Genomic DNA, 55946 nt, shown 5'->3' with positions numbered 1-55946 from the left:
CCTGACCGAGCTCGGCCGCAGCTACCTCGATCACTGCAAGCGCCTGCTCGAAGAGGCCGAGGCCGGCGATGCGCTGGTCGAAGAAGCAATGAGCGCGCCGCGCGGCAAGCTCCGCGTCGCCACCTCGGTCGCGTTCGGCTCGTTCAGCCTGGCGCCGGCGCTGGTGCGCTTCATGAAAATGTATCCCGAGGTGACGGTCGACCTCGTGCTCAGCGACAAGATGGTCGACCTGCTCGAGGAGGGCCTCGACGCCGCGATCCGAGTCGGCACGCTGACCGACTCCACCATGATGTCGCGCGCGCTGTCGCCCTACACCGGCGTGGTGTGCGCCGCGCCGAGCTATCTCGCCGAGCGCGGCAGGCCGGAGCATCCGCGCGACCTCGCCACCCATGAATGCCTGCGCTATCCCGGCTGGTCGGACGGCCGGCGCTGGACCTTTCTCGGGCCCGACGGCGAAATCCATGTCGACGTCAAGAGCCGCCTCACCATCAACAGCACCTTCGCGATCCGGTACGCCGCGCTCGCCGGCGCCGGCATCGTGTTGATGCGCGACGAACTGCTCGCCGACGACATCGCCGCCGGCCGCCTCAATGTGCTGCTGCCGGACTACCGGACGCAGGTTCGCGCCCGCCAGATCCTGTGGCCGAAGCACCGCAAGATGACGCCGAAGCTGCGCGCGCTGATCGATTTTGTGGTCGCGACCTATGGGTGAGACAGCGGGCTACGCTTGTTTGCTGATCGATCTAGTCGTGGAGACGTATGAGTGAGGCAGCCGGCGAACGAGGACGCGATCCCTCCGACTGCCTCAATGTTGCGACCCAAGCCAAGTTGGAGATCAAGCGCCGAGGCTCACGCCCATTCCCGAACTCACGTGCGGTTTCTGATCGGGCTTGAACAGCCGTTGTCCGGCCTCGGCGTTCTCCGCGCAGCGCTCGAGCCAGCGAGCCACGAGAAAATCAATCCGCGCGGCGAATCGCCGTTGCGCCGCGGCCAGCACAAGCCGCGGGTCCAGGGTCTGATCGAACGGTTTCTTGACGTCGTTGTGGGCGTTCATCCTGCCCTCCTGCCGTTTCGGCGGAGGGAGCGGCCCTGCGCCGGGTGTTATACTCTTGCCTTGCGGATCAGCCCGGCCTGGAACTGAAAATTCGGACCTCGTGTCATCGCGGACACGCACGACCAATCGGCCAGCCGAATAAGCGGCCAGACGCGGGCGGCGGTCTCTGCGATGTGTGCGCGTGCGCTACGCATGACGGTGGTCCTCGAGAGTGCGGGCAGTTTCACCCGCGGCGAATGTCATGATCTAAGCGCAGAGAAAAGTCAGCACGTCAAATGTTTTGTGGCTGCGAGGTTCGGAATCGGTGCGTGCTTGCAATTTTCAAACGCCGGCGCGGCCGTCCGGGTTCGAAAATTTCCTGCCTCAAGTGGCGAAAGTCGCGGCTAGCCGCGTTCCGTGCCTTGCCGCATCATGCGCGTCCTTGGGGGAAGATTCGAATGAGGGCGACAGATGAAAACAGGCCTCGACGGCGTGGTCGCCGCTAAAACAGTGCTCAGTCATTCGGACCCGCAGGCATGACGGCTCTGGGTCCGTGGCGAGCCGCTGGAACAGTCCGGCCGCGACCTCGACCATCCGCCGTCGGCGCGTTCTGGCTCCAGTCCGGCCCGATCCGGCGCTGGCCAGCGCGGTTGATGTTCTGAAGATGCTGTCCGGCACGGCGCCGGCGCCCCGCGTGGTCCATCCACTCGAAACATATTCGCAACCGAGCCAAACAGACCGTGCCCCTCGAAGGACGTCTGTCGCGGCAAGCAACAGCGCCTCCGCAACGAAGCGCGCCAGATGCCTCACGGGTCGGCGCGCGAAACGCTGGTCAGACGCGCCCGCCAGATGGACGAGGCTCGCGAAATGAGTGAAGCGCTGACGCTGCACCCCGTGCCCCGTGACAAGCGGCTTGGACTGCTCTGCAAGCACCGCCATTCAGAAATTGGAACGCTTGCCGCTTTTTCCCGTTTTCTCCTGGGCCGCTCGGACGGCCATTGGAGGAGAACGACATGAAGATTAAGGCCATTCTCGCAGCGTCAATCGCTGTTGCTTTCGTCGCACCGGCATTCGCGGCCGACGAATTTTACGTCGTGCAAGATCCGAAGACGAAAACCTGCACGGTGGTTGACAAGAAGCCGGTGGACACCACCACCACGGTCGTCAGTCCGTCGGGCACCATCTACAAGACCCGCGCCGAAGCCGAGACCGGCATGAAGACCATCAAGGTCTGTACGTCACATTAGCGCGGAGGTACGCATGCCCGTCATCATTCTATGGGCCGTGCCAGCCGTCATCATTCTCGGCGGCGGCATCTATCTGATCGGCCATCTCCACTGATTGAACGCAGCAAATCGCCGGCCACCAACGGGCCGGCGATTTTTCGCTTGGTGCCGCTCGGTCGGGCCATCGATCGTCCCGAGCGGAGGCGACCGTTCAGTATTTGAATTCCTCCATCACCTTCAGCTGCTCCTGCGCGGCGCTCACCGTTCCTCGGTCGGGGTACCATTGCCTGGACCCGGAGCCAGTCGAACCCGTGGTGGTCTTTCCGGACTCGTTCGAGAATTTGATTTTGTCCATCGGCATCAGGACGTCGTGCTCGGCCATGCCGAGGAAGCCGCCGGCGCCGACCACGACACCGGCAACTTTGCCCGATGAGTCGAGGATCACGTCGCTGATCTTCTCCTGAAGCCGAAACGGGCGCAGCAGCAACCGAGGGTGACGTCGTCGTGTTCTGAGCCAGCGCAGAGCGCATGAGTCGAATGTCGTGCCGCGTCCTTTGGAACTGGCGGGCTTCGCAAGTCATTGGATACGCATTCGCCGTCGACACCGGACGCAACTCGCAGGATCAAGCAACGTGGAAGCACGATGCACAAAGAAGCGCTCATGGACGAACTAAGGCGGATTGAACGCGACGTCGTTGAGGGCGAAAGGCGGCTCGCGGAGCATGAGGCGCTGCTGATTGAAATGAAGCGGTTGAATCAGGACACCACCAAGATCCAAGCCGAGCTTGAACTGATGCGCAGAAATCATCTCGACCGCGAGCAAGACCGTCAACGCCTGCTCTACCTTCTGCAACCTTAGTGCATGCTCAAGCAGATCGGGTCACCAAAGCCAGACTCTCCGTCGAGCGATCCTACCTTCCGGTCGGCCCGGCGTGGCAGGCACTGGCTTCTGCGCATTCGCCAGAGATTAGGAACATCTGCACACCCGGCCGGTTGCCAGCGAATAATCAAAGGAAGGAAGCCTCCAATGAAAGTTGCAAGGATCGTGTTGGCCACAGCGTTTGTCCTCGGATCGATCACCGCAGCAAGCGCGCAGGGCGGTGGTGGCGGCGGCGGTGGTGGCTCGGGCGGCGGGAGCGGTGGCGGCGGCGGAAACTCTCCGGCGGCAACCAGCGGTCAAGGCGCCTCCAGCAGCCCGTCATCAGCGAACCCGGGTACCACGCAGAATGATCCGAAGATGAAAGAAGGCACGACCTCGAAGAACGGCATGAAGGATCCGATGAAGAAGTAAGTGTTGCCGAGGGCGGCCCGGGCGCAATCGAGTCGTCTTCAAGTTCTGACGCCTGGCACGTGCTGCGACATTACCGACAACCCCGCTCCAAAAGCAAAGGCCGCCCGCGGAGTTGCGGGCGGTCTTTTGCTTGCTGGAAGCATCCGATCGCGGCTAGGCCGCTTTCGAGTTCACGCCACGCAATGCCAAGGTGTTGAGCTTCTGATCCGTCGCTTTTTCCTCGTCGAGGTTCTGCTGCAAGACCGAGGCGCAGTCGCTGCGGCCCAACATCTTTGCCCATGCGATCAGGGTGCCGTAGCGCGTAATCTCATAATGCTCGACTGCTTGGGCGGCCGCGATCAGAGCGGCATCGAGCACCTGCTTGTCGTCGACATCGCCCGCGACGTCGCTGGCTTCCTCCAGGATGCCGTCAATGGCAGGGCAGTCGACGCCCGTGGCTTCCACGCCATGCATCTGGAAAACCTTCTCGAGACGGACGATCTGATTCTTGGTCTCGGCAAGATGCGTCTCGAAGCCGTTTTTGAGAGATCCGTCGGTCGCCTTGTCGATCATGTCGGGCAGGTTCTTCGCGATCTGCTGCTCGGCATAATAGATGTCGCGGAGCGTGTGCACGAAGAGGTCGTTGAGAGTTTTGATGTCTTTTGTAAAAAAGCCCATGAGCTGCCTCCTGATGAGATCGGATTTCGCACAGCCAACGGCTTGCTGAAGCAGGCGTTCCTAAGAGGAGCGCAGCCGCGATACGTCGCCGGCTCGGCGACACTTCGTCACAGTGACATGCGCGGAGGAACGTCACCGTCTGCGACTGATTGACCTGTGAGGGGGCCAGGAGCGGCACTGTGGTCAAAGCGCTGACCATGGCAAGGGACCTGGAACTGATCGTTCTCCAGGAGATTCGGGCCTTTCCCGGCGCAGAGTACGTCGTAGCCGTGCAGATCGTAGGCGCTGGCGATGAGTGGTCGTTTGTGATCAGCGTGAAAGACGGAGCCGACTTTGCCCGTATCCAGTATGCTGCGAGGACGACTGAACAGCGCCGCAAGCACCGATACAGCCTCCGACACGACGGAGCGGATTGACGCCGCTCACCCTGACCGTCAGGGAGCCCTCCGGCAGTCTATCCGCGCGGCTGACAAGGTTTGACCGACACTCTTGCCGGCCAGCGTTGCGAGAACGCGAGCTGCGGTCCAACCATAGCTGTCATCGCCGACTCGACCAGGCGATCCAGTACGCCGCGGCCGATCGTCTCTACAACAACTGCCTCTGGAATATTGGATCACCGGCATGCGCGGGTGATGGGCACCGAACGGGGTGTTTGGCAGCGCGCGTAGACCGCATGAGCGAAGCGATATGAGGGATCGCCGCCAAACCCGCATGTCGCTTCGCGACGACGGCGTCAGTTACGGCCGCCGGCGCAGTTCACCTCCCCTCACTTCATCAGCGCCTCGACCTCTTTGCGGAACGCCTCGCGCGAGCCGTCGCGGGAGTAGAACATGTGGCCGCCGGGATAGACCGCGAGCTTGCTGCGGTCCCTCCCCGCGAACGCCGGCAGTTGGTCGAGGATGATCTGCGAGGCGAGATAGGGCGTGGCGAGGTCGAACAGTCCGTGTCCGATCAGAAGCTTCAGCTTCGGATCGAGCGCGAGCACCTGGCGGAGCTGCGTCACGGATTCCGCCGGGTTGATGCCGTGGCCGAAGTCCCAGGCCCTGTTCACGCTCTCGCTGAGCAGTTGATAGGAGCCGTCAGGCCGCCAGTTCAGCTTGCGCGTGGTGAGGTCGACGGCGGCGCTGGTCAGCGGCGCCATCAGGGGATCGCCCGAGGGGTCGTTGAAGTGGAAGTAGCTGGAGTCGGGATAGGGATCGAAGCCTTCGACGGAGGCGTCGTAGCGGCCGGTCACCTTGCCGTTCTTGCGGTCGAACTCCCGGCGGAATTCGCCGACCTCGAACCGGCCGGCGAGCCGGCGGCTCACCGCGGGATCGATGCCAGTCAGGCTGGCGACCTTGTCGGCGAGGCGCGTGGTGGCCGCGGTGTCGGCGAGACCCTTGACCAGATCGAGCAGGAAGTCGCCGCGCGCGTAGCGCTCGATATCGGCGAGATCCTCGCGCGTCACCGGACCCTTGGCCTGGCGCGCCACCGCGGCCATGGTCGGCAGTCGCGCGACATATTGCAGAATGCTGGAGCCGCCATAGTCGCGGAAGTCGAGCACCGGCGAGATCAGCACCAGGCCGCGCACGCCGACACCTTGCTGCATCTGCAGATTGCGCACTACCTTCGGCCCGCGAATGCCGCCATAGCTCTCGCCGGCGACGTATTTCGGCGAGGTCAGCCGGTCGTTCTTCTCCAGCCAGCGGCGGATCACCAGTGCGACCGCATTGGCATCGCCGTCGACGGTGAAAAAGCGCTTGCGCGCCTCCTCGGACGTGGTGACGAAGCGGCTGTAGCCGGTGCCGACCGGATCGATGAAAACGAGGTCCGTGAAATCCAGCCAGGTGTCGGCGTTCGGCGAAAGGTCCGGCGCGGCCGAGGACACCGCGCCGTCGCCCTGGAATGACAGCCGCCACGGCCCGACATTGCCGAATTGCAGCCAGGCCGACGACGAGCCCGGACCGCCGTTGAACAGGAACGTCACCGGCCGGTTCGCCTTCTCGGCGCCGTCGAGCTGATAGGCGGTGGTGGCGATGTCGGCGAGCGGCTCGCCCTTGTCGTCGAACACGCGGATCGAGCCCGCGGTGGCGGTGAAGGCCAGCGTGCGGCCAGGCAAGGCGACCGACTGCTTCGTCGTCGAGTCCGGCGGCAGGCGGTGTTGATCGGCGGTGGGCGATGGCGCCGCGGTCGCACCGGGAACGGCTTCGCCGCGCCCTGCCCGCCCCTTCTGGCCGGCGGGGGCCTGCGCGCTCGCCGACGGCTGCGGCTGTGGGGCTTCGTCGTCGGCACGCGCCCCGGTTGCGAGGCACGCCACCAGCAACGCCGCTGCGAGCCGTGTCGCAAAACTGTTAGCCATGTCGTTCACTCCCTGCCTGCGCGTTTACGCATTCCGGCAACAAACTGCGTTAATCTGGCGCCTGTGAGGCATGGGTGGCGAGGTTTGGGGCGAGGCTCGGGCGGGGCTCTCCGGACCATCTCGACAAGGCCGCCGTGGATGTATAGACGAGCGCGGCGTGTTCCGTGCCAAACGAGTTCGTGAGCGATGGCCAGCTCCAAGCGCTATGAGAAGATCGCCTTCGTCGCCAGCCCGAGCGCGGAAGCGCAGTCCGCGCTCGAGCAGCTCACCGCGATGTACGGCAACCAGCCCGTCGACGACGCCGATGTCGTGGTCGCGCTCGGCGGCGACGGTTTGATGTTGCAGACGCTGCACGCCCATATGCGCACCGGCAAGCCGATCTACGGCATGCATCGCGGCACCGTCGGCTTTCTGATGAACGAATATTCGACCCACGATCTCCGCACGCGGCTCGCCGCCGCGCGGGAGTCGCTGATCAATCCGCTTCTGATGCGCGCCACCGACATCAACGGCGCCGTGCACCTGCATCACGCCATCAACGAGGTCGCGCTGTTTCGCCAGACCTACCAGGTGGCGAAGCTGCGCATCCTGATCGACGAGCAGGAGCGGATGGCCGAGCTGATGGCCGACGGCATCCTGGTGGCGACGCCGGCCGGCTCGACCGCCTACAACCTCTCCGCCCAGGGCCCGATCCTGCCGATCAACGCCCAGCTGCTGGCGCTGACCCCGATCAGCGCGTTCCGGCCGCGGCGCTGGCGCGGCGCGCTGCTGCCGAACTCCGCCTTTGTCGTGATCGAGGTGATCGAGGGCGAGAAGCGCCCCGTCGCCGCGGTCGCCGACCATGACGAGGTGCGCGACGTCCGCCGCGTCGAGGTGCTCTCCGACAAGACCATCGCGATGCGGATGCTGTTCGATCCCGGCCACTCGCTCGAGGAGCGCATCCTGCGCGAGCAGTTCGGACACTAACCGCGAATAACGGCCGCCTGCCCGGCAACCAATCATTAACCGCGGGCGGGATATGGTTAATTTCGGGTAATACCGCATTGGCCCGGTATATGCCCGTTCGGGGCCGGACCATGTATCGCATTGATTTCAACAAGCTGCGATTTCTGATTTGCGACGACAATCCGCACATGCGCCGCATCCTGCGCACGCTGCTGCATTCGTTCGGCGCGCGCGAAGTCTATGAAGCCGAGGACGGCGCCACCGCGCTCGAAATGTACACGCATTATGTGCCCGACATCGTCATCACCGACTGGTCGATGCCGATCTTCGACGGGCTCGAGCTGGCGCAGATGATCCGGCAGCCGGAATCCAAGGGCAATCCCTATGCGCCGATCATCATGCTGACCGGGCATTCCGAGAAGCGCCGCGTCACCGTGGCGCGTGACGCCGGTATCACCGAATTCCTGGCAAAACCGATCTCGGCCAAAGGCCTCTACCAGCGCATCCTCAACGTGGTCGCCAATCCGCGGCCGTTCATCAAGACCAAGACCTATTTCGGCCCCGACCGGCGCCGCAACACCACCAACACCTATATCGGCCCCGAGCGCCGCGGCAGCGGCGAGGTCGAGGTGATGCAGCAGCCGTCGCTGCTCGAGAAGGCGCGCACGAGCATCTAGGCATGATCCGGAAAGGCTGAGGATACGATCATGGCGAAAGACAAGCCCGGGACGATCGAGGTCAAGAGTTTCGGCACGCATCACGTCATCACGCAGCCGAACCCGCTCCGCAAGGTGCTGATGCGCGTGCCCGAAAGCGATCTCGACGATCCGGTCGGCCGTGCCGAGAAGGCGCTCGCCGGTTTGTCGGGCGAGTTCAAGGAATGGATGACGATCGAGGCCGACCGCCTCTCCGCCGCGCATGCAGCGGCGCTGCGCGACGGCTTCAACGATCAGACCCGCGAAGAGCTGTTCCGCGCCGCGCACGACATCAAGGGCGATGCCGCGACCTTCGGTTATCCTTCGGCCGCTGCGGCCGCGGAGAGCCTGTGCCGCATCATCGAGCATGCGCCGGATCTCGACGCGGTGCCCCCGCAGCTCATCACCCACCACATCAACGCCGTGCAGGCGATCGTGCGCGAACGCACCAGGCTCGACACCACCGTCGTCGCGAGCGTGCTGAGCAAGCAGCTGCGCGGTATCGCCGACGAGTTCCTGACCCACGCCAACCGCGACCGGCCCGAGCATCTCGAGGCGATCCTCGCGCCGAGCATCGTGCCGAACGAATAGCGCGCTTATGTGTCGGTGAGAAGCGGCCTAGGCTAGGCCGCGATCAGGTCGTCATAGGGCAGCGGTGCGATGGCATCTTCCGCCGCGATCTCGTCGCAGAACATGCGCGCATCTTCCCGCGCCGATTCCGTCGCGAACCGCCGCAGCAGGATCAGCAGCGGCTCGGCGGCCGAATGGTCGGTTTCACAATGGGTCAGCACCCGCTCCACCATCCGCCGGTGCAGCCGCGCCGCGCCCTCGCCAGAGTCGACGAAGCCGATCTCTTGGCTGGCCTCGAGCGCGACACGGAACGCGGCGTAGGTGGATTCCGGCAGGCCCGCCTTGCGCAGCAGCGCCTGCAGCCCGCTGCCGCCGCGATCGTTCAGCAGCGCCGAGACGCGCCCGCAAGGCAGCCCGGACAGTTCGGCGAGCGCTGCGCCGAACAAATCGAGATTGCCCGACAACAGCGCGCGCAGGATCAGGCCCGCGGTGAGCTGGCCGCTGGCGCGCAGATGGGTGATCAGGCTCTGCATGTCATCGCCGAAGGCGCGCGCGGCGATGTTGATCGTGGAGCGCTCCCGCGCCTCGCCGGCGATCCGTTCGGCACGGTCGGCGCCGAGCCAGTTCCGCGCCACCACGAACTGCGCCAGCGTGTCGGAGAGCTTTGCGACCAGCGCCATCCGCGTCGCCGACGGCAGGTCCTCGAGTTGCAGCATGGACTCGCGGATCGCGGCGAGATGGCCGTGCCGCTCGACGATACGGTCCCACGTGAACGGCGCGAGCCCTGCATAGGGATTCTCGATCAGTTCCAGCGCCGCCGCCGCCGAGCCGACCTCGGCGATCGCGGCGGCGACGGAGGGCGGCAGGTCGATGCGGCGCGCGATCGCGCATTGCATCTCGTCGGAGCCGGTCGCGACGATGTCGACGAGATCGGCATCGATCAAGAGCGGAGAATGTTCCAGCACCGGCAGCGCGATCGCGACCTGGTCGGCTGACAATGCCCGCACGATGGCTGCCGGCGCATCGGCGCTGCGGGCGAACACCTCGGCCATCGCCTGGCGCACCAGCGGCGATGGATCGTCGAGCAGCATCAGCAGCGCGCCTTCGGCTGCGATGCGGTCGTCTTCGGAGAGGTCTGAAATGAGCCAGGCTCGTGCCAGGGCCCGCGTCGCCTCTGCCCGCTCGCCTGCGGGAGCGGTCCTAATCCAACTAATGAACTGCCGAACGATCATGGTCCTGCCGGCTTACGCAACGAGACGGCGCCGGTATGCGACGCCACTACAAGGAAAAATAAACCATGACGCTTAACAAAGGGTTCACCATAAACGTTTGGGATTATTGACGTTTCGTTAAGGCCCGCAGGCCGGGGAGCCGCTAGCCGCTGTAGCTGCCGCTCGGATCGCTGAACAGGTCGAGCCGGCCGGGGGCGCGAACCTGCGGCGTCGCGGACGCGGTCAGCGAAGACGAGCCGCCCCACAATTCCTGCACCGCCGGCGAAATCGGCTGCGGACGATCGCCGCCCTGGTACAGCGAGCGGAACATCGGCGCCTGCTGCATCGCCGATGCGGTCGCGGTGGTCGCGCCGACCGGCGCTGCCGCGCGGGCATCGGGGAAGGTCGAGAGATAGGACGCGGTGTCCATGGTCAGCGCCGGTGTCGGCGCTGCGCCGGCGACCGCATACGGGCTCATGGTGTCGCCGCCGCCCGCGGCCGCGAACGCCGTGCGCGTGTCCTGCGAATTGGCGGCCGCGACATAGCGCGTGGTCAAGACCGAATAGACCTGCGAGACGCTGCGCGCGTTGCCCGACTTGTCGTAGAAGATCGACTGGTTGGCGGCGGCCGCCTTCGGAAACATCGCCGCCGCATTGGCGCCAGGGGAATCCTCGGCGCTCGAGATCAGCCTGCCGGCGCCGCCGACGCCCATGAAGTGCGCCATGTAGAGCTCGGCGTCGGTCGGGCGGCGGCCGATCTTGCCGGTCAGCTTGAAGCTGTTGGATTGCGTCAGCACCCCCGCCATCGCCGACGCCGCATCCGGATCGTCGCGCAGCTTCATGATCGCGTTGCGCGCGGAGGCGTCGCTGACCGAATAGCTGCCGTCGGAATTTTTCGTGATGGCGTCGGCATATCTGCCGTAGCCGAGCTGGCTGCCAGCTTCCTTGACGGTGCCGAGCCAGGTCTGGTCGATGAACTGGAACAGTCCATGCGCCGACGAGGTCGAGGCCCCGGCCCGCGCATTGAAATTGGATTCCATCTTCGCGGTGGTGAGCAGATACTGGAAGCTCGTGCCGGTCGTCGACGCGGCCTGCCTGATCGAGCTTGCGATCTTCAGGCGCGAGGGATCGACACCTGCCGCAGCCGAGGCATTGAGTGTGTCGACCGCCATCCTCGTCCGGTGCCTTGCCCGGGCACCGGTGATCGGTGCCCATGTGGTGTCAGGTTGCCGCAATTATGGTTAATGGCACGTTAAGCATCACTTGCGGTAGACCTCGGCCGGATCGAACAGCCGGTCGGCGTCGACAAAGGCCAGGCTGACCGCCCCGCCCTCGTCCGTCACCGCGCGATAGAAGCAGGAGCGCCGCCCGGTATGGCAGGCCGCGCCGATCTGCTCGACCTTGAGCCACACCGCGTCCTGGTCGCAGTCCATCCGGATCTCAACGACGCGCTGGGTCTGGCCGGAACTCTCGCCTTTGCGCCACAGCGCATTGCGCGAGCGGCTGAAATACCAGCCCTCGCCGGTCGCAATCGTCTTGCGCAGCGCCTCGTCGTTCATGTGCGCGACCATCAACACGTCGCCGCTCGCGACATCGGTCGCGACGCAGGTGACGAGACCGGCCCCGTCGAATTTGGGCTGGAACGCCAGCCCCTCCTCGCGGTCGTGATCGTGGCTCGATGCGGACACGAAAAACCTCGCTCGAAAATCTGCGAGGTTACCGGTTAGGTCCTCGCACCAGGGACAGGAAGCGCTGCTGCTCCGCCGGATTGTCGCGGAACATGCCGGTGAAGCGGCTGGTGAAGGTCGAGGCGCCATGCTTGGCGACGCCGCGGACCGACATGCAGGTATGCTCCGCCTCGATCAGCACTGCAACGCCGCGCGGCTTCAGGATCTCGTCGATCGCCGCCGCGATCTGCGCGGTGAGATGCTCCTGGGTCTGCAGGCGGCGGGCGAAGATGTCGGTCAGCCGCGCCAGCTTGGACAGGCCGACCACGCGCTCCACCGGCGTATAGGCGATATGCGCCTTGCCGTAGAACGGCATCATGTGATGCTCGCACTGCGAGGTGAACTCGATGTCGCGGATCAGCACGAAATCGTCGTAGCCGGCGGTCTCGCCAAAGGTGCGGTTCAGCACCTCGGCCGGGCACTGATGATAGCCCTGATAGAGCTCGTCATAGGCCTCGACGACGCGGCGCGGCGTATCGAGCAGGCCCTCGCGGGCGGTGTTCTCGCCGATATAGCTGAGCAGCGTCTTCACCGCCGCCTCGGCCTCCGCCCGCGACGGGCGCGGCTGGTCGGCGCGGACCGCGACGGCCATGAATTCGGAAGGATCGAGCTCGCCCTGGCGGGGCTCGGCGGTCTTGTCGGTCGGCTTGGTGGGGCGGATCGATTTGATCAAGGCGTCCATGTCTTCTCCGTTCGACCGGCCTGGCAAAATACTGGGCCGGATGTGTCACCGGGCAGACGGGGCGGATTTTTCGTGCCGCCGGGCGCCTGAGTCCGTAATGGTAGCACCGTTGCGGCGGAGGTGGGCCGCAGCGGCTGCATGGCCGGGCTATGTTTCCGCCGATGCTGTTCATATATAGGACGGTGAAACCCAGCCGCCAAGAGCGTGCGCGCGCCCCAGGAACGCGCGTGCGCCCGAAGGCGCCCGGCCCCGCCGGAACCAGGCCCCTGCCCATGCTGAACGACATTTACAACAAGCGGATCATCGAGTTGGCCGGCAATATTCCGCGCCTCGGGCGGCTCAAGGATCCCGACGCCAGCGCCACCGCCCATTCCAAGCTGTGCGGCTCGACCGTGAAGGTCGACCTCAAGATGGACGGCGGCGTGGTGACCGACTTCGCCCATGACGTGAAGGCTTGCGCGCTCGGCCAGGCCTCCTCCTCGATCATGGCGAGCCACGTGGTGGGCTCGACCGCTGACGAACTGCGCGAATTGCGCGAGACCGTCCGCAAGATGCTGAAGGACAACGGCCAGCCGCCCGCCGGCGGCAAATGGGCCGACATCGCCCTGCTCGAACCGGTGCGCGACTACAAGGCCCGCCATGCGTCGACCCTGTTGACGTTCGATGCCGTGGTCGATGCGATCGGCCAGATCGAGGCCAAGGCGAAGCAGCCGGCGTAGGCGGGCTGCGTTCTGCGACGCGCGCTCTCTCCCCGCGTGTCGTCCCGGCGAAGGCCGGGACCCATAACCACTGGGTTGAGTTGTTGAAGAAAGCTGTGGCCCTAGCGCCGCGAACCAACTGACATTCGTGGTTATGGGTCCCGGCCTTCGCCGGGACGACACGGAGTTTGGTTTCGCAGGGTCTGCCAAACAACGCGGTGTCATCGCCCGGCTTGACCTGGTCGAGCCGGCGATGACGGCAGAGTTTGGGGATATAGGGTCGCGTTCTCGCGACATGATTTGTCCGAGCTTTGCATTTCGTTTCGCCCTTCGAGAACGGAGGGCGCAGGGAAAGCCGGGTGCCGATCGCACCCATGGGCCCCGTGCGATGGGTAGAAAGCACGGGGGTAGGACCACAGGTGTAACCGGAAGCAACCCGGCTTTCCCTGCGCGATGGGTTACGGCTTATACGTGCTTACCCCGGCGAGACTGGGCTTTGTTGTCACCGCCCTCGCAAGACGCAATTGCATCGAGCGAGAGGACACCTGCCGCTAGGGCGTCCGGCCTGCACGATTTCACCGTCCGCCTCGCGTGCTGTCGTCGCTGACACGCGCGGCGTCCACCGCATCTCACCGCAACACCGTGACGATGCGCAGCGCCCCTCGATTGGGTGAGACGAGAGGATTCATACACCAAACCCCGATTACGAAAAAGCGAAATATTTTCACCGCGGGGGCTTGCGTCGTCGGGCAACTCACTGATTAAATTCCTGCGGACGGCTCCGTCGCCGCGCTCAGGCGGTTTGCCCCGGCAAAAGCTTAACCGAGCCAAACACAGCTTCAACGTGTCTCTGACGGCGCGATCTACTTTTCCACTTGTGCCGTTTGTTTCTATTTGTATACGCTGCCTCTGCGAGGGTTGAGGTCTTAGTCGCTAGCATTCCGGGACATTTCGGCCCCTCCGCCAAATCCGGTCCGGGATCCAAGGCTTCATCTAGGATGAACTGCTTTAGCGCGTCTCGGAGCGAACGGGTCGTGCTGTGCGCAGCAAGGGCAGTGTTCTAGTATCTAGCTGATGTCTCGCAACGCTGGCCGATGACATCATCGCCAAACGCATTGATGCACGCAACACGGGGCTCTCGGCGTTGGAATTGAAGAGCGGAACCGACATGCAGATCGTGGGGTGGCACCGTTGGAGATGAGCCGGAGATACGTGCAAATGCGCTCGATAATAGCGCAAACTAGTCCAAATAGTCCGGTGAAATCTGATCCTCTCTGGCTGAGTACAGTGAACTGAAGAGATCAAAATGGTTCGCGCAACGATGATGTCCAAGCAGCAGATCGCGGAGCTCGTCGAAATTGCACGGCGAGACCACACGCTTTGGGCGGCACTCAAGGATCGCGAACTTGATCAATTCAACCAGGACGGATCGGTTAAGATCCCATCGATTTCCATATTGGTCGAGGATTTTGTCAAAGAGCGATGTGGCGCCTCGCACAACTATGCAATCGGCTCCCTGATAGTCGCGCTTCGGTTGCCAATCCGACAAGAGCTTGGGTTGCCGGCCTAAACCTTGCGATCCGGCGTCGAGGTGGAAATCTCCAATTTTTCTGTAATACCGGTCTTGTTAAGAATTGCGGTGACGGTGCATTCAATGGACTCCGGACATCATCGCCAGCATCATCCCACATGGCCCGCCTCGCCCGTGTCATCATCCCCGACCATCCGCACCACGTCACCCAGCGGCAACGGTCGCGGCTCTCCGCGGCCGATGGAAGAGGGAGACGAAGATGCGGATTGTTGATGTTGTGGCGCCGATCGGAGGTGCGGTGGAGATGTGAGAGAGACTATGCGAAGCCGCCGAAAAAAGATTCCTACTATCTTAGGAAAGTCACGAAAGGGAGGCCCGAGATGGTCCGCGCAGTACTGATGACGAACGAGCAAATCGCTGAACTTGTCCGGATGGCGCGGCGAGATGAGGTCCTTTGGGCAAGCCTGAAGGACCGTGAGGTCAATCAACTCCATGAAGATGGGTCGGCCAAGCTGCCCTCCATCTCAATGTTGGTCGAAGATTTCGTAGGAGCTCGATATGGCGCCTTGCATACCTTTGATACCGGCTCTCTGATCACAGAACTTCGCAGGGCAGCTCGGCGCGAACTTGGACTTTCAATCTGAAGTCTACCCTAGCTGCTCCGAGCCAAAATGGCCCAGAATGATTTTATCTATAATACCGGTCTTGTTAAGACCGCTTACGGCGGGCGACTGATTGTTGATTCCGCAACCCTAATATCGCTCGCAAAAGCCGACAAGCTAGACTTGCTCCTCACTATGGGACGAGAGGTGGTGATCACCGCCACCGTTCAGAACGAGGTGTCGTCAAACCCAAGTCATCCAACAGATATCAAAGTTGACAATTGGATCACTGCTCACGCAGGTCGGGGTGTTACAGTCGACACTCCCTCTTATCCGCCTGATCGGCGTCGCGCTGCAGGTGCTGGCCGATTACATCGTCGCCATACGCATTGAACGAGGCAGCACGCGGCTCTTGGCGGTGGAATGGAGAAGCGGAACGAACATGCGGATCGTGGATGTGGTAGCGCTGTTCGGAGGTGAGGTCGAGATGCGAGAACAAATCGGATCGTCAATGATGCGTCGACGTGCAGGTTCTCTATTGAGTTCAGCTCTTGTAGTTGCGCTTCTTGTTACCGTTCTTGCGAGGGCGGCGAACAGCGATTCTTCAAAAACAAGGCTGGGCTTGCCTGATCCCGCTTCCATGCTTGAGCAGCTCCGAACGGCTACAAACTTGCAATTGATGATTGTTCCATATCCCTCGATGTTTCGCGTGTCAGTTGACGAGAGCTACCTGCCTCGCGTCTCTTGTGTTTACGAGATTAAATCGGACAGTGGCTCTGCTTTTCAAGAAATAATCGAGATCATAAGTCGGTCGCAACTCTCATTTCATGAGGAACCAAGTTGGGATATCGACTTGCGAATTGGAATCCTCTTCAGAAATCGAGATATAGTAGTGGGAAGAATCTATACCAATGATAAGGGCGGACGGCAGAAGGTAAGCGGCTATCTAGATGGTCGCCAAATCACAGCCTCGGCCGACTTTTCAAACCAACTTCGAATGGTTCTTAAGCATTCTGATGTCGCTCTTCTCAGGGGGCGACCGGAAGTTTGTCCACGTTCGTAGCGCTTGATCGAGGCGATCGGCGATCTGAAGATCGCGCGTCTCCTATAGACTACTCCAACTTCCGGTGACGGAAATGGCACCGCCTGCCGAGAACACTTAGGCCAACCTAGCAAGCGTAGCCAGCATGAGCGACGTGATATGCGGTCGCAAAGTCCCGCATGCCGCGTCGCTCATGCGGGCGACTTGTTGAGGAGGAAATCCTCAAGGCGCTGGATCCGCTCGCTGCGTCCCGGAACGACAATTCACTCTCGGCCGGACCCTACTGCACCGGCTGCACCGGCGCTGGTGCCGGCGGCGCCTTGCCGCCGGTCGCCACCGCCTCGGCGGTCTTGGTCGCCCTCGCCGCCTGCGGCTGGGCGTCGGCATCGGCCGTGCTGCTCACGAAGCGCTCGCGGTCCTTCGGCTTGGCTTCGGCCATCGGGATCGCGTTGTCCTGGCGCGGCAGCACGTCGGCGACCGCATCGGTCGTGACGAGATTGGTCAGCCGCAATTCCTCCGCCGACAATTCGTGCAAATCTTCCCACGGCGGCACGCTGAGCGACAGCGCCAGCAATTCGCCCGCGCCGCCCATGTCGAAAGTGTATTTGGCGAGGCGGCCGATGTCGCGCTCGACGATCATCAGGTCCTGCGCGCTGTAGCTCGCGGCCCGCGCATCATCCGCGCGGTCGCCCATCCAGATCTGGTGGACGCGGACATGCGCGGCCGGCGGAACATAGCGCGTCTTGCCCGACAGCAGCAGGAACGCGCACATCGACTCGCAATAGGCGTCCGGCACGACGCTGGCGCGCTCGCCCTGCGCGGTCTGGCTGATTACGCTGGTGCCGACCGTCGTCAGCAGGCCGAGGCCGCGGAAGCGGCGGCCGAGCGCGATCGCGTCATTGACCGAGCCGCCGGAGGAATCGAGCACGATGGTGGCGCCGCTCAGCTGGCGGCCGCGGGCGAACTCGTCGAATTCCTTCGGGCTGTCCGCGGTGATGATGCCGACCGCCGACACCCAGCCGCGGCAATTCGGCTGGCAGGCGATCCAGCTGAACTTCATCGGCAGCTTGCGTTCCTCGAGGGCCGAGCCGGCCCGGGCGGAATTGCCCAGTGTCGGGACCGTGCCGGAACCTGTGATGCAAAAGGCAACGGCGCCGAACAGCGCCCAGTTGCGCAACAAACGGGACTTCAGCAGCTTCAATTTGGTTCCTTCCCCCGAACCTTTGGTACGAGCGGCGGCCACGGCCCCATGGTCAGCGCGCCATGATTCTGTCATCGGAGCGCGAGCGGAACGGTAATCTTGCTCGTCGAGACCGTCCATAGGACCTTCGCTGCGGCGCTCTTGGCGCAGTGCGATAAATGCGAACTGTGGCGTAAATATCTGCAACAACTCAGTTCCTTGGCTTGGAACCCCCGCAAGACTACGTACATTGAGCGTCATGCCGTCCACCGACCATCCAACGTCGTGCCCAGATCGATGCACGAGCTGTGCCAGCACGCTGCGCCGCCTGCCGCGCAATAGCGGGCGCGGCCTGATCTGGATCTATCGGCACACGATGTCGCCGCTGGTCGGCTACAATTGCCGGCATCTGCCGACCTGCTCGGTCTATGGCGATGAGGCGATCGAGCGCTTCGGGTTGTGGGCCGGCGGCTGGATGACGCTGGCGCGGCTGCTGCGCTGTCATCCGTTCGGCACATCCGGGATCGACAACGTGCCCCAGATCAAGCCACAGGGCGCGCGCTGGTACCTGCCCTGGCGCTATGGCCGTTGGCGCGGCGTCAACGACGCCTGACGGATTCGCTGCGGCGCTTTCAGTCGAAGGACGCATTGCTGACGCGTGGAACTGTGGCGAAGCCTGCCGCATTGTTGTTTTGCTCCTCGCGAGGACACAACAATGCGCTGGAAAATCAGCCACAATGGGCACGATCCGCGGCAGATCGATCTGCTGGCCGTGCTCGCTCTGCTCATCCTGATCGTTGCCGCCTACGCTTACTTCATCCATCGCCCCGACACGCCGAATACCACGGCGTTCATCGTGCCGAGCCAGAGCGTGAAGTGGTGAGGCGCTGCGCCGCGTAGCCCGGATGGAGCGCAAGTGCAATCCGGGGTTCTCTCCGCACAATAAAGGATCCCGGATTGCGCTTCGCTCCATCCGGGCGACGGGAGCATTACCGCCAGTACCAGAAGCCGAATGGCGGCGGTGGGGGTGGCGGGCGCGGCCGGCGCGGCTTTGGCCGTGGCGGCGGCGCGGCCGGCTCCTCCGGCACGGCAGAAGCTTCCGCCGCGGTGCCGTCATCGGGCAGCTTCACCGACAACAGCAGATTGGTTTCATAGGTGCGCCAGCGATAGCCGATGCCGAAATCGATCGGCTGGGCGCGGCGGAACAGGTCGGCATAAGAATGCTGGTAGCGGCCCGGGAACTTGTCGATCGGCCCGCGATAGCTGCCGAACGGGAAAAAGCGCCACCGCTTCGAACTGTAATAGCCGAGCGGGATCCCGGAATCGTCCTGGATCACGGTCGCGCTGTTGGCGAGGATGAAGCTGCGCACGGTCGAGAAATTGCCGGCGTGCATCAGATAGGAGGCGCTCTTGATCAGGCTGTTGCCGGGCGCCAGCGTCGCGCAGAACTTCAAGAAGCCGCTCGCCTTGACGCCGGAATTGGAGAGATCGGTCGAGAAATAATACAGCGTCTTCTCCACCCCGTCGGGCCCTGCAAACAGGATGCGGACGCCGCGCGCAGTGCTGCGCGCCGGCGCGTCGACGCCGACCGACAGCGCCCCGCTGTCGTCCAGCGCGACGGGCTTGACGTCGCGGATGGTCATGCCGGAGCGCGCCAGGAACACGTAGAGGATCGGCAAGGTGCCGCTGACCTGGCCGGCATGCAGGTCAGTCTTCATCTGCTTGGTGATGAAGAAGGAGAAGCTCAGGATCGAGGCCATCGAGCGCTCGACATTGTGCAGCGCCGCCGCGACGCCGCCGCGCGGCAGCGTGGTGAGATCGGCGACGCTGCCGGGCGGCTCGAGCGCGCTCAGCACATAGGTCGTCGCCTTCGGGTAGAAGGCATTGGCGTAGAGGAAGTCCGGTCCCGAGAACATGTAGAACATGGTCGGCTTCGGCGCGGCGAGATTGGCATCGGACCAGGCACGGATCTTCGCGATCTGCCGCTGCTCGAGCTGGGCGAAGGCCTGGTCGAAGAATTTCGCGTGACGCTGCCAGGCCGGGTCCCGCGTCAGCGGCGTCAGCGCAGACTCGGCCGACGGCGCCATGCCAGCGAGGAAACGCGCGGTGTCGTTGGCCGTCACCTCGGCCGCGCGCGCCGCCGGCGCAAACAGCAACAGGGCCGCAGCAAGCGTCAGGAGCCTGACGGACAGTGATGTTCTCATTCGCTACCTGGTTCGCTGGCTGGGCGTTCGGTCGAGGAGTGATCGGGCCGCTTGCGGAAGATCGCGTAGATCAAAAGGCCGGACAGCATGATCAAGGACCCAAGCGCCGACTGCAGCGGGCGCTGCGTCAACAGATAGTACATCATGAAGCCGGTCACGAGCAGGAAAACCAGCGGCGTGACCGGGTATCCCCAGGCCCGGTACGGACGCGGCAGCTCGGGATGGGTGATGCGCAGCTTGATCACGCCGGCAACCGCGAAGAACGAGCAGAACAGCAGCGCGAACTGGATGAAGTCGAGCACCGCCTCGAAGCTGCGCGTGAGCAGCATCACGCTCGCCACCGCCAGCTGGAACAGGATCGCGTAGACCGGCGCGCCGCTTCCGGAGCGGCGGGCGAACGGCTGCAAGGCCGGGATGTCCTCGCCCATCGTCATCATCACGCGCGGGCCGATCCACATCATCGCGGAGATCGAGGAGATCAGCCCGACGCAGATCATCGCGCCGACGATGCGGCCGCCGAGTTCGCCGAAAACATAGCTGCCGGAGATGCGCGCGACGTCGAGCTGGCCGGCGAGCCTGTCGATCGGTGCGGTGTGCAGGAACACCGCGTTGAGCGCGACATAGAGCACCAGCACGATCAGCGTGCCGGTCAGCATCGCGCGCGGCAGGTTGCGCTCGGGCATGCGCATCTCGCCGATGATGTAGGTCGCGGCGTTCCAGCCCGAGAACGAATACATCACGAACACCAGGCTGATCGCGAACGGCGCGCTCAGCACCTGCCCGAGCGCCGCCGATGACGGCGCGAACGAGGTCGGCTGCGGGGTCGCGATCACGAAGCCCGCCACCAGGAAGGCCACGATCAGCACCACCTTCAGGATGGTCGCGATGAGCTGGAAGGTCGCCGAGTGCCTGACGCCGGTGAGCTGGACGATCGACACCAGCCACACCACGCCGAGGGCGAGCGCGAGCGGCGGCGCGTCGGGCAGGATGGCGCGGCCATACTCGCCGAACGCCATCGCCGCCAGCGCCACCGGCGCGGCGAAGCCGACGGTCGCCGACACCCAGCCGGCGACGAAGCCGAATGCGGGGTGATAGGCGCGGCCGAGGAAATTGTACTCGCCGCTGGAACGCGGAAACATCGCGCCGAGCTCGCCATAGGAGAACACCCCGCACAGCGCGACGATGCCGCCGATGGTCCAGAGCAGCAGGATCGAGAAGCCGGACGGGATGTCCTTGACCTGGAAGCCGAGGCTGGTGAAGACGCCGACGCCGACCATGTCGGCGACGACGATCGCGGTCGCCGTCAGCACCGAAACGGTCGAGCCTGTGCCGGGAAGCGGGCCGCGCAGAACAGCGCTTCCCATAGGTGATGCCGCCATCTCGACCGTACCTTCAAGCCGCCGCCCGCCTGAGTTCGTGCATCGTGCAGGCTCGCGCCCGGCAATTCAAGGAGTGTTAACAAGGGTTTATTGGGGGCATTAGAGGTTTTATCATACCCGCAACCGCAGATGGGTCCCTCCCACAATCAAGACATGATTGGATGGTCATCTAATGTCTTTCCGGATGTGGGGAAACGCTTCCGGAAGCTTAACGTGACCTAAACACCGACGAGCTCAAATACGTTGTTTGCCGGTGGGGTCGGGGCAGCGGGGTGGATGGTCGGGGCACAGCCGATAGTCGACAGGTGTGATCGCGTCCGCCGGGTGATGGCACCCGGCGCGACGCGCCCTGCGCGGCCGTTCCGCTGCCGCCGGGTCGCCGCGGCCTGCCTGCTGATTCCGCTCGCACTGCCGCTCGCCCAGTGCGGCAAGGCACCCAACCCCGAAATGGTGGCCGCCAACACCCAAGCGACCGATACGTTCGAAGATCGCTTCCCGGCGCCGCAGTTCCGCGATCGCTTTCCGTCCGAGAAGGAAAGCCTGGTGCCGTTCCAGCGCACCGCCGCCGTCGCGCCCGCCCAGGTGCCGGCAGCGAAGGCTGCGCCCTCCCCGGTCCGCATCGCCTCGATCTCGCCGACTCTGACGCTGCCGCGCCCGGCCGAGCGCGACGAGCTGACCACGCTGGTCAGCATGAAATCCTCCGCCTTCCCCTATTTCGGCACCAACCCGCGCAACGACGCGCCCTTCCTCAATGTCGGCAATGGCGAGCGGCGCGGCCACCGCAGCCTGTCCGGCCGTGTCTACTGGCAGAACGAGACCTACAATGACAGCCGCGTGCTGGTGCACGTGCCGGAGAGTTTTGACGCCGCCAAGCCAGGCGTGATCGTGGTGTTCTTCCACGGCAACGGCGCGACGCTGGAGCGCGACGTCCGCGACCGCCAGCTGGTGCCGCAGCAGATCACCGAGTCCGGGGTCAATGCGGTGCTGCTTGCGCCGCAGATGGCGGTCGATGCCGCCGATTCCAGCGCCGGCAAGTTCTGGCAGCCGGGCGGCTTCAAGCGCTTCCTCGACGAATCCGCCAGCCACCTCGCCCGCCTCTATGGCGATCCGAAATCGGCGCAGGTGTTCGCCAACATGCCGGTCGTGATCGTCGGCTACAGCGGCGGCTTCCTGCCGACCGCCTGGAGCCTGGAGGTCGGCGGCGCGACCGGTCGCATCCGCGGTGTGCTGCTGCTCGATGCGGTCTATGGCGAGCTCGACAAGTTTGCCTCCTGGATCGAGAAGAACCGCACCGGCTTCTTCATCTCCTCCTACACCCGCTACACCAGGCAGCGCGACCGCGAGCTGATGTCGATGCTGCGCGGCAAGGGCATTGCGGTCAGCGAGAGCATGGACGAACCGCTGCGTCCCGGTAGCGTGGTATTCGTGCAGACGCGCGACGGCATCACCCATCGCAGCTATGTGACGCAGGCCTGGACCGAGTTTCCGATCCGCAACGTGCTGACCAAGATGGCGGCAACGCCGGCGCTGACGCGCTATGCGAGCGCGCCGAGTTCAGCGAACCGCTGACAACGCAAGGCTTGCGCTCGGCCCGCCGCGGCAGGCCCTCCCGAAAATAGTGGTGTTGATGATTGAACGATTTGCGCTGCGCAGCATTGTTCGCGCTGGGTATGCACCCTAGGGTGCATCGATTGGGGACAAAGATTTTTCGGGGACTGGCTATTGCGAGAAGGTCTCTACAAGCTCGAGTATCATACCGTTCACGGCACCGGCACCGGTGTGCTCTACGCCATTAACGGCAAGCTGCGCGGCGGCAATTCGGCGTTTGCGTTCGTCGGCAACTACTCCGACCGCGGCGACGGCATCCACGTCAAGATCTCGACGCAGCGGCATAATCCCGATCCGGCGTTCCGGCCGCTGTTCGGCACCGACATGATCACGCTGATGCTGAAGGGCACCGAGAACGGCGACATGGTCGATTTCGAGGGCGAAGCGCTGCAAATGCCGGGCGTCAACTTCAAGGCGGTGCTGACGCGGATCGCGGATTAAAGCGTTTTCGAGCGAAGTGGACACCGGTTCGCGTGAAGAAAACGCGTCCAATGAGACGCTTCTACTCCGCCGCGGCGGCATGCGCGGACGAGCGCGGCCGCGTCGCGATCACGATTGCAAGCGCCGCGGCAACGAAGGCCGCCGCGACATAGCCCGCGCTGTGCAGCCATTCGCGTGCGAACAACAGCCCGCCGATCGCCGAGCCAACGGCCTGGCCGACATACAGCACCGACGTGTTGAGCGAGACCGAGGCCGACGCAAACGGCGGCGCCGCAGCGACCAGCCGCACCTGCTGCATCGAATTGGTCGAGGCGAAACCGAGCCCCCACACCGCGACGGACGCCGCCATCAAGACGTAGGCGCCGGCGCTCAGCGCCCAGCCGGCGACGCCGGTTAGCAGCAATCCGGTGAACAGCACCGAGGTCTTCCAGGCGCCCCAGCTGTCGACGATGCGGGTCGCGATCATGATGCCGATGAAGCCGCAGATGCCGTAGAGCGCGAACGCGATGCCGATCGCATCGGGGCTTGCCCCGGTGAGCTTGGCGAGCAGCGGGCCCATGAAGGTGAACACCACGAACTGGCCGGACATCTGCAGCGTCGTGATCGCGAGCAGCAGCACGATCATCGGATTGCGCCCGAGATTGATCCAGGTCCGCAAGTCGACCGGCGCGCCGTGCAATCCGCCGGGCAACCGCCACCACAACATCACGACGCTCACGAGGCCGGTCAGCGCGATCGCGCCGTAGGCCGCGCGAAAACCGTAGCGGCTGGCAATGAAGGTGATCAGCGGCAGCCCGACCGCGGCAGCGAGCGACCAACCGAGAAAGACATAGGCGATGGTGCTGCCGCGCTTCTCCACCGGCACGATCAGCGCCGCGGTGCCCGCCGCCTGCGGCGTGTAGAGGACGCCGACCGCGAGCATCACGAGGCGGATGATCAGGAGGCTGTTGTAGTCGGGCGCCAAGGCGGAGGCCGCATTGGTCAGCGTCAGCACCAGCAGCGTGACCGTCAATAGCAGGCGGCGCTCGATCCGGCTGGTCAGCCACGCCGTCACCGGCGAGCCGACGCAGAGCACGATCGCGCCGAAGGTGATCAAGAGGCCCGCGGCATGGATCGTGACGCCGAGGCCGCCGGACAATTCCGCGAGCATGCCGGCCGGCGCCATCACCGAGCAGCCGGTGACGATGTTGCCGAGCATCAAGGCGGTGGGAGCGAAGCGTGTCACGGCCGGCGTGTTAGCAGATGTGCCGTGATCAATGCAACTGCATCTAAATGCATGGCCGCCGCCCGGCCGGCGCCTGTTGCGCTCAGGGCGACGGCGTCACGGCCGGCGCCGCGCTGACACTCGGCAATGCACCTGCGGGCGATGGAGCGACTGGCCTCGCGGCCGGCGCGGGACAGGAGGCCGCGAGTTGCGTCCACGCCGGCTCGAGCCCGAGCGTGTCGATGTCGAACGTGACGGTCGCCGGCTTGCCGTCCTGCGCCGGCACGTTCTCACCGACCTGCAGCCGCGGCACCGCGAGCATCGCCTTGACGGTGTCCGGCTTCACCGCATCGCTCCAGACCTCATACTTGCCGATCCGCGCCGGCAGCCTGCCGAACGCAACGGCCTTGTCGGTGCCGGCCATCATCACCACCGTGCTCTTGCCGGCACCGCCCTCGTCGAGCTCGCGCACGAACATCAGGCGCGCGCGATCCTTGTTCTCGCAGTACAGCCGCCACTCCATCGTCCGGAACGAGGTGCCGTCGGCGCGCTTCTCCAGCGCGATCTTGCGGATGAAGGGCCGCGCCTCCTTCTCCAGCGTCCACGCGGTTTCCGGCAACGGCCGCGTGTCGATGCCGAATCGATACAGTTCCGGGCGGGTCAGCACGTGCTGGCTCTCGAACTTCACCGTCCTGATCAGATCCTCGAGCTCGCGCTTGATCCCCATCGTCGCGATGAACGCGGCGCGATCGCGATCGGCGCTCGCGAGCTGCCTCCGTCTGTAGTCGGCCACCACCTGCGGCGGCGGGTGCCCGTGGATCACCAGCGTCAAACGGGAATTATGCACCGCGATCACGGCATCGGGCGCCACCTCGCGGTTGGTCGCACCCATGAACAGATAGCCGCAGGCCGAATTGCACATCGCGTTGCGGGTGACGAGTTCGGCCTCGACCTCGCCGCCCGCGTTCTTGATCTTGAGGCAGGCGGCGTCGACCTGCTTGCCGGCATTGCAGGCCGGCACGATGGTGCGGCCGATCCGGGCGACCGCCTTGCGGGTGCGCAGCAGCCGCGCGATCGCGTAGGACTGCTCGACATTGCCGCCGGGCGAATGCAGGAAGATCGGACGCTGCGTGTCCTTGACGCCGGCAAGGAAGCGGCGGACCCGGCCCGCCGAGTCCCGGTCGATCTCGCCCTCGATGGTGATCCAGCGGTCGCAGCCCGCGCCGCATGCATTCGCCGGCCCCCTGGCAAGATAGATCGTCAGCTTCGGTGCAAACCCGGCCTTCTCGACCCGCGTTTCTTCCGCGCGCAACGCACCCGGAAACGACAGCAACGCGACGAGGAGCAGGAGGCGGACAAACATGAAATTGGCGGATCGCACGACGGCGGAAAAATCGCCGTCGAGGTTAGACGATGATCGGCGCGGCCGCAACGTTCGGTGGCATGCGGCGCGCGCCAGAACCTTGCCGGAGCTGCGTTCCCGTGCGTCCGACAGGCCCGATTTTCTTGATATTGCCGGATTGCAGGCGTCGAATCCCCTGCTATACCGCTGCTTTCCGCTTACCTGCGCTCGTTCGCAGGAGTGAGCCACAGGAGTCATCATGCCCGATACGCCCAAATCCGAGTCCGGATTCCAGTACAGCCTGTCCAACCTCAAGCCAGCAGAACCCGTGCACAAGATCGCCCTCACCTTTCCGGATGGGGCGAAGCGCGACTTCCCCAAAGGCACCACCGGCCTCGAGATCGCCCAGGGCATCTCGCCCTCGCTCGCCAAGCGCACCGTCGCGATGGCGCTCGACGGCACGCTCGCCGACCTCAACGACCCGATCGAGGCTGACGCGAAGATCGAGCTGATCAGTCGCGAGGATCCCCGCGCGCTGGAGCTGATCCGGCACGATGCCGCGCATGTGCTCGCGGAAGCCGTGCAGTCGCTGTGGCCGGGCACCCAGGTGACGATCGGCCCCGTCATCGAGAACGGCTTCTATTACGATTTCTTCCGCAACGAGCCGTTCACCCCGGACGATTTCGCCGCGATCGAGAAGCGGATGCGCGAGATCATCGCGCGCGACAAGCCGTTCACGAAAGAGGTCTGGGATCGCGAAAAGACCAAACAGGTGTTCCGCGACAAGGGCGAGGCCTTCAAGGTCGAGCTGGTCGACGCCATCCCCGGCAACGAGCCGATCAAGATCTATTTCCAGGGCGACTGGTTCGACCTGTGCCGCGGCCCGCACATGACCTCGACCGGCAAGATCGGAGGCGCCTTCAAGCTGATGAAGGTGGCCGGCGCCTATTGGCGCGGCGATTCCAACAATCCGATGCTGACCCGCATCTACGGCACGGCGTTCGCCAAGCAGGACGACCTGGACGCCTACCTCAAGCAGATCGAGGAGGCCGAGAAGCGCGACCACCGCAAGCTCGGCCGCGAGCTCGACCTGTTCCACTTCCAGGAGGAAGGCCCGGGCGTGGTGTTCTGGCACCCCAAGGGCTGGACCATCTTCCAGCAGCTGATCGCCTATATGCGGCGGCGGCTGCTCGGCGACTATGACGAGGTCAACGCCCCGCAAATCCTCGACAAGGTGCTGTGGGAGACCTCGGGCCATTGGGACTGGTACCGCGAGAACATGTTCGCGGCGCAGTCCGCCGGCGACGAGGCCGAGGACAAGCGCTGGTTTGCGCTGAAGCCGATGAACTGCCCCGGCCATGTGCAGATCTTCAAGCACGGTCTGAAGAGCTACCGCGACCTGCCGCTGCGGCTCGCCGAGTTCGGCGTAGTGCACCGCTACGAGGCGTCGGGCGCGATGCACGGCCTGATGCGGGTGCGCGGCTTCACCCAGGACGACGCGCATGTGTTCTGCACCGAGCAACAGCTCGCCGACGAGTGCCTCAAGATCAACGACCTGATCCTGTCGACCTATGCCGATTTCGGCTTCGAGGGCGAGCTCACCGTCAAGCTGTCGACGCGGCCGGAGAAGCGGGTCGGCACCGACGAGATGTGGGATCATGCCGAGCGCGTGATGGCCACGGTGCTGCGCGAGATCCAGGCCAAGAACAACAACATCAAGACCGAGATCAATCCGGGCGAAGGCGCGTTCTACGGGCCGAAGTTCGAATATGTGCTGCGCGACGCGATCGGCCGCGACTGGCAGTGCGGCACCACCCAGGTCGACTTCAACCTGCCGGAACGATTCGGCGCGTTCTACATCGATCACGACGGATCGAAGAAGGCCCCGGTCATGGTGCATCGCGCGATCTGCGGCTCGATGGAGCGCTTCATCGGCATCCTGATCGAGCACTATGCCGGCAACTTCCCGCTCTGGCTGGCGCCGACCCAGGTCGTGGTCACCACGATCACCTCCGAAGGCGACGAGTACGCCAAGGTGGTGGCGGCGGCAGCCCGCCGCGCCGGGCTGCGGGTCGAGATCGACCTGCGCAACGAGAAGATCAACTACAAGGTCCGCGAGCACTCGCTGGCCAAGATCCCGGCGCTGCTGGTGGTCGGCAAGAAGGAGGCCGAAACGCATTCGGTCTCGGTCCGCCGCCTCGGCAGCGAGCGGCAGACCGTGATGCCGACCGACGAGGCGCTCGCCGCGCTGGTCGACGAGGCGACGCCGCCGGACGTGAAGCGGACGCGGTCGGCGGTCTGAGGTTCACAATCGGTCTAAAGAGGCTTTCGTCTGACAGGCAGTGCCCCCATCTTGGTGGCACTGCCCTACCTGAAGGACCCTTCCGTGCCCGATGCCATTGAACTTCTGAAGACCCGCCGCTCGGTGAAGCCGCGCGAGATGACCTCCCCCGGTCCGTCGGCCGCCGAGCTCGAGACCATCCTGACCATCGGCGCGCGGGTGCCCGACCACGGCAAGCTCGCGCCATGGCGCTTCATCGTGTTCGAGGACGATGCGAGGGCCCGCGCCGGCGACGTCATCGCAAAGGTGTTTTCGCGGAAGAACCCGGGCGCCCCGGCTGCCGACATCGAAGTCGAGAAGAAGCGCCTGACCGACGCGCCGCTCGTGATCGGCCTGGTCTCGTTTACAAAACCGCATCCGAAGATACCGCCGTGGGAGCAGGAATTGTCGGCGGGCGCCAGCGCGATGAACATCCTCACCGCGGCAACCGCGCTCGGCTATGGCGCCTGCTGGCTGACCGGCTGGTTCGCCTTCGACCGCGACGTGCTGGAGGGGCTCGGCCTGAAGCCGGACGAGAAGCTCGCCGGCCTGATCCATATCGGCACCCCGACCAAGCCAAGCGAAGACCGCCCGCGCCCCGCGCTGTCGGACATCGTGACGCGGTTCTAGCCGCGGGCGAGAAATCGTAGCCCGCATGAGCCAACGGGTCGCGCTCTTGTAGCCCGCATGAGCGGAGCGATATGCGGGACCGGCCCCGGGTATCGCTTCGCTCACCCGGGCTACAAGAGCTCTCGTCATTGCCTGTCTTGACGCGTGGCGAACTACGCCGCTTTCGACGCGCGCGCGGCAAAGCCCGTCAGCAGCGCCTCGATCTCGGCCGCCGGCCTCGCCGCGCTGAACAGAAATCCCTGCACCTCGTTGCAGCCTTCGGCGCGCAGCCAATCGAGCTGGTCGACGGTCTCGACGCCTTCCGCCGTCGTGGTGATCTTGAGACTGCGGCCGAGGCCGGAGATCGCGCGCACGATCGCGAGGCAATCGGAACGGCGCGCGAGGTCCTTCACGAAGGAGCGGTCGATCTTGATCTTGTCGAATGGAAAGCTGCGCAGATAGCTCAGGCTGGAATAGCCGGTGCCGAAATCGTCCATCGAGATGCTGACGCCGAGTTCGCGGAGCTGATGCAGGATCGCCAGGTTGGCCTCGGTCTCCGCCAGGAATACCGACTCGGTGATCTCAAGCTCGAGCCGGCGCGCCGGCAGACCCGAATGCGCCAGCGCCGAGATCACGGCCTGCACCAGGTTGCGGCTGCGGAACTGGACCGGCGACAGGTTGACCGCGATCTTGACGTCGGCGGGCCATTTCATCGCTTCGGTACAAGCCTCGCGCAACACCCATTCGCCGAGCGCGACGATTAGACCGATATCTTCGGCGACCGGGATGAATTCCGCCGGCGAGACCATGCCCTTCTGAGGATGCCGCCAGCGCAGCAGCGACTCGAAGCCGGAGATGCGGTCGGCCGCGATGTCGACCAGCGGCTGGTAATGCAGCTCGAACTCGCCGTTCGAGAAGGCGGCGCGCAGGTCGCGCTCCATGTCGCGGCGCTTCTGCGCCTGCTGATCCATCTCGGCTTCGAAGAAACGGTGCACGCCGCCGCCCTCGGACTTGGCGCGGTACAGCGCCATGTCGGCGTTGCGCATCAGCTCTTCCGAGGTCGCGCCGTCGCCCGGCGACAGCGCGATGCCGATACTGGCGCCGACCACGACCTCGAGGCCATCGATGTCGTAGGGCGCGCTCAGGACGTCGATGAGCCGCTCGGCAAAGGCGCTGGCCTCGTTCGGCGAGACGTCGGCCGCGAGCACGATGGCGAACTCGTCGCCGCCGAGCCGCGCCGCGATATTGTCGTCGCGGACCTCCGCGCGCAGCCGCTCCGCGACCTGCTTGAGCAGCCGGTCGCCCATCGGGTGGCCGAAGGAGTCGTTGACGTTCTTGAACAGATCGAGGTCGATGCCCATCACCGCGACGCGCCTGTTGCCGGAGTGGCTGCGCTCCAGCGCTTCGCTCAGGCGCTCCTGGTAGAAGTCGCGGTTCGGCAGATTGGTGAGGCCGTCATGATGCGCCATGTGGGCGATCCGCGCTTCGGCGGCACGCCGCTCGGTGATGTCGACGATCGCGACCAGATAGCCGTCGCGGCCCTCGAACGGCACCCTGCGCCCGAAGGTCAGCACGTGGATTTCGCTGCCGTCGGCCTTGATGTGCCGCCAGTCGCGGCTCGATTGATAGACGTCGCCGATATCGCGCAGCGCCGCGCTGTGCACGGCCCATTCATCCTCCGGCCAGATCTGGCGCAAGGTCATGCCGAGGAATTGTTCGCGGGTGTAGCCATAGTGCTGAACGGCGGCGTCGTTGACGCTCAGGAACGCCATCGTGTCGGCGTCGAACACCCACATCGGCATCGGGTTGTTCTCGAACAACAGGCGGAACGACACCTCGCGCCGCTTCAGCGCGGTGACATCGGTGACCGTCAGCGACAGCATGTCGCCGAAGGCGGTAACGCCGAGCCTGAGGCAGCGATCGCCGCTGTCGATCTCGAATTGCCCGCGGCGGCCGCCGCCGACGAAGCCGCGCAATCCGGAGATGACGTCCGGCGCGGCCAGCGGATTGCCGCCGGCGCTGAGCCGCTGCCACAGTAGGTCGGTCGCGGGCTGCATCAGGAGCCGCGCGGCGCCCTGGTTGAGATGCACGATCTGGAAGTCGGCCGCCTCGCCGCGCGCATCGCGGATCGCCGCCAGCGACAGCACCCCCTCGTCGGTGGCCGAGAAGATCGTGTCCAGCAGATTGTACTGCGTGTTGCGCTCGTTGACGTAGACGCCGACCAGCGTGCCGCCGCCCCAGCGCGAACGCGTCGGCAGCGCCAGCACGTCGTAGGTCCGCACCACGCCGTCACGCACGCAATGCGCCGAGGCGAGATAGGGACGGCAGTTCTCGTGCGCATTGGCAGCGGCTTCGGTCAGCGCGGTCGCGCAGTCCGGCGGCAGCGCGTCCAGCGTGATGTCCCAGCGCTCGTCGTTGAGCCAGCTCTGGACATAGCGTCCGGTGTGGGAGACGCGCAGCGCGCCGTCGACCTTGCGCAGCAGCACGATGTGATCCGCAAGCCGGCCGAGGCTGCCGAGCATCACGTCTTCATAGTGCGGCAGCTTCTCGCCCGGACGCACCGCCGCCTGCCACTTGCGTTGCAGCACCGCGACGTCGGCGAACATCTCGGAATTGAATTTGGCCGATGCTTTTGTTGATGTCTTGTTGGCCATGACCATGGCACGCCCCGCTCACCCAAACGCTGGTCCCCGCGGCATCCAAGTCAGCCGCGGCTTAACGCCATGTAAAAAGTGGGGATGCCGTGCAGCTTCAGGCCGATAATGACGGCAAAAACTGGCGCGATGGTTAGTTCGCGTTAGACACTATGACAGCTGCATGAAGCCGGCGCTGCCGAATACCAGCGCGCAGTGCGCATCAGCGCGCGATCACTTCGACCTCGCCGTCGACGCCGTTGACGACGTTGAAGGGACGTTCGAACACCTTGCCCTCGTTCTTCGCGATCGCGCGATATTCGCCTTCCGAGAGCACGACGCGCGGGAACGCGCCGATCGATTCCTTGATCACGTCGCCGCCCGGCGTGATCACCGACCAGGCGGTATTGGCGAGCGCCTCGCCGCCCTTCTCGCCGACCAGCTTGAGCGTGATGACGGCCGCGCGATGGGTAACGGTGACGTCGGTCAGCTTGCCGGCGGAGACGCGGATGTCGGAGCGCACCACCGAGTTGGCGTCGCCATAGTTGGAGACGATGTAGTAGGTGCCCTCCGGCAGCAGCGCGACGTCGCCGGCGGCGACGTTGGGCACCAGCGCACTGCGATCCGAGCCGTCGAACTGGCTGCCCTTGTAGATCGCAAAGGAGATCTGGTTGCCCGGGATCTTGCTGCCGCCGACGCGGCCCTCGATGCGCAGGCCGCCGGCCGGCAGCACGAACGCCTCGCGGTCGGTCTCCGATTTCAAGCTGACGGCGCGCACCGCGCTGACGAGGCCAAGCGCGACGTGCACGACATAGTTGCCGGGCGGCAGCACGATGTTAGGGGTCGCGCCGCGGTCCTCGCGGATCAGCTTGAAGGTGCCGTTCTCGTCCGGCTTGTCGGCGAACACCCGCCACACCAGCCCGCCATTGATGGTCGGCAAATCCTTGCCGTACTTCGCCGTCAGCGAGAGCACCGCTTGGCTCGCGTTCGGGTTCGGGCCGCCCGGCGCCGGTGCAGGCGGCGGCATGGTCGCGACCGATGGCTGGACGATGGTCGGCTGGGTCAGCGGGCCCGGCAGTGTCGGCCCGGCGCCGGCGCCGGACGGTGGTGCCAGATTGAGCGCCGGAGGCGGCTCGGGGACGGCGGCCGGCGGAACCGGCGGCGGCCGGTCGCTGAACCACTGGGCCGACGCGGATCCGGGGATCAGGGCCGAGACCACGATCATGGCGAGGACCGCAAGCAGCAGCAGCGGAAGCAACCGCATGCCCCGCCCGCATCCGCCGATGCCGTTGCCCCTCGAAATCATCGCCATGCTTTTCACCGAAAACGCGGCAAATTCAAGCCTTCACAGCCCCGGAAGGTCCCGGTCCCCAAGTGGAACCGGTCGTTCAAGCCGATGTTAGCCCACCGTCGCGGTCCAGTCACAATCCCTCCCTACCGCGGGTCAGAACGGCATGAATCGTGCCCGTAAAAGGATGCCCTGGAATAAACCATGACGACGGACGATTCTGGCATTGCCGCGCGGCCGGGCCTAGTCTTGCTCCGGCAGGAGATATGTCGTGTTGGATAGCTGGATGGGCCGAGGCCACAAGAGCTCCGACGGCCCCGACAAGATCGGACTGGGGCCCGTTCGCCGCCCGGTGATCGGGCTTGCGCTCGGCGGCGGCGCCGCGCGCGGCTTTGCCCATATCGGGATCATCAAGACCCTGCTTGCCCATGGCATCGTCCCCAACGTCGTGGTCGGCACCTCGATCGGCTCGGTGGTCGGCGGCGCCTACGCGGCCGGGCATATCGAGACGCTGGAGCAATGGGCGCGCAGCCTGCAGCCGCGCAGCGTGCTCGGCTATCTCGATATCCGCCTCAACGGCTCCGGCCTGATCGGCGGCGCCAAGCTGGCGGCCGAGATCGAAGCGGCGCTGGGCCAGGTCATGATCGAGGACCTCCCGGTCAAGTTCGCCAGTGTTGCCACCGAGGTGCGCACCGGCCACGAGATCTGGCTGACCCATGGCCGTGTGGTCGACGCCATGCGCGCCTCCTACGCCCTGCCCGGCATCTTCGCGCCGGTGCTGATCGGCGACCGCTGGCTGGTCGACGGCGCGCTGGTCAACCCGGTGCCGGTATCGGCGGCGCGCGCGCTCGGCGCCGAGATCGTGATCGCGGCGAACCTCTCCAGCGACGTGTTCGCGCATTCGACCACCATCTACAATCACGGCGCGTCGGCGCCAGCGCCCGAAGTGACGGTGGCGGTGACAGCGGAAGCCGAGATCGAGCCCGCGCCGCCGAAGCGCCGCTTCGGCCGGTTCTTCTCGGCCGAGCGCACCGTGAAGCGTGAATTCTTCGGCAGCGCGACCCGGCCGGGCATCTCCAGCGTGATGGTCGACGCCTTCAACATCATGCAGGACCGCATCACCCGCGCCCGCCTCGCCGGCGATCCGCCCGACATGCTGATCTCGCCGCGGGTCGGCCAGATCGGCTGGTTCGACTTCCATCGCGCCGACGACCTGATCGCGCACGGCATCCGCGCCGCCGAGCGGGCTATCGGCGCGATCGAGGAAGCAATCGAGATCCTGGTGCCGCCATCGACCGGCGGCGCGGGCAAATAGCGTTCAAGCCGTCTTGATGTAGTCGCGCAGCGCCTCCTGCTCGCGCTCATACTCCTGTACGCGGCTCTTGACGATGTCGCCGATCGAGATCAGCCCGACCACCTTGCCGTCCTCGACCACGGGCAGATGGCGGAATTTGCCCGTCGTCATCATCTCCATGATCGCGCTGACCGTATCGGACTCGCGGCAGCTCACGACCTTTTTGGTCATGACCGCACTGACCGGCTCGTCGAGCGCGGCGGCGCCGCGCTCGCTGAGCACGCGGACGATGTCGCGCTCCGACAGAATGCCTTCGATCCGGCCCTGCTCCATCACCAGCACCGCGCCGATCTTGCGCTCGCCGAGCAGCTTGATCGCGGCCGACAGCTTGGCGTTGGGCGCGACGCTCACGACCTGGTGGCCCTTGGCATCGAGAATGGAACGTACCGTCATTGTAGCCTCCCTGAATCCGTTCGCGTCCCCTTGAACCGGGATCGACCTGTTCGCCAGAGTCTTCAATCAACAGTTCCGCGCCGAATTCGGTTCCGCGGCGCGGGAGTTGCGCGGCTGTCTTTGTCAGCCGGCGCCATCTTGCGTTGCGATGATGATGGATGAATTCGATTGAAGCCGCAAGCGACGATCAGACGCGGCCGGACTGGTCCACCGACGACGACGCACCAGCCGCATTGTCCCGCGCGCGCGGCACAGGATCGAACAGCGAGAACAGCACGAGCCCGGCGAGGAAGCCGCCGATATGGGCCTGCCAGGCGACGCTGACATCGTCGCCGCCGATCGCCAGCGAGCCGACACCGAACACGATGTTGACGCCGAACCAGATCGCCAGGAAGGCGAGCACGCGCCCGTTGCGCAGCGAGCGCGACAGCGACAGCGCCGGCACCTTCGCCGCCGCGTCGGCATCGCCCCGGTTGAACGACAGGAAGCTGCCGCGCACGAAAGCAAAGCGGATCGCCGCCGCCATGGTGCCCGACACCGAGGCCGAGGCGCCGATCATCGGCGCGATCGCGTGCTCATGGGTGACGAGATGCGCCAGCGCGCCGGCGGCCGCCGTCACCGCCATGAAGATGAAGAAGCGCGCCGCGCCGAACCGCCGCGCCAGCGCGCTGCCGAACGGCAGCAGCCACAGCACGTTGAAACCGATATGGGTGAGGTTGGCGTGCAGCAGCGAATAGGTGACGAAGGTCCAGACCTTGGCGCCGGTCCCGCCCGGGAAGGTGATGTCGAGCAGCGTCGAGTCGTAGCGCTTGGGGATGAAGCCGAAGACGTCGATGGTCCAATTTTCCAGCTCCGGCGACAGCAGCACCCGCAGATGGATCACCGCGAGCAACAGGATATAGGCGGTGAGCGCCGGCGGCAGCGTCAGGATCGGTTCGCGCGGCGCCTCCGGCGGGGGCGCAAGCGGCGTTTCGGGATGGGGGTCCAAGGGAGCGGCGGCCTCAATACGAGTACTGAAGACCCAGATAGGCGGCTTTGACGGCCCTGTGCAAGTGCACAATCCCGAAATCGGACAGGTTCAGCGGCACAGCATCGGGCGTTGAGAGAACAGGCTAAAAGATAAAGGGAGGTGCTGAGAACACCTCCCTTATCCGGCTGATCTTATCGCGCCCTTGAAAGGACCCGGGAGCACATCCCCACCCCTCCCCACGCGACGACCAAACTGTTTGACACCACCTGTACACGTTGGAAGCGCCGACGCTTGGGGCTGCCGGCGCAAACGGGAACGGGCCGGACCCTAAACGGGCTAGCTGCGGCCGCCAAGCGTATAGTTAAATTTACGTTAACAACGCAAAGGTGTCGGTAACCCGCCGAAAGCGCGGCCACGGCATGGACGCTGCACAGCCTTCCCTGCACAACAGAGAAGGGAAGGCGCCTGCGCAAAACCGGGACAGATGTGTCCCGACGAGACAGGCGCCGGGCAAGGTTTTCGAGATGAAACACGAGTCCAGCCGCGAATTCTTCGCGTATTGGAATGCGAAACGCGGCAGTGCACGCGCACCTGACCGGAGCGAGTTCGATCCGTCGGCGGTGCGCGATCTGCTGGCCGATACCTTCGTGCTCTCCTATGACGGCGAGGCCGGCTATCCCTTCCGCGTCGCCGGCACGAGGATCTCCGCCCTGCTCGGCTGCGACCTCAAGAACTGCAGTTTTTCCACCCTGTTCAGCGGCGAAAGCCGCGGCGAGATCGAGGACATCGTCACCTGCGTGGCGGAGGAAACGTTGCCGGCGATCGCCGGTGTCACGGCAACCACAGAGAAAGGCGCGAAGGCGCATTTCGAATTGCTGCTGCTGCCGTTCACCGCCCGCGTCCATGAGCCGGTGAGTCTGACCGGGCTGCTCGTCCCGTTCGAAGACAACACGACCTGCGTCCGTGACTTGGCTCTGACCTCCTGGCGCTACCTGCACCCGCCGGAGCGGTTCGTGCCGCGTGCGCTGCGAAAGCTGGCGATCGCCCGCGGCTTCGTCGTCTATGAGGGCCTGCGCTAAGCTGGCACCCGCTCCCAATGCTGCTAAAGTGCCTCCGTTCACGAGATCGGAGCATGACTGCATGGACGCCGTGACGCCGCAGGGTGCCGACACCCACTCCCACATCGTTCGCCCCCAGAACATGGAATGGCAGCAGACCCGCTTCCCGGGTTGCGAAGCCAAGACGCTGCTGTTCGATCGCAAGACCGGACTGATGACCGCCCTGATGCGCTTTGCGCCGGGCGCGGTGCTGCCCGACCATGAGCACGTCAATATCGAGCAGACCTTCGTGCTCGAAGGCGCGCTGGTCGACAAGGAAGGCCCGGCCGAGGGCATGCGCTGCGGCGCCGGCGAGTTCATCTGGCGCGAGGCCGGCAGCCGCCATGTCGCCTGGTGTCCGGACGGCGGCCTGATGCTCGCGATCTTTCAGGTGCCGAACAAGTTCTTCGAGGCCGACGGCCGCGTGGTCGATGCCAACGGTCAGGAGTGGGACGAGGCCTGGGGCCATACGCGGAAGGCGTAAGGTCTTCCCCTGCCCTCTCGCGGGGGGCTCGTCGCCTAAATGCTGAAAACAACCCCATGCAAAGGAGCCGGGGCTGTCGGCGCTCGGGCACGGCGACTTGACACGTCGGGCAACTCAGCCGTATTATTCCATTATTCCGAAACTGTGCTGGCGCCCAGCCCGCTTGCCCCATCGCCTTCCAGAGGCGCGCTTGCGCGGTACGCCGCGGAACTCTATTAGCTGGTGCGCCGGGATGACGGGTCGCCGTCCCGCAGATGGCATCCGCGGCCGGGCTGGCGCAGGGCATGTTTCGAAGCTCGATCAGGCAGAAGATCGTCGGCATCGCCGCGGGGCTGATCATCCTCGCGGTGATCACGTCGGTACTGTCGATGGTCATGGCGGGCCGGGTCGGCCACCTGCTCGACGAGCTCACCAACCGCTACATCCCGGCGTACGGCCACCTCGCCCGCGTCAATGTCCGCTCGCTGGAGCGCTCGCTCGCCATGCGGCGGATGATGATGGCGAAGATGCAGGGCGACGAGGATGCGGTCTACGCCAGCGCGCGCAAATCGTTCGAGGAGATCGAGCCCCTGATCAAGCGCGAAGCCGATGCGGCCCGCGCACTGATCGACGCGATCATCGCCGATCCTTCGACGCCGTCGGACAATGCGGCGCTCGGGCGCCTCGACGACCGCATCGACAACGCGGTGAATGACCTGCTGGTGCGTCTGAACGCAGAGAACAAGACCCTGCTCGAGCAGATCGAGGCAAAGGACATCGCGGCCGCGCGGCAGACCACGCTGCGCGCCGACGCGCTCCGCAACGAGTTCAACACCAGGATCGACGCCATCCGCACCGACATGCTGGCTCAAGTCAGCTTCAGCGCCTGGAACGTGACGGCCGCCCAGCACCGCGCCATCATCGTCTCGGCCGTCGTCACCGGCATCGCCGCGATCCTCGGCTTCGTGTTCGCGATGCTGGTCGGCAGCGGCATCACCGGGCCGGTGATGCGGCTGCTGGAAGGCACCCGCGCGGTCGAGGCCGGCAAGCTCGACGGCACCATCACCATCACGACGCAGGACGAGATCGGCCAGCTCTCGGCCGCCTTCAACCGCATGATCGAGACGCTGCGCCACAACCAGCGTATCCGCGAAACCTTCGGCCGCTACATCAACCCGCGGATCGCCCAGGGCCTGCTCGAACAGCCGGCGATCGCCGCCACCGAAGGCCAGCGCCGCGTCATGACGGTGCTGTTCTGCGACATGAAGGGCTTCACCCGTCTGAGCGAGGGCGTGACGCCGCGCGGCCTTGTCAAGATCATGAACCTCTATCTCTCGACGATGTCGGAGCCGATCCACGCCCACCGCGGCATCATCGACAAATATATCGGCGACGCCATCATGGCCTATTGGGGCGCGCCATTCGTCGAGGAGACCGAGCAGACCCATCTGGCGGCGGTTGCCGCCATCGACATGATCGGCCGCGTCGCGCAGTTGCGCCGCGAATTGCCGGAGCTGCTCGGCGTGCGCACGATCCCGACCGACTGCGACGTCCGCATCGGCATTGCCACCGGCGAGGCGCTGGTCGGCAGCATCGGCTCCGAATTCATGATGAGCTACACCGTGCTCGGCGACACCGTGAACCTCGCCTCGCGGCTGGAAGGCGCCAACAAGTTCTACGGCAGCCGCTGCCTGGTCGACCAGACCACCGCCGCGGCCTGTGCCGCCACGATCGAGCTGCGCGAGATCGATCGCCTGGTCGTGCTGGGCCAGACCCAGCCGCAGACCGTGTTCGAGGTGATCGGCAAGAAGGACGAACTGACGGCGGCGCAGACGCTATTGCTGCAGCATTATGCGGAAGGCCTCGCCGCGTATCGGGAGCAGCGCTGGGACGATGCGGAACGCGCATTCGCAGCGGCGCTGGACGCCGTGCCCGCCGACGGCCCGTCGGCGGCCATGAAGGCTCGCGTCGCAGGCTTCCGGCAAAATCCGCCGGCGGCGGATTGGACGGGTGCCTGGCATCTCGAGCAGAAGTAGTTCACGGCAGCTGAGCCTCGATCGCCGTCTTGTCGATCACCGACCAGACCTGCACGATCTTGCCATCCCGAAACTCGTAGAAAACGTTCTCGCCAAAGGCGACGCGCCGGCCATTGACATCGAGGCCGAGAAATCTTCCTCGCGGCGAACAGTCGAAGGCGAGCCGGCTCGCGACTCGAGCCGCATCGCAAAGCAGCAGCTCGATGTTGAATCGAAGATCCGGTATGTCGCGAAATCCTGCTCCAGCATCGCACGATAGCCCGACAAACCGATCCGCCGGCCGTTGTGGGACACGTCGTCCCCGACGAACTCGCCGAGCCGCTGCCAATCCTGCCGGTTCAGGCAGGCGATGTAGTTCCGATAGGCGTCGGAAAGATCGGCTTCGCTCATGAATAACTCCCAAGGCCGCGCAAACTGCCATCCGGGCAGCGCTCCGGCGGCTGCACAATCAGATAGGCAGGAGCCGTTCACGTTTCATCGGCGCGTGTCCGTTTTTGCGGGAATTACGCCATTCCGATCGGTACTCCCGGCGCGTAGCTTGCAAGCAGGGCGACGCGAAGGATACGTCGAGACGCATCATCATGACCTGGCGGCTTCTTGCGTGGAGCGGCGTGGCCGTCGCCGCGCTGGTTCCAATCATCGGCGGCATCTGGCTCCTCACCCTTCCCGCTGCATCGGCCTTCAAGGTTCCGCTTCCGATCGCAGTAGCCGAGCATGAGGCGATGCTTGCTTCGCTGAAGCCGCCGAAGCGGCAGCGCCCGCTGATTGCGATCGTCGGCATCAACGACATGACCGAGACCACCGACTATCTGATGCCCTATGGCATTCTCAAGCGCGCCGACGTCGCCGATGTCGTGACGCTGGCGACCGCGCCCGGACCCGTGACGCTGTTCCCGGTGCTGAAGGTCGAGCCTGACACGACGACCACTGCATTCGACGACGCGCATCCCGACGGCGCCGATTACGTCATCGTGCCGGCGATGAGCCGCGACGACGATCCGGCCGTGGTGCAGTGGATCCAGCGCCAGGCTGCGAAAGGTGCAATGATCGTCGGCATCTGCGCCGGCGGCAAGGTTGTCGCGTCGACCGGCCTGCTCGACGGCAAGCGCGCCACCACGCACTGGTTCTACCTGAAGAACTGGCGGGACAAGCATCCCGCCATCAACTATGTCGCGGACCGCCGCATCGTGGTCGATCGCGGCGTCGCGACGACGACGGGGATTTCGGCGTCGATGCCGATGTCGCTCACGCTGATCGAGGCGATCGCGGGCCGCAGCAAGGCCGAGGCCATCGCGCGCGAGATCGGCCTGCCCGCCTGGGATGAGCGCCACGACAGCAGCGCGTTCAAGTTCGATCGGCCATTCGCGCTGACCGCGATCCGCAATACGCTGGCGTTCTGGAGCCACGAGCAGCTCGGCCTCATGCTCACGCCTGATGTCGACGAGGTCTCGCTCGCGCTGATCGCCGACGGCTGGTCGCGGACCTATCGCTCGCATGCCGTGACGTTTGCCGCGACGGACGCAGTGGTGACGAGCCGCAATGGCTTGCGCCTCTATCCGCAAGCGGTTGCGGCCAGTTGGCCCACTGAGCGCCTGCTGCCGGCGGTCGGCGCGATGCCCCCGGCGCAGGCGCTCGACCGGGCACTGGCGGGAATTGAGACGCGCTATGGCGCAGGCACCGCCGACTTCGTTGCCATGCAGCTGGAATATCCGAGACGTCAATAGAAGCCCGCCTGCGGTGAGGTACGCGGCTTCGCCGAACCGCCCTCAGGCTCAGAACCGCGTCGTGCCGAGTGGAAGTCCGAGGCTCACGCGTCCGGCGAGCACATAGCTGTTCGGGGTCATCGCGATATGCTTGATCGCGGCCTGAACGTCGCGGATCGAACGTTCGAGCGTGCCGGTCTCGAAGATCGCCGCCGTTCCGGCCGCTGCCGCGATCATCTCGACCACGCGCGCCGCGCTCTCCGCGGCGTTGGCGCAGGCAACCCGGAACAGCACCCTTGCCTCAACGAGGCGATCGCCTCCGGCATCGACCGCGGTCATCAGTTCGGTCATCGCCTCGACCAGCAGCGCCCGCGCAGACCGCACGGCGGCCTCGGCGCGGCCGACCATGGCCTGGACCAGTTCACCGTCGCGGAGCTGGCCACCCCCACCCATCCGCGGTTTCTTGCCTGCGAGCGCAATGAAGGCGTCGAGTGCGCCGCGCGCGATCCCGAGCGGGACCACGGAGACCGTCCACGGAAACGCGGACAGCGCCGGCAGGCGGTAGATTACCGCGGCTTGCGTCGGCTGGAAGTCGATCAGGGGGTGGACGTGGCTCGCGGGCACGAAGCTGTCCGCAACCTCGAAATCGCAGCTTCCGGTCCCGCGCAGCCCGGACACGAACCAAGTGTCGTGGACGCGGACCTCGGCGCGATCGAAATAGCAGCACAGCGACGGGCCGTCCTTGCCATCCGCGCCCTTGACGCTGGCAAGCCCCATGAACCGCGTCGCGTGATGCGCGCCGCTGCCGAACGGCCAGCGACCGCTGACCCGAAAACCGCCATCGACCTCCACGGCCGTTCCGACCGCGCCGGTGGCGCTGGCGATGAACACCATCGGATCGGCGAACCAGCTCCGCACCACGTCCGCGGGCAGATAGCCGCCGATCCGGCTCATGCCGGCGCCGTTGCCGACCAGCCAACCGACCGAGCCGTCAAGCGCGGACGCCGCCTCGACGATCGTCATGAAGTCGAAGGGCGAAAATTCCGGCCCGCCAAGCGCCTTCGGCAGATACAGCCGAAACAGTCCGGCCTCCGCCAGCGCGCGGAAAACGGCATCGGGCAGCCTTCGCTCGCGATCGAAATGCTGACGTTGCTCGGCGATCAGCGGCGCCAGCCGCGCCACCGCGGCGAGATGATCCGCAACACTGGCTTCCGCGCGTGCATGCATGGTGCGCCCTCCAGTCGAAACCCGCGGATTGTCGGTCAACATGTCGCGCCACGCAAATCCGAAGAATTCAGTCGCAGATGAGCTGAATTCATCTAGACTTCGGCCATGCGCAAGCTTCCTCCGCTGACCGGGCTGCGCGCCTTCGAGGCCGCCGCGCGCCACCTTAGCTTCAAGGCCGCCGCAGCCGAGCTGCGCGTGTCGCCGACCGCCATCAGTCATCAGGTCAGCCTGCTGGAGCGCCACTGCGGCCAGTCGCTGTTTCGCCGCCAACCACGGCCGCTGGCGCTCACCGCGGCGGGACAGACGCTGTTTCCGGTGGTGCGCGACGCGCTCGACGCCTGCGCGGAAACGCTGGAGCGGATGCGGACTGGAACGGCCGGCAAACGGCTCCGGGTCACCGCGACCAACGCTTTCACCGCACGCTGGCTGCTGCCGAGACTGGCGAAATGGCGCCAGGCCCATCCGCGTTTGAGGCTCGAGATCGTCGGCACCGATGCCGTGCTCGATCTCGCAGGCGGTGAGGCCGACATCGCGATCCGATACGCGCGCAAGCCGCCGGCCGAAGGCGCCATCGAGCTGTTTCGCGATCAGTTCCATGCGGTGGCCAGCCCGGCGCTGATCGGCGCATTGCGACGACCGCTCAGTCCCGTGCAGCTGACGGCATTCCCCCTGATCGAGGCCGAATGGCCAGCCTCCGATCGTGCCGCGCCGCGCTGGGAACGCTGGATTCAGGCGGCCTGCCGGCGCGGCAATGGCACCGCGACACCGGCCGCCGTACCCGGCCTCACCTTCCGCGAAGAACTGCACGCCATCGAAGCCGCCATCGCCGGCCAGGGCATCGCGATCTGCAGCGACATCCTTGTCGCGCCGGAGCTTGCAGACGGCCGGCTCGTCGCCGTCTCGCGAACGACGCTGCCGGGATACGGCTTCTACATCGTGCACCGGCCGGACCATCCGAAACGCGACGCCATCAAGGCATTCACCGAATGGGCACGAGCCATGGCGCGCTGACGCCAGCGCAGTCACACGACGCCCGCATTCTGTCATCCCTTTGTCATGAATTGTGCCGACACGTCTGCGCCAGCACAGATCGGGGACACGCATGGACTATTTCAAACGCTTCAACTTCCTGTTCGCCGCGCCGGTTTTCGAGGCCGACGATCTCGAGGGCATCCGTTTCAACCAGATCATCACCGAAATCGAGCGTTCCGGCTTCGAGGTGGTCCGCGCCCGCAAGCTGGAGGATGCCGAGATCGCGGTGCAGACCGATGCCGCGATCGGCTGCATGGTGGTCGACTGGGGCAAGAAGGGGCTTGAGGGCAAGACCGCGGCACTGATCAACCTGATGCGCCGCCGCGGCCTCGACTTCCCGATCATCCTGTTGATCCGCCGCAAGCGGTTCGAGGACCTGCCGGTCGAAGTGCTGGATTTCATCGACGGCTACGTGTTCCTGTCCGAGGAGACACCGCCGTTCATCGCGAAAAACCTGATCAGCCGGCTCAAGCAATATGCGGAGACGCTGAAGACCCCGTTCTTCGGCGCGCTGGTCGATTACGCCGAGGAAGGCAACCAGCTCTGGACCTGCCCCGGCCACAATGGCGGCGTGTTCTACAGCCGCAGCCCGATCGGGCGGGTGTTCGTTGAGCATCTCGGCGAGGCCGTGTTCCGCGACGACCTCGACAATTCCGTGCTCGACCTCGGCGACCTCCTCACCCATGAGGGCCCGGCGCTGCGGGCGCAGAAGGAGGCGGCGCGGATCTTCGGCGCGGAGAAGACCTATTTCGTGCTCAACGGCACCTCGACCTCCAACAAGGTCGCGCTCGGCTCGCTCGTCACCGACGGCGACCTCGTGCTGTTCGACCGCAACAACCACAAGGCCGCCCACCACGGCGCGCTGCTGCTCGGCGGCGGCATCCCGGTCTATGTGCCCACCGTGCGCAACGCCTGGGGCCTGATCGGCCCGATGCGCTGGGACCTGCTCGACGAGAGCGCGTTGCGCGACGCCATCCGCAAGCATCCGCTGGTCAAGGACGAGAACGCCTGGAAGAAGGAGCGCCCGTTCCGCGTCGCCGTGGTCGAGCAGTGCACCTATGACGGCACCATCCACTCCGCCGAGATGATCCTGAAGCGGATCGGCCATCTCTGCGACTACATCCTGTTCGACGAGGCCTGGGCCGGTTTCATGAAATTCCACCCGATCTATGCCGGCCGCTTCGCCATGGGCCTGTCCGACCTCGGGCCGGAGGCGCCCGGCATCATCGCGACGCAATCGACCCACAAGCAGCTCGCGAGCTTCTCGCAGGCCTCGCAGATCCACATCCGCGACCGCCACATCAAGGGCCAGAAGCGCCGCGTCGAGCACCGCCGCTTCAACGAAAGCTTCATGCAGCACGCCTCGACCTCGCCGTTCTACCCGATCTTCGCCTCGCTCGATGTCGGCGCGCAAATGATGAAGGGGCGCTCCGGCGAAGTCTTGTGGGACGACACGATCCGGCTCGGCATCGAGCTGCGCAAGAAGATCCGTGCCGTCAAGCGCGAGTTCGAGGAGAAGGAGACGCGGCCGGAGCGGCGCTGGTTCTTCGAGCCGTTCGTGCCGGACCGCGTGAAGATTCCCGACGTCGCCCGCGACGGCGGCGTGCACAACGTCGCCTGGGATACGATCTCGACCGATCAGCTCGCGACCGATCCATCGCTTTGGCAGCTCAGCCCGGGCGAGACCTGGCACGGCTTCCCCGAGCTGACCGCGGGCTTCGCCATGACCGACCCGAACAAGCTCACTCTGCTGACGCCGGGCTTCGATCACGCCACCGGCGCCTACGCCGATCACGGCATTCCCGCGCCGGTCGTGGCGCAATATCTGCGCGAGAACCAGATCGTCGCCGAGAAGAACGATCTCAACTCCCTGCTCTTCCTCTTGACGCCCGGCGTCGAGGCCAGCAAGGCCGGCACGCTGGTGTCGGGCCTCGTCGCCTTCAAGAAGCTGCACGACGACAACGCGCTGATCGAGGACGTCATCCCCGAATTTTTCCGCCGCCGTCCGCAGCGCTACGCCGGGGTGCGGCTGCGCGACCTCTGCGGCGACATGCACCGCTTCTTCCGCGATGGCGGCGTCTCGACCTTGCAGGCCAAGCAGTTCCTGCCCGAACACCTGCCTGAGATGGCGATGTCGCCGCGCCAGGCCGCGCAATATCTGATCCGCAACGACGTCGACTATTTGCCGATCGGCGAAATCTACGGCCGGGTCGCCGCGACGCCGTTCGTGGTCTATCCTCCGGGTATAGCCACCATCGTTCCCGGCGAGCGACTGACGGAGCGCAGCAAACCGATGATCGACTATCTCAAGATGTTCGAGGCGAGCTTCAACGCCTTCCCGGGTTTCGAGGTCGAGGTCCAGGGCATCTACAAGGAAATCGACGAGTCCGGCCGGGTCCGCTTCTACACCTATGTCGTCGCCGAATGATCGACGGGACGTTGCGATAATGGAGAATGATTACGAGATCACCGTCCGTGCCTCGCGCGACAGCGACGTCGATGCGATGCTGTCGATCTACCGCCACCACATCCGCCGCGGCGTCGAGGAGAGCGTCGACGACAGCGGTACGCCGGAGCCCGACGATTTGCGCGACCGCCGCAAGAATTTGCGCAACACCCGCCTGCCGCATCTCGTCGCGGTCTGCGATGGCGAGGTGGTCGGCTATGCCTATGTGGTGCTGTTCCGCAAGCGTCCGGCCTATCGCTACACGGTGAAGCACTCGATCTACGTGCATCACCGCGTCACCGGCAAGGGTGTCGGCGGACGGCTGCTGCAGGAATTGATCGACACCTGCGCCGCGGCGGGCTTCCGCCAGATGATCGGCTATATCGACAGTGACAATGCCGCCTCGCTCAAGCTGCACGACCGCTTCGGCTTCGCCCGCGTCGGCCATCTGCCCGGCGTCGCCTATCGCTACGGCCGCTGGTCCGACACCGTGATGGTGCAGCGCTCGCTCGCCGCCGGCGCCACCGCCCCGCCGCCGCCCGCGCCGCTGTCGCGGCGGTGAATGGGGGCTGTCACTTCGCGCCACGCTTGGTCTGCGAGGCTCACCAACTCTCCTGTCATTCCGGGGCTCGCGAAGCGAGAACCCGGAATCCATTTCACGGCAAGCCATGCGGCTTGATGGATTCCGGGCTCGTGCTTCGCACGCCCCGGAATGACGACGCGGATGGCAGGCGCGGCCGCGCTACTCCAGCGTAAACCCGACCCGCAGCGTCACCTGGTAGTGGCGGACCTTGCCGTCTTCGATGTGGCCTCGGGTCTGCACGACCTCGAACCATTTCATCTCGCGGATGGTCTTCGAGGCGCGGCCGATCGCGTTCTCGATCGCTCCCTCGATGCTTTTCTCCGATGATCCGACCAAATCCAGGATCTTGTAGACGTGGTCCTTGTCGTGAGTGGCAGCCATCTCGACCTCCTCTGTGATTTGCGTGCGATGGATGTGACCGATCGTCTCCTCAGCTTCCAGAATGCCGTCGGCCGGCCGCCATTGCTGCGCGGCGGCACACCCGGACGTGTGGGTTAACGTGTCGCGGCGCTGTCGGTGCCAACCGTGTCACCCGCCTTGCCGGCGCGGTCACCTATGGTAGCATGGTCTGGTGCAGTTAACGGGAGCGATATCATGTCGACCATGTCCAGCTCACCTGCCACGCCGCCCCACAGCCTCGGATCGGGCCTTGCCAGCTTGCGCGCCAAGTGGGGCTGGATCGTCGCGCTCGGCGTGATTTACCTGATCGCCGGCGTGCTCGCCTTCGGCAGCATCTTCTTTGCGACCGTCGTCAGCGTACTGTTCGTCGGCGCGATGATGATCGTCGCCGGCGTCGCGGAGATCGTCAACGCGTTCCAGTTCAAGTCGTGGGGCAAGTTCCTGCTCTGGATGCTGCTCGGCGCGCTCTATGTCATCGCCGGCTTCATCACCTTCGAGAACCCGCTGCTCGCCGCGGTGACGCTGACGCTGTTCCTCGGCGTCGCGCTGGTGGTCTCCGGCATCGTCCGCATCTTCCTCGCCTTCGGCATGAATGCCGCATCGCCCTGGGGGCTGGTCGCGCTGTCAGGCCTGATCACGCTGGTGCTCGGCGCGATGATCCTCGCGGGCTGGCCGGTCTCGAGTCTCTGGGTGCTCGGCATCTTCCTCAGCGTCGACCTGATCTTTGCCGGCGTCGGCTGGATCACGATGGGCATGGCGCTGAAGCGCAGGGCGTGAGGCGGGGATCGGCCGCTGCGTGGCCCGCCTACCGCCTGATCTCCTCCACCGCGCGCACCAAGGGGCGCTCGGAAATCTGGATCGGGCCGGCGAACGGCGTGCTCATTTCGAGGATCAGGTAGATCGCGGCCGCGATCAGGGCTGCCGCGGCGATGGTGGTCGAGACCACCACCGCATTGCGCGGCGCGCGGAAGCCGAGCGTCGCGAACATCAGCGTCAGCCAGCCGACCAGGATGCAGATCAGCGGCGACGGGAACGAGCCGTCGGACTGCTCGACGAAGGTCCAGCGCTGCTGCACCGTCTGCCGATAGAGCGATCGGGCATCGTTCCACAGCGCGAGCTTCTGCTCGTCGTCGAACCGCAGCTCACGCAGGCTGTTGCCGACCTCGTCGAGCAGATGCTCTGATACCTCGCTGGCCCGCGAGATCGGGACATCCTTCAGCACCTGCTCGACATAGGCGAGCAGACGCCGCCGCGGCTCGTCGGCGCTCGGGCCGAGCGGCCGCATGCCGCGGTCGAGCAGGATGAGGTCGGTTGCGAAGACGTGCAGGTTGCGGTCGACGGCGACGTAGGTATTGGCCGCATTATTCATCATCAGGCCGAGCAGCAGCGAGGGCATGGTGACGAACAGCGTTGCGACCAGGCGCACGGCGGTGTTGGTCTCGTCGGAGCGATGATGCTCGCCGAGCCGGCCATGGATCGCCATGGTGGCAAGCGCCGCGCCGCTCAGCAGCACGAAAATCAGGAGAGCGACGACGAATGCGACCACGGCCTTGCGGAAACCTGCGCGAGAATCAGGCTGCGAGGATAGCAAGCGGAGCGCGGCGGCGCATGCCTGGTTGACTGGCTCTCCCCAACCGGTATGCATCGCTGGATTTCGGGCGAACAGGCCCGGATGGAGCGCAAGGGCGCTCCGGGACGGGCGCAAGGCGCGCCAGAGGAGGCCAACGTGCATTTCGTCGACGACAGCGAGGTCAACCGCGTCCTGACCTTCCCGATCCTGATCGAGGCGATCGAGGCCGCGCACCAGCGGCCGAAGATCGCGGTACGGGACGGCTATCTCGGCGACGACAGGGGCCAGCAGCTGGTGACGCGCAGCGCGGTCGACGCCGGCCGCTTCATGATGACCAAGCTCTACACCAGCTTCCCGGGCAATCTCGCCGCCGGCAAGCTGCCGGCAGTGCAGGCGGTCTGCGTGCTGTTCGACGGCAATGACGGCCGTCCGCTCGCGGTGATGGACGCCGCCGAGATCACCCACTGGAAGACCGCCGCGGATTCCGCGCTCGGCGCCAAGCATCTCGCCCGCAAGGACGCCGAGACGCTGCTGGTGGTCGGCGCCGGCGAGATGGCGCGCTGGCTGGTGCGCGGCCACCGCACGGTGCGGCCGTCATTGCGGCGGGTGCGGATCTGGAACCGGACGGTCGAGCGCGCGCAGGAGCTGGCGGTGCTGCTGGAGAGCGACGGCATCGCCGCGGAGGCCGTCACCGATCTCGACGCCGCGACCCGCGAGGCCGACATCATCACCACCTGCACCCGCTCGCGCGAGCCGCTGGTCAAGGGCGCTAACCTGAAGCCCGGCACCCATCTCGATCTGGTCGGCGGCTTCACGCCGGAGACCCGCGAGTCCGACGACGAGGCGGCGCGGCGCTCGCGCATCTTCGTCGACCGCCGCGAATCCGCCTTCGACGGCGTCGGCGACATCCTGGCGCCGATCGCCAGCGGCGCGATCAAGGAGAGTGATGTGCTCGGCGACCACTACGATCTTGCGAGCGGCAAGGTTGTGGGCCGGCTGTCGGATCGTGACATCACTTTCTTCAAGAACGCCGGCGGCGGACATCTCGACCTGATGACCTGCGAGACGGTGTTTCGGCAATTGGGGAAGGAGCTCAAGTAAGCTGCCGGCCACCCCGAAGGGCCGTAGCCCGCATGAGCCAACGGGTCGCGCAAACGCGCGCCCGATGACAGGCTCCGCGACATGCGGGACCACTTGCCCCGGATATCGCTCCGCTCATCCGGGCTACGATCGCCTTACCTCCCTACTCCGCGGCCTGCTGCGTCGGGGCATCCAGCGCTTCCGACACTTTCGGCGGCGACATCGGCAGGCTGTAGAAGCGCTTGCCGAGCGCGTTGTTCACGGCGTTGGCGACTGCGGCCATGACAGGCACCAGCGGCACCTCGCCGACGCCCTTGACGCCTTGCGGATGTTTCGGGTTCGGCACCTCGACGAGGGCGCAGTCGATCATCGGCAAATCGGAGCAAACCGGCATGCGATAGTCGAGGAAGCCGGGATTATCGACCTTGCCGTCCTTGTTGTAGATGTACTCCTCGTTCAGCGCCCAGCCGATGCCCTGCGCGACGCCGCCCTGGAGCTGGCCCTCGACATAGCTCGGGTGGATGGCGCGGCCGACGTCCTGCACCGCGGTGTAGCGGATCACCCTGATGATACCGAGGTCGACGTCGACCTCGACGTCGCAGATGTGGGTGCCGAAGCCGCCTTCGGCGCCTTGGGTGTTGAGCTGCACGCTGGCGCCGATCGGGCCGCCCTGCGAGGGCGCCTTCTCCGCGAGATCGGCGAGCGTCAGCGGCTTGAACTCGCCGGCATTCGGGCTCACCGGATGCGCGGCGCCGTCCTCCCATTTCACGGCTTCCGGATCGATCTCCCAGATCTTCGCCGCGCGCTCGCGCAGCGTCGCGATGATCTTGTCGGTGGCCTGGGTCACCACCATCGAGGAAGCGAACAGCACGCGGCTGCCGCCGGTCAGGTTGGAGAAGCCGACCGTCTGGGTATCGCCGATGATCACCGAGACGCGCTTGTAATCGATACCGAGCAGCTCGGCGCAGATGTTGGCGATGCCGGCGCGCGAACCGCCGATATCGGGATGGCCCGTGGTGACGACGACGTTGCCGTCCTCGGTGATGTTGACCTGCGCGGAGGATTCGCCGCCGGCGTTGAACCAGAAGCCCGAGGCCACGCCGCGGCCCTGCAGCTTGCCGAGCGGCGCGGCATAATGCGGATGGTTCTTCGCCGCCTCCAGCGTCTCGATATAGCCGATGCGCGGGAACACCGGGCCGTGCGCCGCCTTGGTGCCCTCCTTCGCCGCGTTCTTCAGGCGCAGCTCCAGCGGGTCCATCTTCAGCGCCTCGGCGAGCTCGTCGAGCACGCACTCCACCGCATAGGCGCCGATCGGCGCGCCCGGCGCGCGATAGGCCGCGACCTTGGAGCGGTTGGAGCAGACGTCAAAGCCTTCCGACAGGATGTGCGGAATGTCGTAGGGCGCAAAGCTGCAGCCGACCGCGCCGCGGATCGGCGAGCCCGGGAACGCGCCGGCCTGCAGATAGAATGCGCCATGCGCAGCGACGATGGTGCCGTCCTTCTTGGCGCCGATCTTCACCGTGCTCTTCGAGCCTGACGTCGGACCGGTGGCCCGCATCACCTCCTCGCGCGTCATCACCATCTTCACCGGGCGGCCGGACTTCTTCGCGAGCAGCGTCGCCAGCGGCTCGAGATAGACGATGGTCTTGCCGCCGAAGCCGCCGCCGATCTCGGCGGGGATGGCGCGGATGTCGCTCTGCGGGATGCCGGTCAGCATCGACGTCATCGCGCGCACCATGAACTGGCCCTGACTCGACGACCAGATCGTGGTCTTGCCGTCGGCCGCGACCGAGATCAGGCAGGCATGCGGCTCGATATAGCCCTGGTGCACCGGGCGCGTGGCGAAGGAACGCTCGATGATGATGTCGGCGTCCTTGAATCCAACAGCGATATCGCCCTTTTTGGATTCGAGCCGGCCCATGATGTTGGAGGGCTTGCCATCGAACTTGTTCCACTCATGCAGGATCGGCGCGCCGTCCTTCAGCGCGTCGTCGATCTCGATCGCCCAGGGCAGCACCTCGTAGTCGACCTCGATCAGCTTGCAGGCTTCGGCCGCGATCGCCTCCGTGGTCGCCGCCACCGCGGCGACGGGGTGGCCGGGGAACAGCGCCTTGTCGCGCGCCATCACGTTGCGGCACATCCAGCGCATGTCCTGGATGCCGAGCATCACGGCACCCTTCTCGATCGGAAAATCGACGATGTCGCGCGCCGTGACGACCGCCTTGACGCCCGGTAGCGCCTCGGCCTTGGCGGTGTTGATCGACTTGATCCGGGCATGCGGATGCGGGCTGCGCAGCACCTTGCCCCAGATCGTGCCGGGCATCGTGGTATCGGCGGCGAAGGCCGCACGGCCCGTCACCTTGTCGACGCCATCGGGCCGGATGGTGCGCTGGCCAATCCACTTGTTGTTGACGACGTTCATCGTGCTGCCTCCCGCATTTCGGCCGCGGTCTCCATCACCGCGCGGACAATCTTGTCGTAACCGGTGCACCGGCAGAGATTGCCGGCGAGCCAGAAGCGGACTTCCTCTTCGGTCGGGTCGGGATTCTTCTTCAAGAGCGCATCGGAGGCGACCAGCATGCCCGAGGTGCAGATGCCGCACTGAAGCGCGGCATGCTCGAGGAATTTCTGCTGCAGCGGATGCAGCTTCTCGCCGGTGGCGAGGCCCTCGATGGTCCTGATCTGATGTCCCTCGGCCTCGGCCGCCAGCATCAGGCAGGAGCAGACCAGGCGATCGTCGAGCGTAATCGAGCAGGCGCCGCAATCGCCGGACGAGCAGCCTTCCTTGGAGCCGGTGAGGCCGAGCTGCCCGCGCAGCGCATCGAGCATGGTCTCGTACGGCTCGCACAGGAACTCCATCGGCTCGCCGTTGACAGTGGTGGTGACGTGCAGTTTCCCCATGATGTCAATGTCCTCCGGCGCGCTTGGCGGCGATCGCGGCCGTGCGCTTGAGCAGCACCCCGGCCGTCTTGATACGGTAGGCAACGGTGCCGCGCTTGTCGTCGATCGGACGGCAAGCGGCGCGGCAGGCCGCGGCGGCAGCTTCCAGCGCAGCGTCGTCGAGCCTCGACCCGATCAACGCCTGCCCTGCCGGTTCGACCAGCAGAGCGGTCGGCGCCACCGCACCGAGGCCGACGCGGGCCGCGGTGCAGACGCCGTCCTTCAGCGTCAGGCTGACGCCGATGCCGACCACCGCGATGTCCATCTCGGTGCGCGGGATCATCCGCAAATAGGCGTCGCCCGATCCTGCGGGCCGCGGCGGCAATGTGAAGCTGACGAGGATTTCGCCGCTCTTGAGGTTGGTGCGGCCCGGTCCGGCCGGCACGTCCTCGACCTTGATCTCGCGGCGGCCGCTCGGGCCCTGCACGGTGACGACGGCGCCGGCCGCGATCATCGCGGGCACGCTGTCGCCGGCCGGCGAGCCGTTGCAGAGATTGCCGCCGGCGGAGGCCCGCCCCTGCACCTGCTTGGAGCCGATCAAATTGACGGCCTCGAGCACGCCGGGCCAGACCTTGCCGAAGCGCGGATGCTCCGACAGTTCCATGCCGGAGACGGCGGCACCGACGCGGAAACCGCCGTCGGCGGTTTCGGTGATCTCGGTCATCTCGCCGATCTTCTTGATGTCGACGATCAATCCCGGCCGCACCAGGCCGGAGCGCATTTGCACCAATAGATCGGTACCCCCTGCCATAATACGGGCGGCACCTCCGGCGGCAGCGAATGCGCCAATCGCTTCATCAAGCGAGCGCGGTGCTACGTATCGGATATCGGTCATGTCGGTCTTAGAATCTCCCTCGCCTGCGCTTGCCCTTATGATGCTGGTTTGCCTTATGATTGGGCTGCAGGGGCGGTAGCCTACACGGCGCGGCAGGGTCCGAACAGCCTGTCAGCTGCGATGGAAAGCGCAGGCTCCTATGCACGATGCGGCCTTGTGCGGTGCGGGCGGCGGCGGGCGCCGCGGTCATGGATCTTTCACATCGTGAAAGCAGCAGCGGGGTCCGCTGCCGTTATTTAGTTGTGCAAGCGGCGCCGTACACCTTGCTGCTCTGCCGCGAATGCTTGGGTGGCATCAACCTTGCTTGCGTTGCCTGCCGGAATGGTGAAGCATGTGACGTCGCAGCGGCAGCGATGCCGGTCGGCCCGACGAATGCGTATCAGGGAGAGAGCGAATGCCCCCACTTTCGCGCCGGACCCTCCTCAAGCTAGCCGCCAGCGCACCGCCGGCAATGGCTGCGCCGGCCTTCCTGACGCGGCGCGCCGTTGCGGCGGGCAAGGGCAAGACCATCACCGCGGTGATGCACTCCGACTTGCGCATCACCGATCCCGGTTTCACCACGGCCTATATCACCCGCGACCACGGCTACATGGTCTGCGACACGCTGCTCGGCATCGATGCCAGCTTCAAGGTCCGGCCGCAGATGGCGGAATGGACGGTCTCCGACGACAAGCTGATCTACACCTTCACGCTGCGCGACGGATTGAAATGGCATGACGGCGCGCCGGTGACGGCGGAGGACTGCGTCGCCTCGCTGAAGCGCTGGGCCACCGTCGACGGCATGGCGCAGAAGCTGATGGATTTCACCGCGAGCCTCGAGGCGAGCGGACCGAAGGACATCGTGCTGAAGCTCAAGGAGCCCTACGGCCTGGTGCTGGAGACGATCTCGAAACCGTCGTCCTATGTCGCGTTCATGATGCCGAAGCGGCTGGCGGAAACGCCGGCCGGCAAGCAGATCCCCGAGCAGATCGGCTCAGGCCCGTTCAAGTTCGTGCAGGGCGAATTTCAGCCCGGCGTGAAGGCGGTCTATGTTCGCAACGCCGACTATTTGCCGCGCAAGGAGAAGCCGGAATGGACCTCCGGCGGCAAGGTCGCGAAGGTCGATCGCGTCGAGTGGGTCACGATGCCGGACCCGCAGACCGCAATCAACGCGCTGCAATCCGGCGACATCGATTTCCTGGAACAGCCGTCGATCGACCTGTTGCCGGTGCTGGAGGCCAATTCCGATCTCAGCGTGGCCGTGCTGAACAAGTTCGGTTTCCAGATCAACGGCCGGATGAACTTCCTGTACCCGCCGTTCGACAACGTGAAGGTCCGCCGTGCCGCGCTGCTGGCGCTGAACCAGAAGGACGTGCTCGACGCCACCGTCGGCAATTCCAAATATTACGAAATCTGCGGCGCCTATTTCGCCTGCGACACGCCGCTCGCCAGCGACGCCGGCGCCGGGACGCTGATCAAGGGCAATGGCATGGCCGAGGCCAAGAAGGCCTTGGCGGAGTCAGGCTATGACGGAACGCCGGTCGTGATCATGGTACCCGGCGACGTCCAGACGCTGAAGGGGCCGCCGATCGTGGTGGCGCAGCGCCTGCGCGAGGCCGGCTTCAACGTCGACGCGCAAGCGACCGACTGGCAGACCGTGGTGAGCCGCCGCGCCAGCCAGAAGCCGCCGAAGGACGGCGGCTGGAACATGTTCTTCACCTTCACCGGCGCCACCGAGGTGATCAATCCGATCGTCAACAACCAGATCGCGGCGAACGGCAAGCGCGCCTGGTTCGGCTGGCCGGATGACGCCAAGCTCGAGGAGATGCGCGACGCCTATGCCCGCGCAACCTCCACTGAGGAGCAGAAGAAGCTCGCGCTCGAGATCCAGAAGCGCGCCTATGAACAGGTGGTCTACATCCCACTCGGCCAGTTCCGGCTGCCGAGCGCCTGGCGCAAATCGCTGAGCGGCGTGCTGGAAGGGCCGGCGCCGCCGGTGTTCTGGAACGTCGACAAGAGCGAGTGAAATCGGCGGCGCGATCGCTCGCGCCGTAAATTCGGTTCGCCTCTCCCGCTTGCGGGGGAGGCCGGATCGCATCGCAGATGCGATCCGGGTGGGGGCTATTTCCACAGTATGATTCGTGGAGAGACCCCCACCCCACCCCTCCCGCGCAAGCGGGAGAGGGAGCCGTCCGCCGATGCTGGCCCACCAGAGTTTCATATGCGATTGCCCTGCCCGCAAGCGGGAGCGCACTTGCAGCGCGGCGATTGCCCAGCGCCTATCACAGCCTCACGGCCCGTTGGTGCCGCGCGCGGCCTTTGGCGCTTCGTCCTTCAATCTCTCCAGCGCGCCAGGCATCATCTGTCCGAACATCGAGCGACGTTGCGGCAAGCATTGCTACAGGCCCGGAGCCATCAAGCGACGGATCGGTGCGAAGCATGGGCCTGCTCGCATGCTTCAAATGCCGTGAGCATATCAGCTTCGCGGCTACCGCAGTTCTTCGGTCACGCTGTTGATAAATTCAACGAACAATATGCGTGCGTATACACGTCACGACTCTTACAGGAGGGACCGCGCGAGCATCCGCTCAAAACTTCTTAAACGATGACTTGACAGACATTTTCAGACATCGCAGTTTTAGGTTGAATAGCCCGCGAATGTTTTTGCTTTTCCGTTTGGTTTGATCTTCCAGGCACCGAACGAGGAGCATTCAGATGACGGCTATTCCTCCCGCCAACGGCGTTACGCTGCGCGACGGCGACACGATGGATGTCACCGGTGGCGCGTCCGTCGATAGGACGTGGATCCTGACCGGTGGGCTGCAGACAGTCGGCGGATCTTCCACGACAAGCACGGCAACCAACACCACCATCTTTGGCGGAGAGCAGGACGTCATCTCAAATGGCGTCGCCAGCTATACAAGCATCAGCGCGGGCGGCGTCCAGCGTGTCACCGGCGAATTTGTCCACGAAGGTCCAACGCCCGGCACGGTCGATCACACCTCGATCGAGCGCGACGGCGAGCAGGACATCGATGGCGGCATCGCAACGGCGACGACGGTCAATTCAGGCGCCGTGCAGAACGTGACGAATGGCGGCAGCGCCAGCGGCACGGTCGTCCTTGCCGGCGGTATTCTCAGGGTTTCGGGTGAGACCGTCGAAACCGCGCCGGTATTTCCGGAGCCGGTGATCCGAAGCGTCGCGACCGGTGCAACCATCAACTACCAGGGTGAATTCGACGTCAGCGGCGGCGGGACCGCGGTGAACGCGATCGTTCATGGCGGCACCATGACCGTCTCGGGATCGATCCCGGATCCGTTCGCCGAGGTCCCCGGCCAGCCGGCCGTCGACGCCAGCATGGCGACCGGCACCACCGTCGAAAAT

General features: G+C 65.3%; 54 protein-coding genes and 1 pseudogene (2 of these 55 only partly in view). 31 read left to right on the top strand and 24 right to left on the bottom strand.

Annotated features, from left to right (window positions below; translation table 11 throughout):
- Nucleotides 1–712 carry the 3' portion of a LysR substrate-binding domain-containing protein gene (locus J6500_RS13815; protein ID WP_249781479.1) on the top strand. The gene continues 152 nt to the left of window position 1, outside the view, so 712 of the gene's 864 nt are visible here — the last part of the coding sequence; its start codon lies beyond the left edge, outside the window; the stop codon is at nt 710–712.
- A gap of 123 nt (nt 713–835) precedes the next feature.
- Here J6500_RS13815 and J6500_RS13810 read toward each other — a convergent pair whose 3' ends face one another.
- Nucleotides 836–1054, bottom strand: a complete 219-nt coding sequence (locus J6500_RS13810) for a hypothetical protein (RefSeq protein WP_225713244.1) — start codon at nt 1052–1054, stop codon at nt 836–838.
- 992 nt (nt 1055–2046) lie between these two features.
- Here J6500_RS13810 and J6500_RS13805 point away from each other — a divergent pair.
- Nucleotides 2047–2280: a hypothetical protein gene (locus tag J6500_RS13805; protein ID WP_225713243.1), complete on the top strand. Its 234-nt coding sequence runs from the start codon at nt 2047–2049 to the stop codon at nt 2278–2280.
- A gap of 190 nt (nt 2281–2470) precedes the next feature.
- Here the strand turns inward: J6500_RS13805 and J6500_RS13800 are convergent, their stop codons facing one another.
- A complete protein-coding gene (locus J6500_RS13800) occupies nt 2471–2746 on the bottom strand; it encodes a PRC-barrel domain-containing protein (RefSeq protein ID WP_225713242.1) in 276 nt (91 codons plus the stop codon).
- A 156-nt stretch (nt 2747–2902) separates the two neighbouring features.
- Between J6500_RS13800 and J6500_RS13795 the strand changes: the two genes are divergently transcribed.
- Both J6500_RS13795 and J6500_RS13790 read left to right on the top strand, forming a co-directional pair.
- Nucleotides 2903–3118, top strand: a complete 216-nt coding sequence (locus tag J6500_RS13795; RefSeq protein WP_225713241.1) for a hypothetical protein — start codon at nt 2903–2905, stop codon at nt 3116–3118.
- Nucleotides 3119–3286: 168 nt separating this feature from the next.
- Nucleotides 3287–3550 carry a hypothetical protein gene (locus tag J6500_RS13790; protein WP_225713240.1) on the top strand — a complete coding sequence of 88 codons (264 nt, stop codon included), beginning with the start codon at nt 3287–3289 and terminating at the stop codon, nt 3548–3550.
- Between the two features lie 153 nt (nt 3551–3703).
- Here the strand turns inward: J6500_RS13790 and J6500_RS13785 are convergent, their stop codons facing one another.
- The gene (locus J6500_RS13785; RefSeq protein ID WP_225713239.1) at nt 3704–4207 is read right to left on the bottom strand and encodes a YciE/YciF ferroxidase family protein; all 504 of its coding nucleotides are present in this window, start codon (nt 4205–4207) and stop codon (nt 3704–3706) included.
- Between the two features lie 179 nt (nt 4208–4386).
- On the opposite strand from J6500_RS13785, the gene J6500_RS13780 reads away from it, so the two are divergent.
- Nucleotides 4387–4623: a hypothetical protein gene (locus J6500_RS13780; protein ID WP_225713238.1), complete on the top strand. Its 237-nt coding sequence runs from the start codon at nt 4387–4389 to the stop codon at nt 4621–4623.
- A gap of 350 nt (nt 4624–4973) precedes the next feature.
- On the opposite strand, the gene J6500_RS13775 is transcribed toward J6500_RS13780, so the two are convergent.
- Nucleotides 4974–6545 (bottom strand): S10 family peptidase, encoded by a 1572-nt coding sequence (locus J6500_RS13775; protein ID WP_225713237.1) that lies wholly within the window; start codon nt 6543–6545, stop codon nt 4974–4976.
- 186 nt (nt 6546–6731) lie between these two features.
- Between J6500_RS13775 and J6500_RS13770 the strand changes: the two genes are divergently transcribed.
- The 3 genes from J6500_RS13770 (at nt 6732) to J6500_RS13760 (ending at nt 8776) form a co-directional block, all read left to right on the top strand.
- Entirely contained in the window at nt 6732–7511 is a 780-nt protein-coding gene (locus J6500_RS13770; protein ID WP_225713236.1) for an NAD kinase, read from the top strand.
- A gap of 110 nt (nt 7512–7621) precedes the next feature.
- Nucleotides 7622–8167 (top strand): response regulator, encoded by a 546-nt coding sequence (locus tag J6500_RS13765; protein ID WP_225713235.1) that lies wholly within the window; start codon nt 7622–7624, stop codon nt 8165–8167.
- Nucleotides 8168–8197: 30 nt separating this feature from the next.
- On the top strand, nt 8198–8776 hold the full coding sequence (locus tag J6500_RS13760; protein ID WP_225713234.1) for an Hpt domain-containing protein: 579 nt from the start codon (nt 8198–8200) through the stop codon (nt 8774–8776).
- A 32-nt stretch (nt 8777–8808) separates the two neighbouring features.
- Here the strand turns inward: J6500_RS13760 and J6500_RS13755 are convergent, their stop codons facing one another.
- The 4 genes from J6500_RS13755 to folE all read right to left on the bottom strand — a co-directional run bounded on the left by J6500_RS13755 (nt 8809) and on the right by folE (nt 12374).
- A complete protein-coding gene (locus J6500_RS13755; RefSeq protein WP_225713233.1) occupies nt 8809–9987 on the bottom strand; it encodes a DUF2336 domain-containing protein in 1179 nt (392 codons plus the stop codon).
- Between the two features lie 142 nt (nt 9988–10129).
- Nucleotides 10130–11137 carry a transglycosylase SLT domain-containing protein gene (locus J6500_RS13750; RefSeq protein ID WP_225713232.1) on the bottom strand — a complete coding sequence of 336 codons (1008 nt, stop codon included), beginning with the start codon at nt 11135–11137 and terminating at the stop codon, nt 10130–10132.
- Nucleotides 11138–11224: 87 nt separating this feature from the next.
- On the bottom strand, nt 11225–11653 hold the full coding sequence (gene hisI, locus J6500_RS13745; RefSeq protein WP_225713231.1) for a phosphoribosyl-AMP cyclohydrolase: 429 nt from the start codon (nt 11651–11653) through the stop codon (nt 11225–11227).
- A 28-nt stretch (nt 11654–11681) separates the two neighbouring features.
- A complete protein-coding gene (folE, locus tag J6500_RS13740; RefSeq protein WP_225713230.1) occupies nt 11682–12374 on the bottom strand; it encodes a GTP cyclohydrolase I FolE in 693 nt (230 codons plus the stop codon).
- A gap of 272 nt (nt 12375–12646) precedes the next feature.
- Between folE and J6500_RS13735 the strand changes: the two genes are divergently transcribed.
- The 5 genes from J6500_RS13735 to J6500_RS13720 all read left to right on the top strand — a co-directional run bounded on the left by J6500_RS13735 (nt 12647) and on the right by J6500_RS13720 (nt 16268).
- Nucleotides 12647–13093, top strand: coding sequence for an iron-sulfur cluster assembly scaffold protein (locus J6500_RS13735; protein WP_225713229.1), 447 nt, complete (start codon nt 12647–12649; stop codon nt 13091–13093).
- Nucleotides 13094–14378: 1285 nt separating this feature from the next.
- Nucleotides 14379–14642, top strand: a complete 264-nt coding sequence (locus J6500_RS13730) for a hypothetical protein (RefSeq protein WP_225713228.1) — start codon at nt 14379–14381, stop codon at nt 14640–14642.
- Between the two features lie 341 nt (nt 14643–14983).
- Nucleotides 14984–15247 (top strand): hypothetical protein, encoded by a 264-nt coding sequence (locus J6500_RS13725; RefSeq protein ID WP_225713227.1) that lies wholly within the window; start codon nt 14984–14986, stop codon nt 15245–15247.
- A 27-nt stretch (nt 15248–15274) separates the two neighbouring features.
- Nucleotides 15275–15598: a PIN domain-containing protein gene (locus tag J6500_RS32330; protein ID WP_512699709.1), complete on the top strand. Its 324-nt coding sequence runs from the start codon at nt 15275–15277 to the stop codon at nt 15596–15598.
- Nucleotides 15513–16268: a hypothetical protein gene (locus tag J6500_RS13720; RefSeq protein ID WP_225713226.1), complete on the top strand. Its 756-nt coding sequence runs from the start codon at nt 15513–15515 to the stop codon at nt 16266–16268. Before J6500_RS32330 ends, J6500_RS13720 begins: the two co-directional genes overlap by 86 nt.
- Nucleotides 16269–16527: 259 nt before the next feature.
- On the opposite strand, the gene J6500_RS13715 is transcribed toward J6500_RS13720, so the two are convergent.
- Nucleotides 16528–17448, bottom strand: coding sequence for a COG3904 family protein (locus tag J6500_RS13715; RefSeq protein WP_225713225.1), 921 nt, complete (start codon nt 17446–17448; stop codon nt 16528–16530).
- 238 nt (nt 17449–17686) lie between these two features.
- Here J6500_RS13715 and yidD point away from each other — a divergent pair, with 238 nt between their 5' ends.
- Together yidD and J6500_RS13705 are read left to right on the top strand one after the other, a co-directional pair.
- Entirely contained in the window at nt 17687–18040 is a 354-nt protein-coding gene (gene yidD / locus J6500_RS13710) for a membrane protein insertion efficiency factor YidD (RefSeq protein WP_225713224.1), read from the top strand.
- A gap of 102 nt (nt 18041–18142) precedes the next feature.
- Nucleotides 18143–18310, top strand: coding sequence for a hypothetical protein (locus J6500_RS13705; protein ID WP_225713223.1), 168 nt, complete (start codon nt 18143–18145; stop codon nt 18308–18310).
- A gap of 106 nt (nt 18311–18416) precedes the next feature.
- Here J6500_RS13705 and J6500_RS13700 read toward each other — a convergent pair whose 3' ends face one another.
- On the bottom strand, nt 18417–19631 hold the full coding sequence (locus J6500_RS13700; RefSeq protein ID WP_225713222.1) for a hypothetical protein: 1215 nt from the start codon (nt 19629–19631) through the stop codon (nt 18417–18419).
- A complete protein-coding gene (locus J6500_RS13695; RefSeq protein ID WP_376707798.1) occupies nt 19628–21010 on the bottom strand; it encodes an APC family permease in 1383 nt (460 codons plus the stop codon). Before J6500_RS13695 ends, J6500_RS13700 begins: the two co-directional genes overlap by 4 nt.
- 327 nt (nt 21011–21337) lie before the next feature.
- Between J6500_RS13695 and J6500_RS13690 the strand changes: the two genes are divergently transcribed.
- Together J6500_RS13690 and J6500_RS13685 are read left to right on the top strand one after the other, a co-directional pair.
- Nucleotides 21338–22579, top strand: a complete 1242-nt coding sequence (locus tag J6500_RS13690) for an alpha/beta hydrolase (protein ID WP_376707801.1) — start codon at nt 21338–21340, stop codon at nt 22577–22579.
- Nucleotides 22580–22732: 153 nt separating this feature from the next.
- On the top strand, nt 22733–23059 hold the full coding sequence (locus J6500_RS13685; RefSeq protein WP_225713220.1) for a GrlR family regulatory protein: 327 nt from the start codon (nt 22733–22735) through the stop codon (nt 23057–23059).
- Nucleotides 23060–23120: 61 nt separating this feature from the next.
- Here J6500_RS13685 and J6500_RS13680 read toward each other — a convergent pair whose 3' ends face one another.
- Together J6500_RS13680 and J6500_RS13675 are read right to left on the bottom strand one after the other, a co-directional pair.
- Nucleotides 23121–24257 carry an MFS transporter gene (locus J6500_RS13680; RefSeq protein ID WP_225713288.1) on the bottom strand — a complete coding sequence of 379 codons (1137 nt, stop codon included), beginning with the start codon at nt 24255–24257 and terminating at the stop codon, nt 23121–23123.
- Nucleotides 24258–24366: 109 nt separating this feature from the next.
- Nucleotides 24367–25626, bottom strand: a complete 1260-nt coding sequence (locus tag J6500_RS13675; protein WP_225713219.1) for a hypothetical protein — start codon at nt 25624–25626, stop codon at nt 24367–24369.
- 238 nt (nt 25627–25864) lie between these two features.
- Here J6500_RS13675 and thrS point away from each other — a divergent pair, with 238 nt between their 5' ends.
- Nucleotides 25865–27907, top strand: coding sequence for a threonine--tRNA ligase (gene thrS / locus J6500_RS13670; RefSeq protein ID WP_225713218.1), 2043 nt, complete (start codon nt 25865–25867; stop codon nt 27905–27907).
- Between the two features lie 84 nt (nt 27908–27991).
- Entirely contained in the window at nt 27992–28555 is a 564-nt protein-coding gene (locus J6500_RS13665; protein ID WP_225713217.1) for a nitroreductase family protein, read from the top strand.
- A 152-nt stretch (nt 28556–28707) separates the two neighbouring features.
- Here J6500_RS13665 and J6500_RS13660 read toward each other — a convergent pair whose 3' ends face one another.
- Both J6500_RS13660 and J6500_RS13655 read right to left on the bottom strand, forming a co-directional pair.
- On the bottom strand, nt 28708–31194 hold the full coding sequence (locus J6500_RS13660) for a putative bifunctional diguanylate cyclase/phosphodiesterase (RefSeq protein WP_225713216.1): 2487 nt from the start codon (nt 31192–31194) through the stop codon (nt 28708–28710).
- 196 nt (nt 31195–31390) lie between these two features.
- Entirely contained in the window at nt 31391–32473 is a 1083-nt protein-coding gene (locus J6500_RS13655) for an RgsD C-terminal domain-containing protein (protein ID WP_225713287.1), read from the bottom strand.
- 253 nt (nt 32474–32726) lie between these two features.
- On the opposite strand from J6500_RS13655, the gene J6500_RS13650 reads away from it, so the two are divergent.
- Nucleotides 32727–33770, top strand: coding sequence for a patatin-like phospholipase family protein (locus J6500_RS13650; protein WP_225713215.1), 1044 nt, complete (start codon nt 32727–32729; stop codon nt 33768–33770).
- Nucleotides 33771–33773: 3 nt separating this feature from the next.
- Here the strand turns inward: J6500_RS13650 and J6500_RS13645 are convergent, their stop codons facing one another.
- Nucleotides 33774–34202: a CBS domain-containing protein gene (locus tag J6500_RS13645; protein WP_225713214.1), complete on the bottom strand. Its 429-nt coding sequence runs from the start codon at nt 34200–34202 to the stop codon at nt 33774–33776.
- Nucleotides 34203–34389: 187 nt separating this feature from the next.
- Entirely contained in the window at nt 34390–35190 is an 801-nt protein-coding gene (locus J6500_RS13640; RefSeq protein WP_225713213.1) for a rhomboid family intramembrane serine protease, read from the bottom strand.
- A gap of 506 nt (nt 35191–35696) precedes the next feature.
- Here J6500_RS13640 and J6500_RS13635 point away from each other — a divergent pair.
- The 3 genes from J6500_RS13635 (at nt 35697) to J6500_RS13625 (ending at nt 38768) form a co-directional block, all read left to right on the top strand.
- Nucleotides 35697–36251 (top strand): PAS domain-containing protein, encoded by a 555-nt coding sequence (locus tag J6500_RS13635; RefSeq protein ID WP_225713286.1) that lies wholly within the window; start codon nt 35697–35699, stop codon nt 36249–36251.
- Between the two features lie 61 nt (nt 36252–36312).
- Complete coding sequence (locus tag J6500_RS13630) at nt 36313–36753, top strand: cupin domain-containing protein (RefSeq protein WP_225713212.1); 441 nt, start codon at nt 36313–36315, stop codon at nt 36751–36753.
- 284 nt (nt 36754–37037) lie between these two features.
- The gene (locus tag J6500_RS13625; protein ID WP_225713211.1) at nt 37038–38768 is read left to right on the top strand and encodes an adenylate/guanylate cyclase domain-containing protein; all 1731 of its coding nucleotides are present in this window, start codon (nt 37038–37040) and stop codon (nt 38766–38768) included.
- Nucleotide 38769: 1 nt separating this feature from the next.
- Here J6500_RS13625 and J6500_RS13620 read toward each other — a convergent pair.
- Nucleotides 38770–39158 (bottom strand): annotated as a pseudogene (locus J6500_RS13620) (ester cyclase).
- A 191-nt stretch (nt 39159–39349) separates the two neighbouring features.
- Here J6500_RS13620 and J6500_RS13615 point away from each other — a divergent pair.
- A complete protein-coding gene (locus J6500_RS13615) occupies nt 39350–40492 on the top strand; it encodes a DJ-1/PfpI family protein (RefSeq protein WP_225713210.1) in 1143 nt (380 codons plus the stop codon).
- Nucleotides 40493–40540: 48 nt separating this feature from the next.
- Here J6500_RS13615 and J6500_RS13610 read toward each other — a convergent pair whose 3' ends face one another.
- Nucleotides 40541–41698 (bottom strand): acyl-CoA dehydrogenase family protein, encoded by a 1158-nt coding sequence (locus J6500_RS13610; protein ID WP_225713209.1) that lies wholly within the window; start codon nt 41696–41698, stop codon nt 40541–40543.
- 105 nt (nt 41699–41803) lie between these two features.
- Here J6500_RS13610 and J6500_RS13605 point away from each other — a divergent pair, with 105 nt between their 5' ends.
- The 3 genes from J6500_RS13605 to J6500_RS13595 all read left to right on the top strand — a co-directional run bounded on the left by J6500_RS13605 (nt 41804) and on the right by J6500_RS13595 (nt 45738).
- Nucleotides 41804–42709: a LysR substrate-binding domain-containing protein gene (locus tag J6500_RS13605; protein WP_225713208.1), complete on the top strand. Its 906-nt coding sequence runs from the start codon at nt 41804–41806 to the stop codon at nt 42707–42709.
- Nucleotides 42710–42800: 91 nt separating this feature from the next.
- Nucleotides 42801–45158 (top strand): Orn/Lys/Arg family decarboxylase, encoded by a 2358-nt coding sequence (locus tag J6500_RS13600; RefSeq protein ID WP_225713207.1) that lies wholly within the window; start codon nt 42801–42803, stop codon nt 45156–45158.
- Between the two features lie 19 nt (nt 45159–45177).
- Nucleotides 45178–45738, top strand: a complete 561-nt coding sequence (locus J6500_RS13595; protein WP_225713206.1) for a GNAT family N-acetyltransferase — start codon at nt 45178–45180, stop codon at nt 45736–45738.
- Nucleotides 45739–45918: 180 nt separating this feature from the next.
- Here the strand turns inward: J6500_RS13595 and J6500_RS13590 are convergent, their stop codons facing one another.
- Nucleotides 45919–46140: a dodecin gene (locus J6500_RS13590; RefSeq protein WP_225713205.1), complete on the bottom strand. Its 222-nt coding sequence runs from the start codon at nt 46138–46140 to the stop codon at nt 45919–45921.
- A 222-nt stretch (nt 46141–46362) separates the two neighbouring features.
- Between J6500_RS13590 and J6500_RS13585 the strand changes: the two genes are divergently transcribed.
- Entirely contained in the window at nt 46363–46935 is a 573-nt protein-coding gene (locus J6500_RS13585) for an HdeD family acid-resistance protein (protein ID WP_225713285.1), read from the top strand.
- Between the two features lie 28 nt (nt 46936–46963).
- On the opposite strand, the gene J6500_RS13580 is transcribed toward J6500_RS13585, so the two are convergent.
- Complete coding sequence (locus J6500_RS13580; RefSeq protein ID WP_225713204.1) at nt 46964–47704, bottom strand: bestrophin-like domain; 741 nt, start codon at nt 47702–47704, stop codon at nt 46964–46966.
- 180 nt (nt 47705–47884) lie between these two features.
- Here J6500_RS13580 and J6500_RS13575 point away from each other — a divergent pair, with 180 nt between their 5' ends.
- Complete coding sequence (locus J6500_RS13575) at nt 47885–48829, top strand: ornithine cyclodeaminase family protein (RefSeq protein ID WP_225713203.1); 945 nt, start codon at nt 47885–47887, stop codon at nt 48827–48829.
- Between the two features lie 142 nt (nt 48830–48971).
- Here J6500_RS13575 and J6500_RS13570 read toward each other — a convergent pair whose 3' ends face one another.
- From J6500_RS13570 to J6500_RS13560, 3 genes are read right to left on the bottom strand one after another with little or no spacing between them, the layout of a single operon-like run.
- Nucleotides 48972–51230, bottom strand: coding sequence for a xanthine dehydrogenase family protein molybdopterin-binding subunit (locus tag J6500_RS13570; RefSeq protein ID WP_225713202.1), 2259 nt, complete (start codon nt 51228–51230; stop codon nt 48972–48974).
- Nucleotides 51227–51709, bottom strand: coding sequence for a (2Fe-2S)-binding protein (locus tag J6500_RS13565; protein WP_225713201.1), 483 nt, complete (start codon nt 51707–51709; stop codon nt 51227–51229). Before J6500_RS13565 ends, J6500_RS13570 begins: the two co-directional genes overlap by 4 nt.
- Before the next feature lie 4 nt (nt 51710–51713).
- Nucleotides 51714–52574, bottom strand: a complete 861-nt coding sequence (locus J6500_RS13560; RefSeq protein WP_225713284.1) for an FAD binding domain-containing protein — start codon at nt 52572–52574, stop codon at nt 51714–51716.
- Nucleotides 52575–52977: 403 nt separating this feature from the next.
- Here J6500_RS13560 and J6500_RS13555 point away from each other — a divergent pair, with 403 nt between their 5' ends.
- Entirely contained in the window at nt 52978–54588 is a 1611-nt protein-coding gene (locus J6500_RS13555) for an ABC transporter substrate-binding protein (RefSeq protein WP_376707797.1), read from the top strand.
- Nucleotides 54589–55277: 689 nt separating this feature from the next.
- Nucleotides 55278–55946 carry the beginning of an AIDA repeat-containing protein gene (locus tag J6500_RS13550; protein WP_225713200.1) on the top strand. Its footprint extends 2970 nt past the window's final position, so 669 of the gene's 3639 nt are visible here — the first part of the coding sequence; it begins with the start codon at nt 55278–55280; its stop codon lies off the right edge, out of view.

Origin of the sequence: Bradyrhizobium semiaridum (genome assembly GCF_020329505.1) — a bacterium.
Lineage (GTDB): Bacteria > Pseudomonadota > Alphaproteobacteria > Rhizobiales > Xanthobacteraceae > Bradyrhizobium > Bradyrhizobium semiaridum.
This window is presented reverse-complemented; position numbering and strand designations above follow the sequence as displayed.

What these genes read in the sequence shown, in the direction of transcription:
- J6500_RS13750 (WP_225713232.1), bottom strand. Translation starts at nt 11,137, where the DNA reads ATGGCGGTCGACACACTCAATGCCTCGGCTGCGGCAGGTGTCGATCCC.
- J6500_RS13805 (WP_225713243.1), top strand. Translation starts at nt 2,047, where the DNA reads ATGAAGATTAAGGCCATTCTCGCAGCGTCAATCGCTGTTGCTTTCGTC.
- yidD (WP_225713224.1), top strand. Translation starts at nt 17,687, where the DNA reads ATGCCGTCCACCGACCATCCAACGTCGTGCCCAGATCGATGCACGAGC.
- J6500_RS13765 (WP_225713235.1), top strand. Translation starts at nt 7,622, where the DNA reads ATGTATCGCATTGATTTCAACAAGCTGCGATTTCTGATTTGCGACGAC.
- J6500_RS13770 (WP_225713236.1), top strand. Translation starts at nt 6,732, where the DNA reads ATGGCCAGCTCCAAGCGCTATGAGAAGATCGCCTTCGTCGCCAGCCCG.
- J6500_RS13695 (WP_376707798.1), bottom strand. Translation starts at nt 21,010, where the DNA reads ATGGCGGCATCACCTATGGGAAGCGCTGTTCTGCGCGGCCCGCTTCCC.
- J6500_RS32330 (WP_512699709.1), top strand. Translation starts at nt 15,275, where the DNA reads ATGGCCCAGAATGATTTTATCTATAATACCGGTCTTGTTAAGACCGCT.
- J6500_RS13595 (WP_225713206.1), top strand. Translation starts at nt 45,178, where the DNA reads ATGGAGAATGATTACGAGATCACCGTCCGTGCCTCGCGCGACAGCGAC.
- J6500_RS13675 (WP_225713219.1), bottom strand. Translation starts at nt 25,626, where the DNA reads ATGTTTGTCCGCCTCCTGCTCCTCGTCGCGTTGCTGTCGTTTCCGGGT.
- J6500_RS13590 (WP_225713205.1), bottom strand. Translation starts at nt 46,140, where the DNA reads ATGGCTGCCACTCACGACAAGGACCACGTCTACAAGATCCTGGATTTG.
- J6500_RS13700 (WP_225713222.1), bottom strand. Translation starts at nt 19,631, where the DNA reads ATGAGAACATCACTGTCCGTCAGGCTCCTGACGCTTGCTGCGGCCCTG.
- J6500_RS13565 (WP_225713201.1), bottom strand. Translation starts at nt 51,709, where the DNA reads ATGGGGAAACTGCACGTCACCACCACTGTCAACGGCGAGCCGATGGAG.
- J6500_RS13775 (WP_225713237.1), bottom strand. Translation starts at nt 6,545, where the DNA reads ATGGCTAACAGTTTTGCGACACGGCTCGCAGCGGCGTTGCTGGTGGCG.
- J6500_RS13660 (WP_225713216.1), bottom strand. Translation starts at nt 31,194, where the DNA reads ATGGTCATGGCCAACAAGACATCAACAAAAGCATCGGCCAAATTCAAT.
- J6500_RS13680 (WP_225713288.1), bottom strand. Translation starts at nt 24,257, where the DNA reads ATGCTCGGCAACATCGTCACCGGCTGCTCGGTGATGGCGCCGGCCGGC.
- J6500_RS13630 (WP_225713212.1), top strand. Translation starts at nt 36,313, where the DNA reads ATGGACGCCGTGACGCCGCAGGGTGCCGACACCCACTCCCACATCGTT.
- J6500_RS13570 (WP_225713202.1), bottom strand. Translation starts at nt 51,230, where the DNA reads ATGAACGTCGTCAACAACAAGTGGATTGGCCAGCGCACCATCCGGCCC.
- J6500_RS13725 (WP_225713227.1), top strand. Translation starts at nt 14,984, where the DNA reads ATGGTCCGCGCAGTACTGATGACGAACGAGCAAATCGCTGAACTTGTC.
- J6500_RS13690 (WP_376707801.1), top strand. Translation starts at nt 21,338, where the DNA reads ATGGCACCCGGCGCGACGCGCCCTGCGCGGCCGTTCCGCTGCCGCCGG.
- J6500_RS13735 (WP_225713229.1), top strand. Translation starts at nt 12,647, where the DNA reads ATGCTGAACGACATTTACAACAAGCGGATCATCGAGTTGGCCGGCAAT.
- J6500_RS13655 (WP_225713287.1), bottom strand. Translation starts at nt 32,473, where the DNA reads ATGATTTCGAGGGGCAACGGCATCGGCGGATGCGGGCGGGGCATGCGG.
- J6500_RS13585 (WP_225713285.1), top strand. Translation starts at nt 46,363, where the DNA reads ATGTCCAGCTCACCTGCCACGCCGCCCCACAGCCTCGGATCGGGCCTT.
- folE (WP_225713230.1), bottom strand. Translation starts at nt 12,374, where the DNA reads ATGGACGCCTTGATCAAATCGATCCGCCCCACCAAGCCGACCGACAAG.
- J6500_RS13635 (WP_225713286.1), top strand. Translation starts at nt 35,697, where the DNA reads ATGAAACACGAGTCCAGCCGCGAATTCTTCGCGTATTGGAATGCGAAA.
- J6500_RS13790 (WP_225713240.1), top strand. Translation starts at nt 3,287, where the DNA reads ATGAAAGTTGCAAGGATCGTGTTGGCCACAGCGTTTGTCCTCGGATCG.
- J6500_RS13755 (WP_225713233.1), bottom strand. Translation starts at nt 9,987, where the DNA reads ATGATCGTTCGGCAGTTCATTAGTTGGATTAGGACCGCTCCCGCAGGC.
- J6500_RS13795 (WP_225713241.1), top strand. Translation starts at nt 2,903, where the DNA reads ATGCACAAAGAAGCGCTCATGGACGAACTAAGGCGGATTGAACGCGAC.
- J6500_RS13600 (WP_225713207.1), top strand. Translation starts at nt 42,801, where the DNA reads ATGGACTATTTCAAACGCTTCAACTTCCTGTTCGCCGCGCCGGTTTTC.
- thrS (WP_225713218.1), top strand. Translation starts at nt 25,865, where the DNA reads ATGCCCGATACGCCCAAATCCGAGTCCGGATTCCAGTACAGCCTGTCC.
- J6500_RS13785 (WP_225713239.1), bottom strand. Translation starts at nt 4,207, where the DNA reads ATGGGCTTTTTTACAAAAGACATCAAAACTCTCAACGACCTCTTCGTG.
- J6500_RS13615 (WP_225713210.1), top strand. Translation starts at nt 39,350, where the DNA reads ATGACCTGGCGGCTTCTTGCGTGGAGCGGCGTGGCCGTCGCCGCGCTG.
- J6500_RS13705 (WP_225713223.1), top strand. Translation starts at nt 18,143, where the DNA reads ATGCGCTGGAAAATCAGCCACAATGGGCACGATCCGCGGCAGATCGAT.
- J6500_RS13810 (WP_225713244.1), bottom strand. Translation starts at nt 1,054, where the DNA reads ATGAACGCCCACAACGACGTCAAGAAACCGTTCGATCAGACCCTGGAC.
- J6500_RS13605 (WP_225713208.1), top strand. Translation starts at nt 41,804, where the DNA reads ATGCGCAAGCTTCCTCCGCTGACCGGGCTGCGCGCCTTCGAGGCCGCC.
- J6500_RS13645 (WP_225713214.1), bottom strand. Translation starts at nt 34,202, where the DNA reads ATGACGGTACGTTCCATTCTCGATGCCAAGGGCCACCAGGTCGTGAGC.
- J6500_RS13730 (WP_225713228.1), top strand. Translation starts at nt 14,379, where the DNA reads ATGGTTCGCGCAACGATGATGTCCAAGCAGCAGATCGCGGAGCTCGTC.
- J6500_RS13610 (WP_225713209.1), bottom strand. Translation starts at nt 41,698, where the DNA reads ATGCATGCACGCGCGGAAGCCAGTGTTGCGGATCATCTCGCCGCGGTG.
- J6500_RS13625 (WP_225713211.1), top strand. Translation starts at nt 37,038, where the DNA reads ATGTTTCGAAGCTCGATCAGGCAGAAGATCGTCGGCATCGCCGCGGGG.
- J6500_RS13555 (WP_376707797.1), top strand. Translation starts at nt 52,978, where the DNA reads ATGCCCCCACTTTCGCGCCGGACCCTCCTCAAGCTAGCCGCCAGCGCA.
- J6500_RS13760 (WP_225713234.1), top strand. Translation starts at nt 8,198, where the DNA reads ATGGCGAAAGACAAGCCCGGGACGATCGAGGTCAAGAGTTTCGGCACG.